The organism is Alistipes sp. Marseille-P2263, assembly GCF_018101075.1.
Taxonomy (GTDB): Bacteria; Bacteroidota; Bacteroidia; order Bacteroidales; family Rikenellaceae; genus Alistipes; species Alistipes dispar.
The window spans coordinates 1-57671 of record NZ_JAGQEJ010000007.1; the positions used below are offsets into that span (position 1 = coordinate 1).

Below are 57671 nucleotides of genomic sequence, written 5' to 3' on the forward strand. Positions count from 1 at the left end.
CACGGTCCGTGATGTCGAGCCGCAGGGTATCGTCGCCCGCGACGTCCGTGAAGAAGTAGCGGTCCGCCGAGGCGGCCGAAGCACGCCGGAGGGCATGTCCCAACTGCCCTCCGGAGCCCGTGACAAGGATGTTCATGACTTGTAAAGGTTTTCGTTATACTCGAACGGCGATACGAAATCCCGCAGAAGCGGATGCCGTGTATCTTTCTCGCTCAGGATGATCTTCTCCTCCGGTCCGCTACCTCGACGCCACGAGCGACGAGGGGGTGACGCCCATCGAGTCGCGGGCCCAGTCGCCGCGGGCGCGGAGCACCTGCTCCACGATGTCGCGCACGGCGCCTTCGCCGCCCCGGAACTCCGAGACGTAGCGCGAGGCTTCGATCACCTCGGCCGCGGCGTCGGCCGGGCAGACCGGAATGCCCACTTCGCGCATGCACTCCAGGTCGGGAATGTCGTCGCCCATGTAGATTGCGTTGGCCGGGTCGATGCCCTCCTCGGCGAAGTATTCGCGCATGGCCCGTATTTTGTCCATGCAGTCGGTGTAGAAGCGTTCGATGCCGAGCATCCGGAGCCGGTGTTCGAGCGTGCGGCCGCGGCCGCCGGTGATGATGCAGACCTTGTAGCCGTGCTTGACGGCGTAGGCCAGCGCGTAGCCGTCCTTGGCGTTGTAGCGGCGGATGAAGTCGCCGTCCGCGGTGGGGATGATGCCCCCGTCGGTCATCACGCCGTCCACGTCGAAGACGAAGGCTTCGCAGCGGGCTATGTCCTCTTTGAAGTTTCCCATATGTTCTGACTGATTTTCGAATAGAGTTCCTGCATTTCGGGGTCGTCGGCCAGCAGCGCGAGGTGGCGCTCCAGCGTCGCCGCGTCGTGCCGTGCGGCGGGGCCCGTCTGCACGTCGAGCGGCGAGCGGGCGTCGCGGGCTTTCGCGGCGGTCTCTGTGACGAGCGGTTTGAGCACCCCGAAGTCCAGCCCGGCGTCGCGCGCGATCCGTTCGCCGAGAGCGTACATGCGGTTGGCGAAGTTGCAGGCGAAGACCGCCGCGAGGTGCACTTTCGCCCGCTGCGCGGAGTCGCTGCGGATCACCGTGCGGGAGAGGCGGCGGGCGAACGCCTCCAGCTCGTCGCACAATGCCGGCGAGGAGGCTTCGATGAATACCGGGATCTCGCCGAAATCGACCTCCCGGCCCCGCGTGAAGGTCTGCATCGGGTAGAAGACCCCCCGGCGGGCGAACCGTTCGGGCAGGGCCGCGAGGGGTACGCTGCCCGCCGTGTGGGCCACCGCGGCTCCGTCGGGTATGGGCAGCCGTGCGGCGACCTCCCCCACGGCGCGGTCGCTGACGGCGATGAGGTACAGGTCGGCCCGGGCGAGCCGCCGCGGGTCGTCCGTCCACTCCGTGCGGGCGAGTGCGGCCACCTCGCCGCCCCGTGCGGCGTTGCGCGCGAAGAGCTGCACGAGGCGCAGCCCGTCGGCCGCCGCCACGGCCCGGGCGAGGGCTTCCGCCAGGTTTCCGCTTCCGATGATTGCGATCTGTTTCATGGCTGTTTCGTGTCGGCGTCCTTCATCAGGTCGGTGAGCGTTACGTTGTCCTCGGCGTTGCGGGCCGCCTCCTTGAGTCCGTCCAGCTCGCGGTCGATATGCGCCAGTTCGGGCGTCGCCGCCAGGTCGAAGGAGGTCTGTCCGCTCCGTTCCACCGCCTCCAGGATGCTGTAAATCGTCATCGAGGCGATGTCGTATGCCGGCGTGTAGCCCACTTCGCGCTCCCCGTCGCCGCTGCGCACGGCGATCAGTTGCCCGGCCTGCACGAGCTGGAACAGCACGTCGTTCACGATGCGCGTGGGGAGGTTCAGCCGCCGCCGGATCCGCTCTGCGGGCATCGCCCCGCCGTGGTCGCGGAAGTGCCGCACGACGATCAGCATGGCCGCGAGCAGGATTTTGCGCCGCTGGTCGTAGCTCACGAGCAGCGACTCGCGCTCCTCGTCGAACCGTTCGACGTTCTGGTAGGCGAACGACAGTTCGCCGCCGAAGAGGAGGATCTCCCACGAGGTCTGCAACCAGATGAGGAAGAGCGGCAGCGCGGCGAAGCTGCCGTAGATGGCGTTGTAGGAGGTCATCCACCGCTGGAGGTAAACGTAGCCCCACTGGAACAGGAGGAAGATCGTGCCCGCGACGATTCCGGCCATCAGGGCGCTGCCGACGCGGACCTTCGCGTTGGGGATCACCAGATAGAGCAGCGTGAACATGCCCCAGATGACCACCATCGACGCCAGATGCGACAGCAGGCCGAAGTACCAGCTGTCGTCGAATCCCAGCAGCCGTTCGGCGTAGTTGGTCATGGCGTTGGCCACGATCCAGAGCACCGGGACGATCATCACCACGGCGATGTAGTCGGTCCATTGGCGCGTGATGCCGCGCTCGACCTTCACTTCCCAGATGTTGTTGAAGGCGCTCTCGATCGACCCGAAGACGCGGATCACGGCCCAGAAGAGCATCACGAGGGCCACGGCGGCCACCACGCCGCCCTGCGTGCGGCCGAGGGCGTTCTCGGCGAAATCGACGATGTAGCGCACGATCTCGGGGTTCTGCGGGAAGAGCGCGTAGAGGTTCTCCACCAGTCCGTCCGCCAGGCCGAAGCCCTTGACCACGGCGAACACCACGGCGGCGATCGGCACGAGCGACATGAGCGTATAGAAGGTCAGCGCTGCGCTGCGCACGAGCGTCCCGTGCTCCTGCAACCCCCTCGCCGTGTAGAAGAGCAGCTTGTACTGCTGCACGAGCCACCGCACGACGGGGTTGCGCCATTCGCTGGCGTCGCGCCGGAAGATCGTGTCGGTGAAGTATGTCGGAATGTCGCTGATTTTCATGGGAACGGCGTCGTGACGGTCGAACAAAGATAGCTATTTTAGGCGGATCGCCCAAAAATCGTTCCCCGTTTTCGTGAAGGCCAGCCGCACCTCTCCGCCCGGATGCAGCCCCAGCCGGCGGTACAGTTCCTCGGGCCGGAGCGGGAAGTCGCGCTTGAGAATCTCCGCGCCGCGTCCCTTCAGCTCGCGCTTCAGCCGTGCGGGGTCGTACGGCTCGATGCGGTCGATTTCGAGGATGCGGCCCAGCACGCCCTCGGGGCGTTCGGCGGCGAATCCGTAGCCGTTCTCGCTCCAGCAGTCGGCGCGGCCCGCGAGGTGCAGCCGTACGAGGCGGGTCTTCTGCAAGGCCACGTCGGGAATAACGAGCCAGCGGTAGCGCGCCGCGCCGAACGTCGCGGGCGGCTCTCCGGCACGCTCGCCGGGCCGGGCCGAGAACTCGCCCAGCCCGATGGCCGAGGCGGTGAGCAGCGGTCCCGCGCCGTCGGCGTAGATCACCACCTCCTTGCACTCGCCGCCGACCGAGACGGCCTCCACGCGGCTGCGGGGAAAGAGCCGCAGCGCCTCGTCCGTGTCGAAGAGTGGGGAGTTCTTCACGCACAGCCGCTCCGACGCCCGGCCGATGAGCGGTCCGAGCGCGAGGATGTCGGGCGAGCACGCCTCCAGCCGCACCTGCCTGCGGCCTTCCGCCGAACGGCGGTCGGGGTCGGCGTAGATCCAGTCGAAGCGCAGCCCCTCCTGCGCGAGGTACTCCTCGGCCGAAGAGCAGACGACCTCGATGTTTCCGGCGCCGAGCCGTGCGAAGTTCTCCGCGGCGATGCGGGCGAGCGTGGCGTCGCGCTCGAGCGTCACCACGCGGCGGAAGCGGCGGCTCAGGAAGAGCGCGTCCGCGCCCAGTCCGCAGGTGAGGTCCAGCACGCTGTCGCCCGCGATGCGTTTGTGCGCCGCGCACGCCTCGCTCGACGCCTGCTCGAAGGCCCGCGGCGGCAGGATGCACTGCGCCGCGGCGTACGAGGGGAGTTTCCGTTCGGCCCGCGCGAGGTATTTGACCTGCGTGGCGACCAGACGGGCGTGGGGCACGCGGCGGTCCGTCGCCACCTCCAGCGGGTCGCGTCCGCGGGCCCGGGCGATCGCTTCGCGCACCTCGTCGGTGCGGAGCAGGGCGTATTCTTCGGGGGTTATCATGTCGGCAAATGTACGCTTTTTTTCGGTTCCGCGCTCCATGCCGCGAGGGTGGCGAGCGCGAAGAGGAGGTAGAGGATCGCGGTCTGCGTCCCTCCGAGCGCATATTCGGCCGCGCCTCCCGGCAGCGAGGCCGTGAGGCGGGCCAGCGCGTTGATCCCTTCGGCCGCCGTACCCGTCACCAGGGCGAAGGCCGGGGCGAGCGGTCCGGCGGGCAGGAGCATCCACAGCGCCCCGCCGAAGACTACGGCCGTCGCCAGTGCGATGGCCGCGGGATTGACGAGCAGTCCGGCCAGCGGAACCGTTCCGAAGGTGTGCGAGACGAGGGGCGTCGTGGCGACGGCGGCCGCGAGGCCGATCAAGTAGGCGTCGATCGCGGCGTTCGCCGCCCGGCAGCGCGTCCGGCAGCGGCGGCAGAGCGGCACGCCCCAGGCGAGTATGCCCGCCACGGCGAGGAACGAGAGCCGGAAGCTGATGTCCCCCAGCCAGGCCGGCTGCCAGAGCAGCATCCCGAAAGCCGCCGCGGCGAGCGCATTGAGTGCGACGTATTCCGATGCCGACGCCAGGGCGGTCTGCAGGACCGTGCACATGACGGCGGCCCGCACGGCGCTCGGCGGGGCTCCCGCCGCCGCGACGAACAGCCATACGGCCCCCGCCGCCAGCACGTTGCGCACGAGGTGTCCCCGTCTGAGGAGCGGCAGCCACCACAGCGCGAGATTGACGAGCGCGAAGACGATGCCCGTGTGGAGTCCCGATACGGCCAGCAGGTGCGACAGCCCGCTGCGCGAGTAGGCCGTGCGCAGCTCCGGCGTGATGCCGCTCCGGTCTCCCGCCGCCATGGCCCGCACCACGGCTCCCGCATCCCCTCCGAGCGGAAGCCGGGCCAGCCGCTCTGCCGCGCGGTGGTGGAGCCTTCCGGTGTGTCCGGGCAGCCGTTCGAGCAGCGTGCGTCCGGAGACGGAGAGCGTTCCGGCGAATCCCCGCCGCCGCATCAGGCGGCGGTAGCTCTCCGCCCCGCCCCGGAAGGGCCGCACCTCACCGCGGCACACGAACCGCTCTCCGGCCGTCAGCGGAGTGAGCGAATCGGCGTAGAGCATCACCCGGTCGCCCGACGGATGCCAGCGCCCCGTCGCGGGGTCCCGCCAGAGCGCGACGACCGCTTCGGCCGCGACGTAGCGGCCCCGGTCGGCGGGGATTCCCTCCACCGCGACCTCGAAGGCGGTGCGTACGCCCCGCGGCACGGCCGGTTCGGCCGCCCGGAGCTGCGCCGCGGCGAATCCCGCCGTGAGGAGCATCCCCGCCAGCGCCGCGGAGGAGCGCAGCAGCAGGGCCGTGAGCCCCGTCAGCACGAAAGCCCCTGCGGCGAACCACAGGGGCAGTGTGAAACGGTCGGCCAGCGCGATGCCCGCCGCGAAGGGGACGAGGATTTTCAGCATCGGCATCCGGTCGAGCCGTGCGAGTAGCTGCCGGATCGACATGTGCGGATAATCTGTTCGGATGCAAATATAGCAAATTCGGATGCAAATCCCCCGCCCGGTCCGGGTTTTCCGGCTGCGGAAGCGTTCGTTCCGGTCTTTTCCGCCCGTCGGCTCCGACGGCGGCGCTCCGTCCGTTCCGGCGGCCTCTGTCCGGCTGTTTTCCCCTCTTTCCGGGCGCCGTGTCCGTCGGCCCGTCTTTCGGCTGCCGGGGTTCGCCGCCGGACCTGTTTGCCGGTTCCGCTCCCTTCGGGCGGAGGTCACTCCGCGAACAGCTCCCAGCCGCGTTCGACCTGGCGGCGGTCGGCCGCGATGCCGTTCTCCACGCGCGAGATGGATGCCGCGACCGGAACCATCGTCTTCCGGTCGCGCGTGTCGATCGGTTCGTCGGGGTCGATCCCCGTGTCGTCCGCCACGGCGCGGATATAGGCTTCGGTGCGGTTCTCCGACGGCGGAGCCCAGCGCGAAATCATCTCCCGGAGACTCCGCAGCCCGTGCCGCCGGCGGTAGGTGTCGAGCAGTACGAAAATGGCCCGGTAGCCCCATGCCGGCGATTCGAACTGCTTGAACTCCGGGTCGCGCGAAGGGCGCACCTCGCCTTTGTAGCGCACGCGCGACTGCCGGATGTTGCCCGGGTTGCGGTTTTCCAGCCCCCGGCTCATCGTCCGGCCTCCTTTCCGATGCGGCGGCGGGCGTAGCGGCGCAGCCGGCGAAACAGCGGGGCGTCGGAGAGCTGCGCGGCGTTTTCGAGGAACGACCACATCTCCACGCCGCAGATGAAGCCGGCGAAGAGCCGTGCCGTGTCGAGCTGCGTGAAGCCGAGCACGCAGCGGTCGATGAGCCATGCCATGGCGATCGCCGTCAGCGCCAGCGCGAGTTTGAGCACCGTGCGCCACGCCTCGCGGCTCTCGAAATACCAGGTGCGCCCTTCGCGGCGGGCCGCCGCACGGTCGGCCGCCACGCCCGTCAGGAAGTCGATGCCGATGAAGGCCGCCGTCGTGGCCGCCATCGGACCGATCGGGGCGAAGAGGGCGGCGGCTCCGGCCGCGAGGCCGCTAACGCATCTGTACAAAGCCTCCATCGGTCGAGCAGCGTTTGAGTATGTTCTCCGTCGGGTCGTATTCCGGAAATTCGGTGCGGTGCGCGTCGAGGTGCTCCGCCGCGCGGCGCAGCAGCGTCCGGGCCTCGGTGCGCAGCGCCCGCTGCCGCCGGCGCAGGGCGTCGTCGCCGGCGGGCTGGGTCCACGACGATTTCGGAGCCGTCGTGCCGCATTGTCCGGTGCGTATGTCCAGCCGGGGCTGGAGCTGGAGACGGGTGAAAAGGGCCGTCGGTGCGGCCAGATAGTCGGTGCGGAACGTTTCGTAGGCGCCTTCGAGCAGCCGTGCGTGGAGCGCGCGGCCGATGACCGGGACGATATACCGCCGTTCCGCGGCGGCTATGTCCGCTTCGGCGACGGTTCCGGGCGGCAGCGCTTCGCCTTCCGGAAAGGCGAGCCGGAGCGCCTGAAGGGGTGTGACGAGTGTCTTCATGGAATCGTGTTTTTTGGTGTGCGTACCGTTCCGGAGGCTTCGCGTGCGCTCCGGAACGGCTTCGGGAGATGTCGGAGACCTTCTTCCCGGATGCCTCCTGCCGACCCCGGCCGGGCGGATCGGCCCTCATGGCGTTGCGGGCGATGGGGCCCGGCCGCGGCGGACGCATCCGGTCAGTCGATGCTCCGGATGTTGTACTTCGTGATTTCGGAGAGGAACGCCTGCTGCTTCGGGTCGTCCGGATCGTAGTCCAGACCGTCGGCCTTGCGGGCTTCCCAGACCTTCATGTAGATGGGTTTCGACCGGGTCGGCGGCCGGTTTACGATCTCGAGCGAGGAGACGTCGGCCCCGAGCGTTTCCGCGGCGAGCGCGCGGATCGGTTCGGTCAGTTCGGCCTGTTCGGCGAGGATCACGGTGTTCAGCGCCACCTCGTATTCGTGGAGGATGCGTTCGGCGCTGAATCCCGAGCTGTAATCCAGTCCGCTCAGCGTCCGGAACCACGAGTGCGCCACGACGATGTCCGCCGTCGCCTGCTCGTGGAGGGCCTGCCAGTCGCCTTCGTTCTGCGAGGCGATCGGGATGAAGCGCGAGTTGTCCTCCTCGCCGCCTTCGCGGATGACGAACATCACCTGCCCCGGGTTCCCGGCGAACCGTCTCTCGGCCAGCCGCACGATGCGCTCGGCGTCGGCCTCGCTCGCGGCCGACGAGTCGAGCAGCATGACGCCCGAGAGCTGGAACGAGTTGTCGAGCCGCGAGATGTTCCAGCGGTCGGTCTTGTAGGCGATCGCCGAGACGTTCAGCCCGGCGATATAGGGCGGAACGCCGTAGTGCTCGAACGCCGGTTCGTAGTCCTTGTAGTGGACCATCGTGCGCAGCGTGCCGTCCGGCTGCTCCTCGAAGAGCGGGTAGAGCGGCAGCCGCCGCGCCTCGGATGTGCGGAAAGCGCTCCAGTCGTGGTGCAGCAGAACGTGCCGCGAGTCGCGGGCCACGCGGCAGCGCGTGGCGTCCTGGTGGTAGAGCGAGAGGAACGAGTGCCCGGCGTCCGTCACCGCTTCGAGGAAGGCGTTGCCGAACAGCGCCTTGTCGAACGCCAGCTTGTTGAGCACCTGCCGCAGGCTCTCCCCGTCGCCGTTCGCGTGCCGGACGAAGGCCGCCAGTTGCGGCTGGGCCGCCTCGTCGCAGACGAATCCCTTGCCCGAGATGTAGTCGGCCTTGTCATTGACGATACGGCGGTGGGTCGTCGAGCGGCGGGCCATCGTCGCCAGCGCCGCCGGAAAGAGGTTGTCGTCGCCCCAGCGCCAGAACTCGTCGCTTTCGACGCGCGCCGCGGCAGGCGGCATGCAGGGGTCCGTGCGGTCGATCACGCCGACGGCCGGTCTGATTTTTTTCGCTTTGCTCATGTGTCGTGTCTTCGGTTCGGGCCGCCCGCCCGCGGACGATCGCCGCAGGCGGTCCGGCCGGGGGAATTACTGTTTGTGGAGGTACGTGACGAGGCTCTCGTCGAGGATCGCGCAGCCGGCCATGAAGACGGCGCGCTGGCGGTTCTCCATCTCGTCGGGGTTGTACCACATGCGGACCTCGTTGCCGGGCATGTCGGCCGTATTGACCGCCAGCACGAGGTTGCGGCGGTCGGTGAGCATGCAGAACGACTTGTCGAACGACGTCGGGGCGAGGTAGCCGCCCAGCCGGACGTCGATGACCGGGATGCCGTGGTAGGAGAGCGTCGGACGGCCGTTCACCGCATCGGCGTAGGCGGCGTCCGCACCCTTCGCGTCGAGGTACTTCTCGTAGAGGTGGCAGAGGTCCGAGGTGAGGAAGTAGGCCAGCTGTCCGTCGGCCTTGAGGTCCTGCGTGCGCGTGTCGGCGTTGGTCCACAGCTCGTCGAAGAACTCGACGATCTTCTCCGCCGACGCGAGGTCCGCGTCCTGATAGGTGTTGTGATAGACGCTCTCCTCCGCGACCAGTTCCCCGATGAGCTTCAGGAATCCGTCGAAGGTGTTGTAGCCCGTCTCGGCCGAGGTGTCGCCGACCCACATCGTCGCGCGGAGGTTCTCGGCGAGCGCCTGCCGGAAGAGCGCCGTTTCGGCCTTCTCGAGCTCGGTTCCCGTGAGGTCCTCCAGGTGGACGTTCGTGACGGAGGCGATCTTCTCGCAGACCATCGAGAAGTAGTCGGCCGCCGAGAAGCTCATCTCGGCCTTCACGCGCCGCAGGTCGATCGTCTTCTCGAACTTGGCGGCCGCCGCGCCGCCCGACCAGCCGGCCGCGGTGTATTTTTGCAGGATGTTGCGCTGTCCGTCCCAAAGCTGTACGTGCGTGGGCGTGGGCATGTTGTAGAGGACGCGCACGCCCAGTTCCCGGGCCGATTCGCCGGTCAGCATCGGGCGGAAGAATACGGTTTCGAGCTCCGAACCGGTGTACTGTTTCGCATTTTCGAGGTAAGTCATGTCTTTCGTGTTTTTGAGGGTTTGTGGAATAGTCTGTGGAATAAGGGGTGTCCGTTCGTTTTCCGGAGCCGGGCCGCGGCTCCGGTTCCGGATCTCCGCGGCCGGATCAGCCGCGGAAGCATTTCGCGTCTTCGGCGTAGGCGCGGGCGTTGGCCGACTGTACGGCGTCGCCGTAGGAGGGGTCCTCGCACGGAAGCGTCTCCGTGGCGCGGAACCGCCGCCGCATCGCTTCGGCTGCGGCCCGGCGGCGCGGGCCGTCGTCCGGGACGGCATGCAGCACGTTGCGGTCTGCGGGTAGCGCGTTCCGTCCCGCGGCCGTCGCTTCGCCCGGGCGCAGTCCCAGTCCGGCGAGCAGCCGTTCCCATCCCCGCGAGAGGTTCTGCGCCAGCGTCGGCGCGGCGTGCGGGGCGGCGTCGGTCACGCGGTCGGCCAGTCCCGCCTCCACCGCCTCCGCGGGCGAGAGCCAGCGGCCGCTGCCGTTGTTCTCGGCCATCAGCGCCTCGAATTCCGCCGCCGGACGCCCCGAACGGGCGGCATAGACCGCGGCGATGCGGGCGTCGGTCTGGCGGAGCAGGGCGATCTTCCCCTCCAGCTCCGAGGCGTTGCCCTCCGCGGCGCATACCGAGTCGTGGATCAGGTAGAGGGCGTTCGCCGAGATTTCGCGGCGCCCTTCCGACGCCGCCTGCGCGATGATCGTGGCCGCCGAGGCGGTGTAGCCGTAGCAGCGGGTCGTGATGCGCGCCCCGAGCGATCGCAGCGCGTCGTGGATCAGCAGCGCGTCGTTCACGTCGCCGCCCGTCGAGCGGATTTCGACCACCACCTCCGGCGCTTCGATCTCCGCGATGCGCCGCACCGCGTCGCGGAACCGCTCGTAGGTCGCCACCCGGTCCGCCGGGTCGTCGAACTGCCACTCCTCGGGAACGCCGATCGTCCCTTCGATTTCGATGCGGCAGCTTCCGGCCTTGTCGTTGATTTGGATTTCCGATTTCATGTTTCAGTCTTTGAATGTGTTGTAAAATGCGTTCCGGGCCTTTTCGTACGAGCAGCAGAACACCCCGGCCGCGACGTGCAGCGCCTCGCAGCGTCCCATGCCCCGCTTTTCGAGCCGCGCCACCTCTTCGCGGATGGCCAGCCTTTCGCAACCCCGGCGGCTGACCGCGCCCAGTTCGAACAGCCGCTTTACGGCCTCCTCCTCCGACAGCCCCGCGATCGCACGTCGCAGGATTCCGGCCAGCCGTTCCTCGTGCCGTGTCATAGGGCGTCCTCCGTGAGCCGCGTGAAGGTGCAGCGGACCGATGCCGCCTCCGGGTCGTACTCCTCCACGGTGTCGAGCAGGGCGCGCACCACCCCCGTTCCCGTGTCGATGCGGAACACCGACCGGATGTCGGGAGCGCCCGTTCCGGGGGCCAGGAGCGCCGCGAATTCGTCGGGGGCCAGCCGCAGCGAGAGGGCGATGCGTTCGCGCCTCGCCTCGCGCGTCGTCTGCCGGTCGTAGAAGCGGTGCAGCCCCCGCACGCCGTCGCGGTCCTCGAAGCAGAGCGTGAACCCCGCCGCCGCGGCGTCTCCCGCGAAGTGGAAGGCCGCGAGCGGGTAGGCCGCCTCGCCGGACGGGTATCCCCACCGTTCACCCTCCGGCAGGGGGTGCATCCCGGCGTAGCGGACGATGCGGGGCGTGAAATTCGTGCCGTCGTCTTCCGTGTCGTCGCGGTCGCCGACCTGCAGGAGCCGGGCCGAGGGGGCGTTCGGGTAGTGCCCCGCGGCGTTGAGCGACGGGCAGAACAGCGGGTTGCGGAGCACCTTCTCGCCCGTGAGGGCGGCCTGCGACGGACACCGGACGCTCCACGCCCCCAGCGGCTCTTCGGCTCCGGCGTCGAAGCGGCTCACCGCGCCGTCCCCTTCGCGGTAGCGCCAGCACCTCGTCTCGTGCACCTCCTGCGCCGCATCCCGCCGCTCCACCGGCTGCGAGAAGTCGGTCCGGCCGCTCCAGTCCGTCTCGGGACCTGCGCCGAGAAAGTCGTCGGCCGGTTCGATCCAGACCCTTTTCGTCGCCTCCTCGGTGTAGAACCGCAGGTTGAACAGGTGTGCGAGGGCCCCGAGCAGCTCCGCCTGCCGGATGCGGTGCTGCGCCACGTCGGCGAAGCGGACCGCCGAGCCGAATCCCGGTCCGGAGCGGAAGCGGGGCCGCAGGGCGCACTCCTCGTGCAGCGTGAGCGTCATGCCCTCCTCGGCCCCCGCGAAGTAGATCTGGTCGAACCGCTTGGGCTTCGATGGGCCGAGCTCCTCGGAGGCCGTCCGCAGCCGCAGCTCCACGGTCGTCTCCCCCGTCTCCCCGACATATCCGGCATAGAGAGCCCAGTCCCCTTCGAAGGGCTCCCATCCGAGGCTGTTGCGCACCTCCAGCACCGGATCGGCGAAGCGTCCCGACGCCGGGGTCGTGACCTGCGCCGAGCGGGCCGCGAATTCGGTCCATACGACCCCTTCCACCCCGTCGCGGGTGTACCGGAGCCGGTATCGCGCCCCTTCGCGGTGGTCGAAGACGAGGGCCCGGTAGGTGCGGTTCGCCTCCGGCGCGGCGCGGTGGTCCTCGTAGCGGTTCGCCAGCGTGAAGGCCATCTCCGACCCCGGCCCGAGGTAAACGGTGTCGAACCCCCGGAGCCGCGTGCGCGAGAGGATGCGGTGCGAGGTGGTGTAGCGGAGGCGGTATTCGAACCCCGCGGTCGTCTCCGCGAGGGGCGTGAACAGGATGCGGCCTCCGTCCGTCGAGAAGCATCCCCCGTGATTGTACAGTCCGTCGATGGGGTTTCCGTCGGCGTCGATGCTCTGCGGCGTGGCCGTCTCGACGATGTTGCCCACCGAGTTGAGCGCGGTCGCGGGGTCGGCGACGACCTTCCCCGCCTCGTTGGCCTTCGCCGTGACGGGGGCGGTCCGGCGGGCCGAGAAGCCCATGCGGGCTTCCGCCGCGGCGGTGTCGTGCGAGGGGTAGGCTCCGCTCATGTAGAGCGAGCGGAAGAACTCCGAGGCGAAGAAGCGGCTCTCGACGCGGTAGCCGGCCTCCGCGAAGATGCGTTCGGCGAGCGTGGCCACGTGCAGGAAGGGGTGGTAGTCGTCCGGCGAGAGCACCCGTTCGGCGGGCAGCAGGTCGGACGGGCCGTTCCGTGCGGGGTACTCGTCGCGGAGCACGGGGAAGAACTTCACGGGCCGGCCGTCGGTCCATCCGGCGCGGATGTCGGTCGGCGTGAGCTCTCCGTCGTATTCGACCCCCAGCGTGTTGAACATGCGCCGCGCGGCGTTCTCGGCCCATCCCGCGCCGCCGCTGCGGATTTCGAGCGTGTATTCCGCGTCCGTCGCGGCGAGCAGCCGTACCGGTCCGCGCAGCAGCTCGGCCCCTCCGGCCGTCAGCACGGCTTCGTGGCGCGTGTCGTTGAACTTCCCGGCGGTGTGGGGCTCGCAGGGGTGTCCCGCCGCCGCGGCGTTGCGGGGTGTCGCGGGGAGTGCGATCCGGAGCGTGCGGCCTTCGCGGCAGCTCTCCGGGGTTGTCGTCTTCCGGGCGTCGTAGCCCGGTACGGCGATCCGTTCCGGCCCCAGGTCGCAGGGGCGTCCGTCGATCGTCAGTTCCATCGTGCGGGAGCGGTTCGTTTGTCTCGGATTTCGATCTCCAGGCAGCTCATCGTGCCGCGGCGGAGCACCGTCGCCTCGTCGGTCAGGACGTCTGCGGGCGTGTAGATCTCCTCCCCGGCGATCCAGACTTCGGGCGTCTCCGTCAGTTCGGCGAGCGCCTCCAGCATTTCGGGCGTCTCGTAGGCCGAGGCCAGTACGGTGCGCCTTTCGCTCCGCTGCGGCACGACGACGTGCCCCTCGGGGCCGCAGGCCCGCCGTTTTTGGATGCTTTGCGTCACCTCCCGCACGACCGGGAAGCTGTAATGTTCGACCGACCCCGCGCTGCTGCGCCACGCCAGCCGCACGGCCTCCCGCACGGCGGGTACGACGGTGTATTCCACCGTCCCGATCTCTCCGAAGTCGATCGAGAGCGTCTCCGCCCCCGGGAAGTCGCGCGTGTCGATGCGGAACAGCAGCGGTCCCGACGTCCGGACGGAGTAGCTCTCCGCCGTCAGCGAATCGGCCGTCCGGGCCGTCACCACCGCTTCGGCGTCGCCGGCGGTCAGCAGGGTCAGCTCTTCGCAGGCTCCTTCCGGGATGATCCGGCGGCGGGGCAGGGTCGTCAGCAGCGCCGGGGCTTCCGCGGCTTCCCGTCCCGGCAGGAAGGTCCTCGCCGGAGCCGTCGCCTCCGTGCCTTCCGGAAGCGTTCCGGCGGCTCCGGCCGTGACCGCGGCCTTTACGACGCGTCCCGTGGCGGCGTAGAATCCCGTGTTGCCGACGAGGGGGATGAAGCGGAGCGCCCGGCGCAGGGCGGGGGCGGCGTCGAAGCGGGCCGTGGCCGCCGCGGCGAAACGCAGGGCTCCGAGCGTAGCCCCTCTTTCGTCCGCGATGCGGATGTCGAGGTCTCCGCCCGCGGGATTCTCCACGGCGTAAATCGCCTCCGCGCCGAGCGGAGCGTACTGTTGCGGAATTTGGGTGAATGTCATGGTGCAGGGATTTTGGATTGAATGATGATGCGTTTCGCTGTCCGGCCGGAAAGCCTCCTTCCAGGAAGATGCGGGACCGGACGCCGCGGAGGGCCGGAACGAACCGGTGCGGGCTGGAGAGGAGCGGGGATACGGATGTCTCCGGGACCTCCGGGCGTGTGGATAAGTTGTGGATAATTTGTCGATTGTTGTCGGGAACTATTCGCATCCGGTTGGAACAGAGCGGTTCTCCGATGTCGATAACCGGCCTTGTCTTTGCGGCCGGGTGTGGATTACGGGGCAAATATACGGCGGCCGATACCCCCTTGTCAAGAGTTTTGCGCAGTTTTTCCAAAAAAAATGGAAACCCGCTCCCGAATGCCGGGAAAATCGGTTATCTTTGTCTTCCCGAACCGGCGGCCCTTCCGGGGCTTCGGACAGGGCCTTCCGGGCATCGGTCCGGCGGCCCGGACCGATTCGGCGAACCCGGACAAACCTCAAACGAATCGCTGATATGAAACGTCTTTTACTCTTTTGCGCCGCGCTCTGCTGCGCGGCGACCTCTTCGGCCCAGAAGTGGGAGGGCCTGGCCGACACGCCGCCGATGGGCTGGAGCACGTGGAACAAGTTCGGCTGCAACGTCGATGAGCGGATGGTCCGCGAAATGGCCGACGCGCTGGTCGAGTCGGGGCTGGCCGAGGCCGGATACGTTTACCTCAATATCGACGACTGCTGGCACGCCTCCGAACGCGACGCCGACGGTTTTCCGCAGTGCGATCCCGAACGGTTCCCGAGCGGTATGAAGGCGCTGGCCGATTACGTGCATTCGAAGGGGCTGAAGCTGGGTATCTACTCCGATGCCGGGCGGCGGACCTGCGCCGGACGTTTCGGCAGCTTCGGCCACGAATACCAGGATGCGCTGCAATACGCCCGCTGGGGCATCGACTACCTGAAATACGACTGGTGCAACACCGAGAATATCAATCCCGTGGGAGCCTATACGCTCATGCGCGACGCCCTGCGCGCCGCCGGGCGCCCGATCCTTTTCTCCATGTGCGAGTGGGGTAACAGCAAGCCGTGGACCTGGGCGCGGGAGGTCGGCCACATGTGGCGTACGACAGGCGACATCGGCCTTTCGTTCTCCGACCCCGCGGTCTTCACGGGCGACTGGAAACCCCGCACCGTGATGCAGAATTTCGACGACAACGCCGGACTGCGCCGCTATGCTGGTCCGGGTCACTGGAACGACCCCGACATGCTCGAGGTGGGCAACGGCATGTCGGTCAATCAGGACCGTGCGCACTTCACGATGTGGTGCATGATGGCTGCGCCGCTGATCCTTGGCAACGACATACGCGCCATGTCGGACGAGACGGCGGCCATCGTGACCGACCGCGACGTCATCGCCATCGACCAGGACCCGCTGGGCGTGCAGGGGTTGCGCTACGCCACCGACAACGGACTGGAAATCTGGTTCAAGCCGCTCGCCGGCGGCGAATGGGCCTTCTGCCTCTTCAACCGCACGCACGAGGCGCGTCCCTATACGATCGACTGGCAGCTGTTCAGCTTCACCGATACGGAGGTGTCGCAGTGCTCCACGGCTTTCGACCGGATCGTTTACGAGGGCCGCGACCTCTGGAACGGCGGCCGTAGCTTCCGCACGGACCGCAAGCGCGAGGTGGTCGTTCCGGCCGAGGACGTCGTGCTCTACCGCCTCCGACCCGTCGTGAAGCGGTGACGCGGCAGGTCCGGAAAAGACTGCGCCCCGGGAGTTTCCGTCTCCCGGGGCGTTTTTTCTTCCGTCCGGTCCGTCCGGATTTTCGCGCCGCCCTCCCTCCCGTTTCGCCCCGGAAAAGAAATCTGCGGGTTTTGTGCCCTTTTTCGGGAATAAAGTGTATCTTTGTGCCGTCGAACCAACCGTTTCGTACCTTATGGATGATGGTCACAGTTCCACGTATAGCCGCCGTGTCGTGCTTCAGCGCGACGCCATTCATCTATGGTATCCGGCACGAAGGTAACCTTCGCGCCGAGTTGCTGCTGTCCGATCCCGACACCGTCATCCAGCATTTCATCGAGCGGAAAGCCGACATCGCGCTGCTTCCCTTTACGGCCGTTCCGCTGCTCTCCGATGCGCACATCGTCACCCGATACTGCATCGGCGGCGTTCCGTCCGCCCGCGAGGCGCTGCTCGGCGGCGACGACCCGCTGCTCGCGGCATGGAAGGAGTGCGGCGAGCTGCCCTTCGCCTTCGCCGTGTGGGCGGCGCACGGGGATACGGATCCCGATACGGTCGAAGCCTTGCAGCATGCGCTGACCTACGGCCTCGAACGGAGTTACGAGGCGGTGCTTTCGTCGCCGTTCGCCTCCGATCCGCAGCGGGGCTACGACACGCTGTCGCATTTCGACTACATCTTCGACAACCAGAAGAATCAGGCGCTCCGAAAGTTCTGGGACTCGGGCGTAAAGGTCGCTCCGAGAGCCAATCCCGGCTGAAGAGGTTAGCGGGCCGCGCCCGCCTCTCTACAGCTTACGGATTCGAGAACTTTACAGAGAGCGATTTATGATTACGATTTACCTCAAGCAGTACAACAAGATCATCCGGAATGCCGACACCAAGCTTTTCGACGAGCTGGGCTACGACGACATCCTGTGGATCGACATGCTGCTGCCCACGATCAAGGAGCAGAAGGCCGTCGAGAACTTCATGGAGATCAGCCTCCAGACCAAACAGCAGGTCGAGGAGATCGAATCGACCTCGAAGTACTCCGAGGACGAGAACGCCATCATTTCCAACTCGAATTTTTTCGTTCCCACGGGCGATTCGTTCATCGTCGAACCCGTGTCGTTCATCATTTCGAACGAGGGTGTGCTCGTCTCGGTGCGCAGCGCCGAGTTCCGCACCTTCCGCGAGACGGAGAAGCGCCTGCAGATGAACTACCGCAGCTATTCGACGGGCTACCACCTCTTCATTTCGCTGCTGGAGGTGCGCATCGACTTCGACGCCGACCTCGTGGAGCTGATCGCCAAGCAGGTCGCGGCCCTCTCGAAGGACGTCAATTCGGAGGATTCGATCGACAAGGAGGTGCTGCACCGCATCAGCGCGTTGCAGGAGAGCACCATGTCGCTGCGCGAGAACATCTTCGACCGCCAGCGCGTCCTGTCGGGCATCCTGCGTTCGGAGCGCTTTCCGAACGACATCTACCCGCGGCTGCAACTGATGATCAAGGACGTCAATTCGCTGATAAACCACGCCGACTTCAGTTTCCAGCGTCTGGACTATATCCAGGACGCCGCGCTGGGTCTGATCAACATCGAGCAGAACGGCATCGTCAAGATCTTCTCCGTGGCGGCCGTGATCTTCATGCCCGCGACGCTCATCGCCTCGATCTACGGCATGAACTTCAAGGCCATGCCCGAACTGGAGTGGACCCTCACGCTCTCCAACGGCTGGGTCGTTCCGCTGGGCTACCTGTTCGCCATCGGGCTGATGATCGTCTGTTCGATCCTCACGATCTGGTTTTTCCGCTATAAGAAGTGGCTCTGACGCCGCTCCCTCGACGCCTTCCGTGCCGCGGGAGGAACACCTCGCGGGCCCGGACGGGGCGCTTCTGTCTCCGGACGCTTCCCGGAATCGCCTTTCCGGCGTTCCGCGGCAGCGTCCGGTCTTTTTGTGCCGTTCCGCCCTCCGGCTTTCGCGGCACACCCGCTGCCGCCGGCCGCGCCTTTCGTTCCGTCGCTTCCTTTCTGCCGATCCGGTTCCGTCCGCTCCCCGCCGGTTCGGGTTGCCCTGCCCGGGAATCCCCGGGCTTTTCTCTTCTTTCTTCGAAAGAAGGAGAAACGGCGGCTTTTTCCGCCGAAATTTGTATCTTTGCTGCCTATTAAGCACTCTTTATGCTCGAAAAGCTGGCCAGACAGACCGCCATTTACGGCATCAGCACGATCGCGGTGCGTTTCCTGAGCTATCTGCTCACGCCTTACTATACCCGTGAATTCGGGCAGGAGGCCTACGGAATCGTCACCGACGTCTATGCCCTGATTCCGCTGGCGCTCACGCTCCTGACGATGGGCATGGAGTCGAGCTATTTCCGCTTTTCGGCCCGGGCCGAGGCGGCGGGCGGCGACGTGCGGGGGGCCAAACGGCGGCTCTTCGCCACGACCTGGGGCGCCACGTCGCTCGCGGCGCTGCTTTTCGTCGCGGCGATGATCCTTTTCCGCGGCGACGTCGCCCGCCTGATGGGCGAAGCCTATGTCGCGCACCCCGAATACGTCGTCTGGGTCGGCCTCATCATCCTGTTCGACGTCTGGGCCTGCATTCCCTTTTCGCGGCTTCGCGAGCAGGGGCGCGCGCTCACCTTCGTCGGAATCAAGGCGCTGAGCGCGGTGCTCAACGTCGCGCTGGCCGTCGCCTTCGGCGTCGCGGGACTCTTCTCCACCGACTTCGGCGTGGGGTGGGTCTTCGTCGCCAACTTCGTCGCCAGCGCGGTGACGTGGCTGGTGATACTCGCCACCGCCGACCGCACGCTGCCTGCGATCGACCGGAAGCTGTTGACGGCCGTTTTCGCCTATTCGCTGCCGCTGCTGGTGGGCGGCCTGACCGGTACGGCCAACGAGTTCATCGACCGCCAGCTCATCAAGTTCCTGCTGCCCGAGGGGGTGGCCATGGCGCAGCTGGGCGTCTATGGCGCCGTCACGAAGATCGCCGTGGTGATGATGCTCTTCTACCAGATCTACCGGCTGGCCGCCGAGCCCTTCTTCCTTTCGAATTTCAAAAAGTCGGACTTCGTGGCGATGAATGCCGCGGCGCTGAAATACTACGTCATGGCCTCGATGGTGATTTTCCTCTGCATCGCCCTTTTCCGCGACGCCTTCGCGCTGATCGTGGGACGGGAGTTCCGCGAGGGTATCTTCATCCTGCCGGTGGTGCTCGGGGCCAACGTCCTCACGGGCGTATGGCTCAACCTCTCGTTTTGGTACAAGCGCGAGGAGCGGACGTCGCTGGCGATCGTCGTCACCGGCACGGGGCTTGCGGCCATCCTCCTTTTCGGGTGCTGGCTCGTGCCCTTGTGCGGTTACTTCGGGGCGGCCTGGGCGCGGCTGGCGAGCGAGGTGGCGATGGTCGCCGTGAGCTGGTGGCTCAACCGCCGCTTCTTCCCCACGCCCTACGACTGGCGGCGCATCGGCGAGTATGTCGCCGTCGCGCTGGCGGGGTTCGCCGCGGCCGAGGCCGTCGGGGGCGCCGCGGGCAATATGTTCGTGGGCTATGCGTTTAATATGTTGCTTCTTGCGTCCTATGTCGCCTACCTCGTCCGCCGGGAGCGGATCGACCTCGGGGCGATGGCGCGTGCGGTGCTGAAGCGGTCTTAACGGATTTTGAGGAGAAGGATATGCGGTTTGCGGACATTACGGGACAGGAGGATCTGAAGCGGCATCTGGCGCGGTCGGTCGATGCGGGGCGCGTGAGCCATGCGCAGCTCTTTTCGGGTGCGGCGGGCTACGGGACGCTCGCGCTGGCCGTGGCCTATGTGCAGTATCTCTGCTGCCGCCACCGGCGGGACGGCGATTCGTGCGGCGAATGTCCCGACTGCCGGCAGATCGCCGCTCTCGCGCATCCCGACCTGCATCTGGTCTTTCCGGTGAACAAACAGGGCAAGAAGTCGGGCGAGGCGGTCCGCAGCGACGAGTTCCTGCCGCAGTTCCGCGCGCTTTTCGCCGAGCGGGGCGGCTGTTTCTCGCCGCAGGAGTGGTACGACCGGCTCGATCTGGGCAAGACGCTCAAGGGCATGATCGCGGCCCGCGAGGCCGACGAGATCATCCGCAAGCTCTCCTTCAAGAGCTTCGAGGCCGACTACAAGACGATGCTCGTCTGGCTTCCGGAGACGATGAACGAGGAGGCCGCGAACAAGATTCTCAAGATTCTCGAGGAGCCGTGGGAGCGGACGCTCTTCATCCTGGTCTCCGAGCACCCCGACCGCCTGCTGCCGACGATCCTTTCGCGCACGCAGGAGGTGGCCGTCCCCCGCATCGCGCCCGAGGTGCTGGAGCGTGCGGCCCGCGAACGCGGCGTGACGGATCCGTTGCAGGCGCGCAACATGGCGCGTCTTGCGGGCGGCGACCTGCTGGAACTGGGACATCTGGCGGCGGGCGAGAACGACGCCGCGCGGCGGGAGAACTTCGGGCTTTTCTGCTCACTGATGCGCCTGAGCTACAACGACCGGCATCTGGAGCTGATCGGCTGGGCCGAGGAGGCCGCCCAGCTCTCGCGCGAGCAGCAGCGCTCCTTCCTGCGCGATGCGGCGCGGCTTTTGCGCGAAAGCTACATGCTCCACGCCGGTCTGAGCGAGGTCTGCTACCTGTGGGGCGAGGAACTGGCCTTCTGCTCGAAATTCGCCCCCTTCGTCGGCTCGCGGAACATCGAGCCGCTGATCGCCGAGATCGAGAGTGCCGCGGCGCAGATCGCGCAGAACGGCAATCCGACGATCGTATTCACCCATTTTGCGCTCTCGGTGAGCAAAATGATAAAACATCTGTGACGATGGCACGAGTGACACTTCTTCTGGGGGGCAACGAAGGCGACGTGAAGCGCACGCTGCAAGCGGCGCAGCAGCTCGTCAATGCCCGCGTGGGCGCAGTCCTGCGCTGTTCGCACCGCTACGAGAGCGAGCCGTGGGGCTTCGCTTCGGCGGCGCGCTTCTCGAATCAGGCCCTGGAGATCACCACGGACCTTTCGCCGCTCGAGGTGCTCGACGCCGTGCAGCGCATCGAGTGCGACCTGGGGCGCAACCGTGCTGCCGAGGCCGTGGAGAAGGCCTCCACGGGAGCCGCATACACCTCGCGCCCCATCGACATCGACATCATTTTCTACGACGACGAGGTGATCCGCGAAGAGCGGCTCACCGTTCCGCATCCCCGACTCGCCGAACGGGAGTTCGCCCTCGTGCCGTTGTGTGAAATCATGCGCCTGCGCCGCCATCCCGTGACGGGGGAGACCGTCGGCGGGATGCTCGAGGCGCTGCGAAAAAAGAGAGAACGATGAATCCGACCCGAATCCTCGCGCCGCTGGCTGCCGCCGCGCTCCTCGCGGGGTGTCTCAAGGACACCTCGAGCGACAGGACCGAATACGTGCTCAAGCCGCTCGCGCAGACCCTTTCGACCGATCCCTACGAACCGCTCGATGGGGTGGTGGCCTACGCCTTCGATGCCGATACGGCCCGTTACACCGTCGCCTCCTACGAGGATGCGCTCAACGGCATCGCCTCGCTGAAGGACGACCCTTCGGCGCAATTGCAGGCCGTCGCCTCCTCGGAGCCTTACGCGCAGGAGGGCACGACGGGCTGGGTCCGCATGTCGCTGCCGATGGCCGAGCGGCGGATGATCCTGGCCGTCGATACCGAACACCGGCTCTACGCCTACACGGAGCAGGAGCTCGTCGAGACGCTGCCGTCGCTCTACGTGACGCTGATCTTCAAGACGTGGAAGGAGGGCACTTCCTACAAGGACGGCAACTGGTGCTTCTTCAACGAGTTCTATACGCCTCCGCAGCGGCTCGACACCTACGTGCGCCCGTTGTTGCAGAGCGCCGAGGACGCCGCCGCCGCGCCGTTCGAGGATCCCGGCAACCTCAAGGTCTATGCCTATGCCGTCGATACGACCGCCTGGCGCATCGCCTCCTACGACGACGCCTATGCGGGCCGCATCACCTCGAAGCGCGACGAGAACGACACGCGCACCACGCCCTCGTTCCAGGCCTATGCCGACGAGGAGACGGGTCTCTTCTCGATGCAGGTCAGCGTGGAGTCGCTGATGGTGGTGGTCGTGGACCGTGTCAATCGCCTTTACGCCTATTCGCAGCAGAGCGTGGACCTCGACGGCGCAAGTCCGACGTTCGAGGTGCTCTTCCGGCCGTGGCGGGGCGTTTGGATCGACGTGCTTGACGGCTGGCGCATCGTGAACGAGGCGCTCGATCCCGATCGGGAGGAGCAGGAGACGCAAAATACCGCCCGGCGATGAATACCCGCAGACGACATACCCTGAACCTGCTGCGCGGCGTCGTCGCGCTGCTCTTCGCGTCGGCCTTTCTGAGCCGCTGCGCGAGCATGATGACCCCCACGGGCGGTCCGATCGACTCGCTGCCTCCCGTGATCGTGAACATGGTCCCGGACAACTTCTCCACGAACCGGCCTACGGTGAACCACGGAAAGATCTACATCGAGTTCGACGAGTTCATCCAGATCAAGGACCAGCAGAAGGAGTTCTTCACCTCGCCGCAGATGAAGAAGAAGCCGACGATCACCCAGCGCGGGCGCGGCATCGTCATCCAACTGCGCGACACGCTGCTGCCCAATACGACCTATTCGCTCAACTTCGGCAGCGCCATCCGTGACAACAACGAGGGCAACCCGCTCTATTCGATGCGCTACGTCTTCTCGACGGGCCCCGAGATCGACTCGATGGTCTTTTCGGGCTATACGGCCGACAGCTACAAGGCCGATTCCGTGTCGAAGAGCTTCATCTGGTTCTTCCCGGCCGACTCGGTGGAGAACGTCCCGGAATACGACTCCACGATTTTCAAGTACAAACCCGCCGTCATCGCCCGCGCCGAGACGAACGGCATCTTCATCGCGCAGAACCTCAAGCCGATTCCCTACCGCATCTATGCCGTCGAGGACAAGAACGACAACCAGATGTACGAACCGGGTTCGGACCAGGTGGGCTTCCTCGACGGGACCTACAACCCGGCCGAGATGCCCGATTTCGCCATCTGGTACGACTCGCTGCGCCAGTATGTGACCGCCGAGCCGCAGCTCTATTTCCGCATGTTCACCGACAAGGCGTTCCGCCGCCAGCTCCTCTCCGAGAGCGAGCGGCCCCTGCAGCACAAGGCGATGCTCTATTTCGGCGCGGCGAATCCCCGCATCACCTCACTGCGTTTCGACAGCATTCCCGAGGACCGGGTGATCGTGGACCCGCAGACCGAGGGGCGCGATACGATCGCACTGTGGTTCAACGTCCCTTCGGCGTCGCTTCCCGACACGATCAAGGGCACGATCACCTACTTCAAGCACGACACGGTCAATCGCCTGCAGGAGGTCACCGAGGATTTGAAACTCCCGTGGCGGCTGATCGAGACCAAGGAGCAGGAGCGCGAGCGCGAGCGCCTCGAACGCGAACGCCGCAAGGCCGAGGCGGCGGGCGAGGAGTGGACCGAACCCGAGAAGGAGAATCCCTTCGCCTTCAAACTCCCGCTTTCGGGCGAGATCAACCCCGAGGAGCACCTGACCGTCGATTTCGACTATCCTCTCGCACGGCTCGATTCGGCGGCGCTGCTGCTGACCTTCACGGCCGGGGACCAGTCGATCGAGGACGTTCCCGTGCACATGCGCCCCGACACGGCGCAGTTGCTCCGCTGGCACATTTCCGCCCCCTGGAAACTCGGGGGCGAATATACGCTGACCATTCCCGCCGGGGCCATCACCGACGTCGCGGGTTTCTCGAACGATTCGATCATCGGCAAGTACACGGTCTTCGATCCCGAGAAGTTCGCCACGGTGAAGATTCATGTCGTGGGGCGCGACGACGGCACGAAGTACATCGTACAACTGCTCGACGGCAACAACTCCCTCAAGCAGGAGAAGCGCAACGTCGGGACGGGCGACATCCGGTTCAACTACGTCCCGGCCGGCGACATCAAGTTCCGCATCATCGAGGACCGCAACGGCAACGGCAAATGGGACTCGGGCAATCTGGTGGAGCGCCGCCAGCCCGAGCGGGCCGAATTCTTCGTCAATGCGGAGGGCGAGGACACCTTCGCCACGAAAACCAACTGGGAGATCGAGTTCACGATGGACATGAACCGGATCTTCGCCCCCGTCACGATGCAGTCGCTTTCGCGCCTGCTGGACGAGCGCGAGGCGCAGCGGCAGCGGCGCGAGGCGGAGAAGCGCGCCAAGGAGGGCCCGAAGCGCGACGACAGAAACCGTCAGCAGAACAATTCGAACGCGAACTTCAACTCCGCGGGCAGCATGTTCAACACGTTCAGATAGGATGACACTGAGACGATATATTCTTGCGGCGGCGTCGGTGCTGCCGGCGCTTCTGGCCTGGAACGGCGCTTCGGCGCAGCATACGCTGGGCTTCATCGCGGGCTACGGCATGGCCAACGGCCGTTTCCAGCCCCAGCAGGAGATGCGCGCCCTGTGGGGCATGTACAGCGGCGGCCTCACGTGGCGCTACTACGGCCGCCAGCGTTTCGTGGGGGGCTTCGGCGTGGACCTCGAATTTCAGCAGTCGGGATTCTCCTTCGCGACCAACTCCTCGCAGGTCGAGGAGAAGAAGGACTACCTCTACTACACGCGCCATGTCAATACGCTCGTGATGCCGGTCGTCTGGCAGCCGCATTTCTACATGATCCGCAACCATGTGCGAGTCTATTTCGAGGCCGCGGCCACCTTCTCCTACAACCTTTCCTCCACCTACGAGAACGAGCAGGCGAAGCGGCGGGGCGAAGCGGACTGGCGGGGCGACTACCGCTTCAAGACGCCGCGCGACAGCCGGTGGGGCTACGGATTGGCCGGCGGCGGCGGCATCGCCTTCCTGATCCGCCGCTACGAACTGAACTTCCGCGTGCGCTACTACTTCGGCTATTCGGACATCGTGCGCAACCGCAACCGCTATGCCGACGGCGGCATCGACGGTCCGGAGAATCCCTTCCCGGCGACGCCGATGCGGTCGCCGCTCGACAACCTGACGATCTCCGTGGGGCTCAACTACCGCTTCAACAAGGAGGGCTTCGAGACCTGGAAACCGCGGCCCAAACGGTCGAAGAACCGCGAAGTGTTCAAATACGAATTGTAAATCGAGACAGCTATGGAAACCACCCGTCAGCAGAAAATCGCCAAACAGATTCAGAAGGACGTGGCCGAAATCTTCCAGAAGGAGGGTGCGGCCGTCGTCCGCGGGTCGCTCGTCACGGTTACGGCCGTGCGCGTGTCGCCCGACTTCGGATACGCCAAAATCTATGTCAGCGTCTTCCCCTTCGAGCGCAGCGCCGGGATGATGAAGACCCTCGAACAGCAGAACTGGTTCATCCGCCGGGCTTTGGGCCAGCGCATCCGCAACCAGTTGAAGAACGTCCCCGAAATCCAGTTTTTCCTCGACGATTCGCTCGAATACATCGAGCATATCGAACAGGCGTTGAAATAGGATGCCTGCCGTCCGCCGCAACCCGTTCCGCCGCTTCCGGCCGTAACCGCTCCAGCCCATGCTCGCACGCCTCTTCGCTCGCCGCTATCTCTTTTCGCCTCACTCCCGGTCGGTGGTCAATCTGATTTCGGGACTGAGCGTCGCGGCCGTTGCGATGCCTGTCGCTGCGATGATCGTCCTGCTGTCGGTCTTCAACGGTTTCGAGTCGCTCGTACGCTCCATGTATTCGGCCTTCGATCCCGACCTGAGCATCACCCCGCGGCAGGGCCGGACCTTCCCCGCCGGGGCGGTCGATACGGCCGCGCTGGCCCGCATCCCGGGTGTCGGGGCCGTCTCCTTCCTGCTGGAGCAGAGTGCGCTGCTCGAGCGCGGCGGACGACAGGCCACCGCCGTCGTGCGGGGTGTGGACGACGCCTACGGGGCGGTCTTCCCGCTCTCCGACGCCGTCGTGACGGGCGCGTGGCGGGTCCGCGAGGGCGACCGGAATTACCTCGTGGTCGGGCAGGCGATGGCCTGGACGCTGGGCGTCCGGTCGCTCGCCGATGCCGACGTGGCGCTCTACGCCGTCCGTCGGGGATCGTTCTCCTCGCTGCTGCCGATCGAGAACTACACGCGCCGCACGGTCCCGGTGGGCGGGATCTTCTCCCTCGACCTGGAGACCGAGCAGAGCTATGTCCTCACCTCGCTGGAGCTGGCGCAGCGCCTTTTCAACTACCCGGACCGCGTTTCCTCGCTGGTCGTCCGGCTCGCTCCCGGGGCGGATGCGGAGCGGGTCCGCCGGGCCGTGGCGGAGGAGGCGGGCGACGGATTCCGCGTCCGCACGCGCGATGAGCTGCGCGCCTCGTTCTACCGCATCATGACCTACGAGAAGTGGGGCATCTTCTTCATCGCCCTGCTGGTGCTCGTCGTGGCCTCCTTCTCGGTGGTGGGGGCGCTGGCCATGCTGATCGTCGAGAAGCGGGACGACATCGCCACGCTCCGCGCCCTGGGGGCCGATCTGGGGCTGGTGCGGTCCGTGTTCCGCGCCGAAGGGCTGCTGATCTGCGCCCTGGGGGCCGCCGCCGGTGTCGTGCTCGGCGTGGGCGCGAGCCTCGTGCAGCAGCATTTCGGTCTGATCGAGATTCCCGCCGAAACCTTTCTTACGAAGAGTTACCCCGTGGAGTTCCGCCCTGCGGACCTCGCGGCCGTGCTGGCGGCCTTCGCCGCCGTCGCGCTGCTGCTGACCGGCATCACGGTGCGGGGCATGATAAAAAACGGAAAACGATGATGAAACGACCTCTCCGCACGGCGCTTCTGGCGCTTCTGGGGCTGCTCGCCGCGGCCTGCGCCCGCCATACGATCATTCCCGACGAGACGCTGGCGATGATCTTCCGCGACGCATTCCTCTCCAACGCCTATATTTCCGAGGAGCGCATCCCGACCGACTCGCTGCGTATCTACGAGCCGATCTTCGCCCGTTACGGCTATACGACCGACGACGTGCACTATACGATCGGCAACTTCTCGAAGCGCAAGAGCGCCCGCCTGAGCGACGTCGTCGAGCGGGCCATCGACCTGCTCGAAGCCGAAGGGAAGGTCTATAACCGCCGGGTGGCCATCCTCGATACGATCGACAACGTGGCCTGCCGGACCTTCACGCGCACCGTGTTCGCCGATTCGCTGCTTCGCGTCGGCTCGCTGCGCGACACGGCGCGGCTGACCTTCTCGATCGACGTCGAGCCGGGCGAGTACCGCATCACGGCGCATTACCTGATCGACTCGCTCGACCGCAACCGGCGGGGCGTGAAGGCGACGGTGTGGCTGGAGAAGGAGGACGGTTCGCGGGCGGGCGTCTATACGACGAGTCTCCGCCGCAACCGCGAGGAGACCTTCACGCGCACGCTGACCGCCGATACCGTCCACCGCCGCCTGCACGTCGATCTGCTGGGGTTCTACGGCCGTCCCGAGCGGCCTTCCATGACAGTCAGCCGGATCCGCATCGACCATACGCCGCCCGCCGCCGAAGCGGTGGAGCGGCTCTACGACAGCCAGTTGAATGTCCGTATCTTCGCCGATGAATTCTTCCGCGCAGCCATGCCGGCGGATAGCCTCTAACCGGCTCTGGACGCCCCGGGGCATCGTCCGCGATCCGCTCGTGGAGGTCGCGGAGGGGGGCCGCATCCTTTCGGTCCGCAGTTGCGGCGAACCCGACCGGCTCCCCGCCACGGAGTTCTACGCCGGACTGCTCGTCCCCGGCTTCCCGTCCGACTGCCGCGCCGTTTTCGAACGCCTCCGCGCCGCCTCCGCCTCCCTTTCCGAACAGTTGCCCGGTCTCGTGCGTTCGGACGGCGTGCTGGTCGTGATTTCGGGTCTCGACTACGATACGCTGCGGCTCACGGCGCAGTCGCGGATCCGGCGGTTGTAGCGTTCCGTCCGCCCGTTTCTCCTCCCGGGCCGTTTCCGTGCCGCCCCTCTCCGTTTGGTCTGTCCGCTCGGCTCCGTCTCTCCGGTCTCTTTCCGGCTCCGTCCTGTGCCGGACGCTTTCCGGATCGCCCGTTCCGTCCGGTTTCCTTTTGCCGTTCCGGCGGTCCGTCGGCCTCCCTCCGGCTCCGCTTTTTCCGGCTTTTCTCATCCGGCCGTTCGTCGCCTCTCTTTTTCAGATTTTTCCGTCCGCGTCCCGCCGTCTTCTCTTTTTCCGTCCTTCTTTTGCCCTTTTCCCCTGCGGTCAGATCGGAAGGTGTTCCTCCACCGTCTGCCGCAGGCGGCTGTTGTCGAGGTGCGTGTAGATTTCGGTCGTCAGGATGCTTTCGTGCCCCAGCATCTCCTGCACCTGCCGGATGCTGGCGCCCCCTTCGAGCAGGTGCGTGGCGAACGAGTGGCGGAACGTGTGGGGCGAGATCCGCTTGTCGATTCCCGCCCGCCGGGCAGCCTCCTTCAGGATCGTGAAGATCATCACCCGCGTCAGCCGCCCGCCGCGGTTGTTCAGGAAGAGCGTCTCCTCGCCGGTCCGCGCGGCGCGGCGCTTTTCGAGGTAGAGCTGGATGCGGTCCCGCGCCGCGGCGCTGATCGGCACGAGCCGCTGTTTGTCGCCCTTGCCGGTCACGCGGATATATCCCTCGCCGAAGAAGAGGTCCTGCATCCGCAGCGACGTGAGCTCCGAGACGCGCAGTCCGCACGAATAGAGGGTCTCCAGCATGGCGCTGTCGCGCAGTCCCTTGGTCGTCGGGGCGTCCGCCGCGGCGACGATGCGGTCGATTTCGTCGGTCGTGAGCACGTCGGGAAGCTGCCGTCCGAACTTGGGCGCGGGGACGAACTCCGCCGGCGACGACTCGATCCGGTCGTTCAGCATGAGGAAGTTGAAGAAGCTCCTTACGCCGCTCAGCGCCCGTGCCTGCGAGGTCTTTTCGCGCCCCCGGTCGTAGAGCCAGGCCATGTAGCGCCGGATCATCGGCTCCTCGACCTTGGCCGGCGCGACGTCGTACATGCGCAGGATGAAGTGCTCGAACTGTCTCAGGTCGCGCATGTACGACTCCACGGTGTTCGCCGACAACCGTTTTTCCAGTTTTATGTAGGTGCGGTAACGCCGTCCGGTCTCTTCCCACTTTTTCGTATTTTCTGCCATTTCGCCCGGTCCGATTCGGAGAATATCGTTAACTTTGTCCGTGCGAAGGTACGAAAATTTTACATAATCATAATTTTTATGGATTACACCGTGCTCAACGTCCCCTGTGCGGACGACGGACAGGCCGAGATTCTGACGGCCGAACTGGCCGACTTTCCGTTCGAGAGTTTCGAGACGGAGGGCGGCGTGCTGAAGGCTTACATCCGGCGGGAAGCGCTGGCCGACTGCAAGGACGGGGTGGATGCCCTGCTGGCGCGCTACGGGACTCCGGGGCGCTATGTCGTCATCGAGACGCAGAACTGGAATGCCTTGTGGGAGAGTAATTTCCCTCCGGTGGACGTCGAGGGGCGCCTGCGCATCCGGGCGCCTTTCCACGAACCGGCCCCGGCCGGGGAGACGGAGGTGGTCCTCATGCCCAAAATGTCTTTCGGCACGGGCCATCACGCGACCACGTGGCTCATGGCCCGCGCCGTGCTGGACCTCGGGGTGGCGGGCCGCACGGGGCTCGACATGGGCAGCGGTACGGGCGTGCTGGCGATCGTCGCCGCGAAGTGCGGCGCCGCGCACGTGGATGCCGTGGACATCGACGACTGGGCCGATGCGAACTGCCGCGAGAATGTCGCCGCCAACGGCGTCGCGGACCGTGTCTCTCCGATGCTGGGCGACGTGCGGCGCATCGCCGGACGGCGTTACGACTTCATTCTGGCGAACATCAACCGCAACATCCTCGCGGCCGACATGCCGGCCTATGCCGCGGCGCTCGCCGCCGGAGGCGATCTGGTGATGAGCGGTTTTCTCGAGGCCGATCTTCCGGCGATCGCCGGCGCTGCCGCGCGCGAGGGGCTGACGCTCGCCGGGAGCGCCTCCCGCGACGGGTGGATGCTGGCGCACGTCCGGCGGCCGTAACCGATTCCGCTTTTCCGATCGTGAAGACCTACAAGGGGCGCGGCATCGTGCTGCATACGCTCAAATACGGCGACTCGTCGATGGTCGTCTATCTGCTCACCGACGTCGGGGGACGGCGCAGCTACATGGTCCAGGGGGTCCGCAGCCGCAGCGGCCGGGGTTCGAAGCTGGCGCTGTTCCAGCCCGTCTTTCCCGTCGAGTTCGAGGGGTTGGAGTCCCCGCGGCAGGAGATGCACCGCTTCCGCGAGGTCCGTGCGGGCTTCGCGCTGCAAAGTCTGCCGTTCGACGTCCGCAAATCGACCATGGCGCTCTTCATGGCCGAGGTGCTGTACCGCCTGGTCCGGGAGTGCGAGCCGAACGAGCCGCTCTTCACCTTCGTCTGGAACTCGGTCGGGGCGCTCGACGCGATGCGGGAGGGGGTGGCGAACTTCCACCTCTGGTTTCTGGCCAACCTGAGCCGTCTGCTGGGCTACCGTCCGGGCAACGACTACACGCCCGGCGCCTGGTTCGACATCCGCGAGGGCGAGTACGCGTCCGTGCGCCCGTCGCATCCAGGGGTCATGTCGCAGGAGTGCGCCCGCCTGCTCGACGAGCTGCTGCACTGCGACGTGCGCCGTCTGGGGACGATTCCGCTCAACCGTGCGCAGCGTTCGGACTTTCTGAACGCCATGCTCGTCTATTTCGGCTACCACCTCGACGCCATCAGCGCCGTGCAGTCGGTCCGCATACTAAAAGAGGTATTCTGACGTTTGAAATAAAAAGGCAAAGGAGGCGATTATGAGAAAGATGTTGCTTGCGGTCCTTGCGCTCGCCGCAGCGCTGACCGCTCCGGCCCAGCAGCCGCCCGAGTTGCGGCGCGAACGTCCCGATTCGACCCGGCTCCGGGAATTGGAATACCCCGATTCGATGACGCACATGCGCTACTGGCGTCCCGACTACGAGACGATGGAGCCGCTCGAAATCCAGCCCGCCGTCTCCATGACCTCGCTCGTGCTCGTTCCGATGAACAACCTTCCTTCGAAGGTGCGGGTCACCGAGAACAATTCGTTGCGGCTGATTCCGCACATCACGCTCTCGAACGGCCAGGCGTGGAACTGGGGCGCGTTCCCCGACTCCTACCTCGATGCGCGGACGCTGTCGTTTCCGATGCCGCGCTGAGGCTATCCGATCCGCAGCGTGAAGGTCACCCGGCTGTCGGTGTTGGCCGTCAGGCGCAGCGAGCCTCCGTGCAGTTGCATGATGCGGCGCGAGACGCTCAGTCCGATGCCCGAGCCGTCGGTCTTGGTCGAAAAGAAGGGCGTGAAGATATTTTCGGTCACTTCGGCGGGGATCGCCCCGCCGTTGTTGCTTATTTCGATCACGACGTGTTCGGCGGCGTCTATGCGCGCCCTGATTTCGATGCGTCCTCCGGGCCTGCCGCCCACCGCCTCGCGGGCGTTCTTGAGCAGATTGACCGCCACCTGTCCCATCAGTGCCTTGTCGGCGTAGATGAGTGTCTCCTGCGGTTCGATGTCCGTCGCGATCTCGATTCCTCCGCCCTCGGCCGCGGTCAGCGCCACCGCCTGCCGCACCAGCTCCCGCACCTCGAACGGCTCCTTCTGCGGTTCGGGGATCCGCGTGAAGCGGCGGAAGCTCTCGACGAAGGCCATGAGTCGCCGGCTCGTCGCCGAGATCGTATCGAGCCCCTGCTCCACGTCCCGGTCGAGCGGCCTCCCGAGGTGGAGCAGCGTGTCGCTGAGCGAGGTGACCGGCGCGAGCGAGTTCATGATTTCGTGTGTCAGAATCCGCGTCAGTTTGCTCCACGACTCGATCTGCATTTCGTTCAGTTCGCTGTTGATGTCGCCCACGGTGACCACCCGCAGCCGCTGTTTCTCGAGCACGATTTCCGAGCAGCCGAGCGTCAGCGCCATCTCTCCGCTCTCCGTGACGCACGTCACGCGGAGCTTCTCCCCGGGGCGGATCGCCGCGAGTGCCCGGCAGGCCTCCGGAGCGGAGGTCTCCAGTTGCCGGATATGGGTCATGCGCTGCATGCCGAAGATGCGCAGCGCCTCGCCGTTGGCCTGATAGACGCTTCCCGTGTCGTTGATCGTGATGAGCCCCGTCTGCGCGCACTCCATGATGAGCTGGTAGTAGCGTTCGCGCTCCTCGGCCCGCATCTTCGCGCGGAGGAGAATCTCCTTGATGCGGTTGAGCGCCGCGTTGAGCATCGCGCTGTCCACCTTCGAGGGATCGTCGTTGAAGCGGAAGGTCAGGTCGTCGTTGTCCACGGCATTGAACATGAACGTCACGCGGCGGATCGAACTGCCGTAGAGGCGCAGCAGGCGGTAGAGCGCCAGCAGCAGGAGCGGCACGAAGAGAATCGCCAGCGGATACCACGGGCTGGTCACCGCCCAGCCCAGCGCCGCGGCCGATCCGGAGAGCAGGGCGGCGTACCCCGCCACGGGTCCGTACGCGATGCCTTCGTGCCGTTTCATAGTCCGTAGCGTTTGATCTTGTTGTAGAGCGTCTGGCGCGTGATGCCCAACTGGCGCGCCACCTCCGTGAGGTTGCCGCCGCAGCGGGCCACGGCCTCGGCGATCATCGCCCGCTCCATCTCTTCGAGTGTCGAGAATCCCGTTTTCGGCGATGTCTCCGCAGGGGCCGGGCGCAGCAGCAGCGTGGCGGGGGCGATCGTGCGTCCGTCGCAGAGGATGACCGCCTTCTCCACGGTGTGCTGCAACTCGCGGATGTTCCCCGCCCACGGGTAGTCGTGCATCTCGCGCACGGCGGCTTCGTCGAACCCCTCGATCGGCTTGTTGTACTTCGCGGCGTAGCGTCCGAGGAACTTTTCGGCCAGCGGCAGGATGTCCTCGCGCCGCTGGCGGAGCGGCGGCAGGTCGATGTGGATGGTGTTGATGCGGTAGAGGAGGTCTTCGCGGAACTCTCCGTCGGCCACCATGCCGAACAGGTCGCGGTTCGTGGCCGATATGAGGCGGATGTCCACCTTCACGGGCGTGTTGCTGCCCAGGCGGACGATCCGTCCGCTCTGGATCGCCGTCAGGAGTTTCGATTGCAGGCGGGGCGGCAGGTTGCCGATCTCGTCGAGGAAGAGCGTGCCGCGGTCGGCCACCTCGAATTTGCCCGCGCGGTCCGTCCGGGCGTCGGTGAAGGCTCCCTTCACGTGGCCGAACAGCTCGCTTTCGAACAGCGTTTCGGGCACGGCGCCCATGTCCACCGGAACCATCAGTTCCCGCCGGCGCGCCGAGCGGTTGTGTATCTCGCGCGCGAGCATCTCCTTGCCCGTGCCGTTCTCGCCCGTGATGAGGATGTTGGCGTCCGTCGCCGCGACCTTCTCCACGATCTCGCGGATGCGCGCCATCGCCGGGCTGCCGCCCCAGAACATGGGCTCCTCCTGTTTCAGCTCGCGTTTGATCTCCTTGAGCTGCTTCACTTCGCGCTGCGAGCGGGCGAGGTTGTAGGCGTTGCGCAGCGCCGCCACGAGGCGTTCGTTGTCCCACGGCTTGACCACGAAATCCACCGCCCCGTCGCGCATGGCCCGCACCGCCAGGTCGATGTCGGCGTAGGCCGTGAAGAGCACCACCTTGACGTCGGGCCGCGTGCGGTGAATTTCCCGCAGCCAGTAGATGCCCTCGTTGCCGGTGTTGATTCCCGCCGTGAAGTTCATGTCGAGCAGCACGACGTCTATCGGCTCCTCGCGCAGCAGCGTCGCCAGCCGGTTGGGCGTCGGCAGCGTCAGCACGCGTGCGAAGTAGTTCCCCATCAGCAACTGTAGTGCCGCGAGGATGCTGCGGTTGTCGTCCACGACGAGCAGTGTTCCCTCTTTTGCCATGTTTTTCGGTCGTTTGGTGTCGTCTCCGCCGTGTCCGGCGATGCTTCCGTATGCGGAAAAATCCCTTTGTACGCCTCTTTTCGAGGATAAAATTAGTTATTTCAGCCGGAAAACGCACCTCCGGTGTCCAGATTTTTTACGCAAGTGTAAAAATATTTTACATTCCGGACAGCGGGCGTGAAATGCAACCGCCTGTCGTTCATCCGTCTATCCGGTTTGGCATCGGGTTGGCAAGTGTTGCGGGCAAAGAGAGAACAGTTGAAAATCCGCATGAAACGAACGGTTTTGATCGCCCTGGCGTCTATTTTATGGACACCCGCTTTACGGACATCCGCCGCCTTCGCGGCCGGACCGTCCGCCGGTATCTCCGCCGGAGTCGTAGCCTCTCCGCTTCCCGCTCTTTCCGGGGCGGCGGGGAACGCGCGCTCCTTTCCGTCCGTCACGGATACGGTGTCCGTGTCCGCCCCCGGTTCTGATTCCGTCGCCGCACCCGCCGCCGCGCCGGTCCCCGACACCGTGTCCGCCCCGGAATCTTCCGCCCCGATGACGCTCGACGCCTGCATGCGCTATGCCGTCGAACACAGTCCCGCCGTCCGCCGGCAGGATTACGCCAACCGCAACTACCGGCAGGATTACATCGCCTCCGTCGCCGCGCTGGTCCCCTCGGTGAACGGTGCGGTCAGCGCCTCCACGAGTTTCGGCCGTTCGGTCGATCCCGAGACCAACACCTACACCGACGTCTCGAATTTCGACAACTCCTATTCCGCTTCGGGACAGATGCCCCTCTTTGCGGGCCTCACGGGGATCAACACCGTCCGCGCCGCGAAGGTGATGCGTCTGCAAGGCGTCGAGGAGCTGCAACTGGCCCGCGACGAAGTCGCGCTCCGGACCATGGAGGCCTATTTCGACGTGGTCTATTATACGGGGAGCGTGCGGCTGGCCCGCGAGCAGCTCGAGACCAGCGCCGCCGAGCTGGCCAAGAGCCGCAAGCTGCTCGAACTGGGGCTTAAAAGCGCCGCCGACGTCGCCGAGGTCGAGTCGCAGTGCGCTTCGGACGACTACCTGGTGACCCAGCAGGAGAACAACCTCGCGCTCGCGGAGATCGCCCTTTCGGAGGCGATGAACTATCCGGCGGACCGTCCGCTGGTCATCGACACCGATATCGCCGTCGGGACTCCCGCCGGCGCGGTTCCCTTCGACGACGTGTTGGCCTACGCCCTCGACAACCATCCCAAGGCGCTGGCCGCCGGTTACGACGTCCGCCATTCGCGTCTGCAATTCTCCGTGGCCAAAGGCAACCTCTATCCCTCGATCTCCGTGGGCGGCGGCTATTCGACCAATTTCTTCATGAACCTCGACGACCGCACGCAGTACGCCGCCTTTCCGGCGCAGTTCCGCGACAACCGCGGCTACTACTTCTCCGCGCAGCTCAGCATCCCGATCTTCGGCGGGCTGTCGCGCCGCACGAGCCTGAACCGCGCCCGCAACAACTGGCGCATCGCCGAGCTGCGCCGCGTCGAGACGCTCCGCGCCCTGCAGAGCGAGATCGCGCAGGCCTACCAGCAGATGCTCGGCTACGGCAAGGAGTTCGTGCAGGCGTCGAAGAAGTCCGACGCCGCGCAGTTGGCCTACGACGCCGTCGCCGGCAAGTACGAACGGGGCATGGTCTCGGCCCTCGACCTCCAGACGGCGGCCGACAAGCTGCTTCAGGCCCGTTCCGAACGGCTCCGCGCCCGCCTCCAGTACATCGTCCGGGTCCGCCTGGTGGAGTACTACAACGGCGAGCCCCTCATCCGCTGAATCCGCTGACGAAAAAACAACCGACATATCATGGACATCCGTATCGAAAAGAAGAAGGGCATCCGCGCCCTGTTCACCAGGCGGGGCCTTCCCTATCTGGCCGGGGCCCTGCTCCTGTTCTTCGTGGTGTGGCTGCTGCTGCGCGACGACTCCTCGACGCTGCGCATCGACGCCCGCACGATTTCCGTGGGCGAAGTCGTGCGCGGCGAGTTCAACGACTACATCCGCGTCACGGGGCAGGTGCAGCCCATCACCACCGTGCAGCTCAGCCCGCTCGAAGCGGGCGTCGTCGAACGGCTCGTGGTCGAGGAGGGCACGACGGTCCGCAAGGGCGACGTGCTCGTGGTGCTGAGCAACACGTCGCTCACGCTCGAGATACTGAACAGCGAGGCCGAACTGGCCGAGAAGCAGAACATCCTGCGCAACACGCTGATTTCGATGGAGCAGGAAAAGCTCGACCTGCGGCTGGACAAGGTGCAGTTGGACCTCGACGTGGAGCGCAAGCGGCGCACGTGGCGCCAGAACGAGGAGCTGTACCGCAACGACCTGATCGCCCGCGAGGAGTGGTTGCAGTCGAAGGAGGACTACGAGCTGGCGGCCAAGAAACGCGAGCTGAACGTCGAGCGTCAGATTCAGGATTCGCTCTACCGCTCCGTGCAGATCGAGCAGATGGAGGAGAACCTCGACAACATGAAACGCAACATGCAGCTCATCCGCGAGCGCATCGGCAACCTGAACGTCAAGTCGCCCATCGACGGCGAGGTGGGGCTGCTGGACGTCGTGCTCGGACAGTCCGTCACTTCGGGGCAGAAGATCGGACAGGTGAACGACCTGTCGGACTACAAGGTCGAGGCGCAGATCGACGAGAGCTACATCGACCGCGTGCGTGCGGGTCTCGACGCCTCGTTCGAACGGCAGGACACGAACTTCACGATGCGCCTCAGGAAGGTCTATCCCGAGGTGCGCGACGGCCGTTTCCGCGCCGACTTCGCCTTCCGGGGACCCCATCCGGACAACATCCGCAGCGGCCAGACCTACTACCTGCACCTCGAGCTGGGGCAGCCCTCCGAAGCGGTCATCATTCCCCGCGGGTCGTTCTACCAGACCACGGGCGGCGCGTGGGTTTACGTCCTTTCGCCCGAAGGCGACCGTGCCTTCAAGCGTCCGGTCCGCATCGGCCGCCAGAATCCGCAGTACTACGAGGTGCTCGACGGCCTGGAGCCGGGCGAGCGGGTGATCGTTTCGGGCTATGAAAACTACGGTGCGAACGACGTGCTGATTCTCAACCGCTGACTCCTTATCCGTCCGCCATGCGTGTCATTCTGAAAAACCTCTTCACGGCGTTGCGCCGCTATCCTGCGGCCGTCGCGCTCAACGTCGCGGGTCTGGCCGTGGCCTTCGCCGCCTTTCTCGTCATCCTGATCGAGGTGCGTTTCGAATACGGGTTCGATACGTGTCACCCCGGCTCCGAACGGATCTTCCGGGTCGAGATGCGCTCTCCGGAGCTGGCCGACTCCTGGTTCACGATGCTGAACTATCCGCTGATTTCCGACCTGGCAGGCTCCTCGGCCCATATCGAGGCGGCTTCGGCGCTGGAGATGCTGGGCCCCGGGCTGGAGCTGGAGGTCCCCGAGCCGAACGGCGAGCGCAGGCTCTTCCGCGAGACGGTGAAGCGGTGCAATTCCTCCTTCGTGCGTGTTCTGGGGCTGCGTCTCACCGAAGGCGACGCCGCCGGACTGAACACCTCCGCGGGGCTGCTGCTGCCCCGGTCGCTGGCGCGGCGCATGTTCGGCGACGAACCGGCCGTGGGGCGGATCGTCCGGATCGGCGGGGAGACCTGCACGGTCTGCGGCGTATATGCGGACCTGCCTGCCAATTCGGTCTTCCCGAACTGGATCTGCCGGGGCGGCTCCGATTCCGATTTCGAGCCCTTCCGGTCGTCCCACAACTACATGTGTTTCATCCGCCTCGATTCGCCGGCCTCGCATGACGAGGTCGCCGCGGAGATGAACCGCCGCATCCGTGCCTTTTACGGCTCGGAGGAGGTCGGCGTGCGGCTGACCTGCGTCCGCGACATCTACTTCGCCCGCGACATCCTCTACGACTTCCCGACCAAGGGCAACCGCCGGATGACCGACATCCTGCTGGCCGTCGCCGTGCTGGTCATCGTCATCGCCTCGATCAACTTCGTCAATTTCGCCTCGGCGCTGGCCCCCGTGCGGATGAAACTCATCAATTTGCAGAAGATTCTGGGCGCCGGCGTCCCGTCGCTGCGCCTCTCGCTGCTGGCCGAGTCCGTCGCCGTCGCGTTTGCCGCCTACCTCGCGGCGCTCTGCCTCGTCGGCTGTCTGGCCGGCACGCCCTTCGCCGGGTATGTCGATGCCGACATGTCCTTCGCGGCGAACCGGCCGCTCGTGGGGTGGTGCGCGCTGGTCGCGCTGGGCGTGGGGCTCGTCGCCGGGCTGTATCCCGCCTTCTACATGACCTCCTTCCGTCCCGTGCTGGCCGTCCGGGGGACGTTCTCTCACTCCGCGGCGGGCCGCCGTTACCGCATGGCGCTCGTCGGCGTGCAGTACGTCATTTCGATCGGGCTGATCGTCGCCGCGCTTTTCGTCGGCCTTCAGAACCGCTACCTGCGCCGCTACCCCACGGGGTACGACCGGAACCGCGTCGTCGTGGTCAGTCTGACGTCCGGGGCGCTCGAGCGGCGCGACGCGCTGGTCGGAGCGCTGAAGTCCCGCGCCGAGATCGAGGAGGTGGCCTTCGCCTTCCAGCGGTTCGGCGCCGAGGAGAACTTCTCCGGCTGGGCGCGCCCCTACCGGGACCTGGGCGACATCTCTTTCCGGGTGCTCGTCGTGACACCCGAATTCCTGCGCGTACTGGGCGTCCGGCCCTCCGAGGGAAGGGACTTCTCCGACGCCGATCCGCTGCGCGAGCAGGGAACCTATATTTTCAACCAGACGGCCCGCCGCAGGTGGGACATGCGCCCCGGCGACTGCATTTCGGAGACACGCCATGTTTCGGGCTGGGGCGAGATCGCGGGGTTCCTGCCCGACGGCTTCCGCGCCTACTCCCGCCACCGGGCCGAGGATCCCTTCGCGCTCTTCGTCCCGGGGACCGTGGGGTGGACGCTTCCGCTCTCCTATTGCTATATCCGCATCGCTCCCGGAGCGGACCTCTCCGCGGCTGTAGAGCACATCCGCAGGTCGCTGCACTCCGTCACGCCGCTCGAACCCGACATCGAGTTCCTCGATACGGCGGTCGATACCCTCTACCGCAAGGATTTCCGCGCCGGCGTGCTCGTCTCGGCGTTCTCCGCGCTGGCGATCTTCGTCTCGCTGATGGGCGTCTTCGGGCTGGTGTTGTTCGAGACCCAGCACCGCCGCAAGGAGATCGGCATTCGCAAGGTCTGCGGCGCTACGTCGGCTTCGGTTCTCCGCATGTTCAACCTGCGTTTCGTGCGGATCGTCCTCGCGAGTTTCCTCGTCGCCGCGCCGCTGGCCCGGTACGGCGTCTCGGTCTGGCTCCGCGGCTTCGTCGATGCCGTGCCGCTGAGTGCGTGGGTCTTCTTCGCGGCCCTTGCGATCGTGCTCGCGATTACCGTCCTCACCGTCACCGTCCGCTCCTGGCGCACGGCCGGCGAAAATCCCGTCGATTCCGTCAAAACCGAATAACCCATGAAAATCGCTTTCAGAAACTTTCTGACGATGCTGCGCCGTTACAAGGCCTCGTCGCTGCTGAATATCGTCGGCCTGACGCTGGCCTTCACGGCTTTCTACATCATTCTGGTCCAGGTGCGCTGGGAGCTGACCTACAACCGGTCGATTCCCGATGCCGACCGCATCTACCTCGTCGAGTTGCAGAGTTGGTACGAACCCGGCTCGTGGCAGTCGTGGATCAACCGGCCCGTTTCCGAACGGGTCATCGCCTCGGCTTCCGGCGTCGAGGCGGGAGGCTGCTCGTGGGGCGGCTTCGGTTCCGGTCTGGTTTGGCGGCAGAACGCCTCGCGGATGGGCTACGACAAGTTCGCGGTCTCCGCGGGCGCGATCTCCGTGCCGCTGCTCGACGTCTTCTCGTTCCGCTCCGTCGAGGGCGACGTGTACGACATGGCCCGTTCCGGCAGCGTCATCGTCTCCCGCCGGACGGCCGAACGGCTGGACGTCGGCGTGGGCGACATGCTTTGGGTAGATACCGAGAATCCTTCGCCGGAGAACGCCCGGGAGATCGTGGCCGTCTTCGAGGATTTTCCCGACAATTCGCTGCTCGCGGAGTGCGAGGTCGCCTACGATCTGGGCGACAGGTGTCTCGACGATCCGTCGGAGTGGAGTTTCAACTATTTCGTCAAGCTGCGCCCCGGGACCGATCCCGGGCAGTTCGTCGCCTTCTGGGACGGGGTGCGCCGCGAAATGAACGCCGAAGCGGCCGCGGACGGCGGATATACCTCGGACGAGCTGCCCGTCCGGCTTTCGTCCCTTCCGCAGCTCTACTTCGAGACCGATGCCCGCGTGCCGTGCGCCCAGGGGTCCGAGGCGACGACCTGGACGCTGCTGGGCATCGCCCTGCTGGTGATCGTGCTCGCCTTCATCAACTTCGTGAACTTCTTCTTCGCGCTGGTTCCCGTCCGCATCCGCACGGTCAATACCTTCAAGGTCTTCGGCGCGTCCGCCTCCTCGCTGCGTTTCGGTTTCGTCTTCGAGGCTGTCGGGCTGGTGGTCGTTTCGCTTTTCGCGGCATGGTATCTGGCCTTCTTCGTCAAGGGTACGGAGTTCGCCAGCTACATCTCCGCGTCGCTCGCTCTTTCGGAGAACCTGCCGGTCGTGGCCGCCGTCGTCGCCGTGGCGCTGGTCATGGCGTTGTCCGCGAGCCTCTATCCGGCGTGGTACATCACCTCGTTCGCTCCGGCGCTGGTCGTCAAGGGCTCCTTCTCGGGGACCGCGGGCGGGCGTTTGCTGCGCACGGTGCTGCTGGGGGTCCAGTTCACGATCGCCGTCGGGCTGATCGTCGCCACGGGCTTCATCCGTCTGCAACACGATTACATGATGAATCACGACATGGGATTCGACAAGCGCGACCTCGTGGCCGTCCGGTTGTCCAATACCGCCGCCAGGAGTTACGACGTCCTGCGCGACAGGCTTCTCTCCGATCCCCGCATCCTCGACGTCACGGGGGCCGAGGGACGGCTGGTCAATGTGAGCCGCATGGGCTGGAGCCGGGAGTTCAAGGGCAGGCAGGTCAGCTTCCAGGCCTATATCGTGAAGTGGAACTTCCTCCGCATGATGGGCATTCCCGTCACCGACGGCCGCGACTTCCTCGATTCCGACGACCGCAAGCCGGTCGGCTCGCTGATCTGCAACGAGGCGGCACGCCGCGAGTTCGACCTGCATCTGGGCGATCCGATCGGCGGCTTCTGCGACGACGACCCCATCGTGGGTTTCTGCGCCGACTTCAATTTCAAGCCTTTGCAGTATGGTGTCGCGCCCTTCGTCTTCTACGTCCTGCCCGAGGAGATGTCGCAGCTCTCGGGCGGCCGTTCGGCACGGGTGCTCTACGTCCGCCATGCGCCGGATGCCGACATCGCTTCGGTGACCGAGTGGATTCGCCGCTGCATCGTCGAGACGGACCCGCGCCTGACGCCGGGCGAGTTGCAGGTCCGCACCTTCGGGGAGGAGCTGGGGGCCGAGTACGGCAAGGAGCGTCGTCTCTCGACCGTGGTCGGGCTGTTCACGCTGCTGTCCGTGGTCATCGCGCTGATGGGCGTCTTCGGGATCGTGCTCTTCGAGACGCAGCGCCGGCGGCGGGAGATCGCCATCCGGAAGGTGATGGGCGCCACGACGGGCGAGGTGCTCCGCATGTTCAACCGGCGTTACGCCGCGATGGTGCTCGTCTGCTTCGCCGTGGCGGCTCCGCTGAGCGCGTGGGCCGTCTCGCGGTGGCTCTCGACGTTCGCCTACCGTGTGCCGATGCACTGGTGGGTCTTCGCTGCGGCGTTGCTGGCCGTGCTGGCCGTGACGGTGCTGACGGTCACCGTCCGTTCGTGGCGCGCCGCCTCGGAGAATCCCGCCGATTCGGTCAAGTCCGAATGATACCGAAACCGACAACGATTCATTAATCTTAAAAAACATTTAGTCATGTCAATGCTGAAAGTCGAGAACCTCCGCAAGGTCTTCCGGACCGAGGAGATCGAAACCATCGCCCTGAACGGCGTGTCGTTCGACGTGGACGAGGGCGAGTTCGTCGCCGTCATGGGGCCTTCGGGATGCGGCAAGTCCACGCTGCTCAATATTCTGGGCCTGCTGGACAATCCCACTTCCGGGAGCTACTCCCTGCTGGGGCAGGAGGTCGCCGCCTTCCGGGAGAGGGACCGCACGAAGTTCCGCAAGGGCAATATCGGCTTCGTCTTCCAGTCGTTCAACCTGATCGACGAGCTGAACGTCTTCGAGAACGTCGAGCTGCCGCTGATCTACATGCGCGTGAAGGCCGCCGAGCGCAAGCGCCGCGTGAACGAGATCCTGGGCCGCATGAACATTTCGCACCGTGCCGAGCACTTTCCGCAGCAGCTTTCGGGCGGTCAGCAGCAGCGCGTGGCCATCGCCCGCGCCGTGGTGTCGAATCCCAAGCTGATCCTGGCCGACGAGCCTACGGGCAACCTCGATTCGAAGAACGGCCGCGAGGTGATGGAACTGCTCTCGGAGCTCAACCGCGAGGGCACGACGGTTATCATGGTGACCCACTCGCAGTACGATTCGACCTTCGCGCACCGCGTGCTGCACCTGTTCGACGGCGAACTGGTCAAGGACCTCGCGAACCGCATGTGACCGGCGTTCCCGCCGCCGTCTGCCGATGCCGTACGGAAGTCCCCGGGCGGGAAGGGCAAGCGAAACCCGGCGGACCTTTGCGGTCCGCCGGGTTCGTCGTATCGGGTCGCACCCCGCGCTATCGCACGATGCGCAGCACGTCCTCCGCGATCTGCTCTCCGGTCAGCCGGTTCGCGCGCAGCAGCTCTCCGAGGTCGTAGCGGTCGGCGAACTCCTTGCGGAGTCCGTAGTTCAGCACCCGCATCGGCGTGGGGCCGTACCGCCGGGCGATCTTCTCGCCGAAACCTCCGTCCAGCGAGCCGTCCTCCAGCGTGACGACCGCCCGGTGATCGCGCAGCAGCTCCTCCAGCAGCTCCTCGTCGAGGCCCGTGATGTAGCGCGGATTCACCAGCGTTGCGTCGATTCCCGCCTCGGTTTTCAGCCGGTCGGCCGTCTCCTCGCCCAGCGCATGGAACGACCCGAGCGCCAGGATGGCCACCTCCCTGCCCCTGCGCTCCACGCGGTAGCGGTTCAGTTCGCCGTATTCCGTGTCGAACGGCCCAGGACGGTGCACTACGGCGGCTCCCGGCACACGCACGGCCACGGGGTGTTCCCGCTGGCGGATCGCCCAGTCGAGCATGGCGAAGTACTCCTCCGCGCAGGTCGGCGCCAGATAGACCAGATTCGGGATGTTCGCCAGCAGCGGGATGTCGAAGAACCCGAGGTGCGTCGCGTCGTTCATGCCCGCCGCGGTCCCCATGAATACGGCGATCACCGCCGGATTCCCGTTGATGCAGAGGTCCTGCGAGAGCTGGTCGTAGCAACGTTGGATGAAGGTGCTGTACACGCCGTACACGGGGCGGCCTCCGGCCTTTGCGATGCCTGAAGCCAGCGCCACGGCGTGCTCTTCGGCGATACCCACGTCCACGAGCTGCCGTCCGGCTTCGCGGCGGCGTTCGGGCGTGAATCCCATGACGGCCGGGGTTCCCGACGTGATGGCCACCAGCTCGGGCTGCGTGCGCATCCGTTCCAGCAGGAAGCGGCCCGTCAGGTCGCAGTAGTCCTCTCCGCCGCCTGCGGCTTTCGGTTCGCCCGTCGCCAGGTCGAACGGCATTCCCCAGTGGAACCGCTCCTTCTGCCGCTCGGCCGGGGCGTATCCCTTGCCCTTGAGCGTGCGGATATGCACGACGACCGGTCGCGGCGTGTCCTTCACCTGCCGGAAGGCGGCGGTGAGCGCCTCGATGTCGTTGCCCTCCTTCACGTAGAGGTAGTCCAGCCCCAGCGCGCGGAAGAAGTTGCACGGGGCCTTGCCGTCGCTTTCGCGCAGTTCGCGCAGGTTGGCGTAGAGGCCGCCGTGGTTCTCGGCGATCGACATTTCGTTGTCGTTCACCACGACGATGAGGTTCGTGCCCGCCTCTCCGGCATTGCTCAGTCCTTCGTAGGCTTCGCCGCCGCTCAGCGAGCCGTCGCCGATCACGGCGATCACGTTCTCGCTGCCGCCCCGCAGGTCGCGGGCCTTGGCCAATCCGCAGGCCAGGCTCACCGAGGTCGAGGTGTGGCCGATCGTGAAGTGGTCGTGCTCGCTCTCCTGCGGATTGGTGTAACCCGACACCTCGTCGTAGTCCGCCGGATCGAGGAACGCCTCGCGGCGGCCCGTCAGCATCTTGTGGACATAGCTCTGGTGCGAGACGTCGTAGATGATCTTGTCCTTCGGCGAGTCGAATACGCGGTGCAGGGCGATCGTGGCCTCCACCATGCCCAGGTTCGGTCCGATATGTCCGCCGTGGGCGCTCAGTTTCCGCAGCAGCGCCTCGCGGATCTCGTCCGCCAGCGCATGCAGTTGCTCCGTCGTGAGACCCCGGAGGTCCTGCGGAGCGTCGATTTTTTCAAGATACATGCTGTGTTCGTTTTTGTGTTTGTCCTGTCCGGTATCTGTCTGTGTCGGCCGTCGCGTTCACAGTCTTTCCTGCCCGGTGCGGCCGGAATGCCTTTCCGGAGACCGCCGTGCGGCCGATGGAAGGGAGGGGTCCGGTCAGATGCCTTTCCCCGCTTCGTAGGCTTCGCGCAGGGCGGGATGTCCCGCGATTTCGCCCGCGTGCCACACGCCCGTGCCGAATACGGTCGCACGGAGGTGCGGCTCCTCCAGGCAGTCGAAGAACCCCTGGAAGGTGTCTGCCGTGCGGAGCATCTTCTCCCGCTCCTCCTCGGCGGCCGTGAGCAGGAGGTAAAACTCCTTGCCGCTGATCTCCGTGTAACGTGCGCAGCAGCGGTCGATCAGGGTTTTCATCTGGGCCGCCATCGTGTAGAAATAGACCGGCGTGGCCATCGCGATCACGTCGGCCCGCACCATCTTGTCGATGATCTCCGCCGCGTCGTCCCGCTGCGGGCAGGGTTTGCCGTCGCGGCTGCATGCGCCGCATCCCGTGCAGTAGCCGATGGTCCGGTCGCGCAGGAAAATCTTCTCCGCGTCGTGGCCCGCCTCGGCGGCTCCGCGCAGGAACTCGTCGCAGAGCCGGTCGGAGTTGCCGCCCCGGCGCGGGCTGGATGAAAGAATCAGTACTCGTTTCGCCATTGTCGTTCGTGTTTTTCTGCGGTGCAAAAATAGCGGGAAAAAACGACTTCCGCCTAATCCCGATTACGGATAATATTACCCGGATTCCGGTTTCGCCCCGCCGCCGGGTTTTTAGGTATTTTCGCGTATTGCCTCATCCCGCGGGAATAACGACCTTTGCACCGTGAACGAAAAACCCGTGCGTATGAAACCGATCGCCCTCTCGTTGCTGCTCGTACTGCTGCCTTTCGGCCTGCGGGCGGAGCATGCCGCCGGATACTCCGCGCTCCCGGCCGCGGACAGCGTCGCCGCGGTATCCGCCGCCGATGCGGCCCGCCTTCCGGCCGAAGCCGATGCCCTGCGGGAGAAGACCTCCTCGTGGGAACGGATTCTGGAGCGCCTCCCGGCGATTTCGGGCTATGTGCAGTTGGGCTACGAGGCCGCGGAGCGCTCCTCGACCTTCTTCATCAAGCGCGTGCGGCTGAATCTCGCGGGGAATCTCGCCCCGAAGCTGGGCTACCGCGTGCAGATCGAGTTCGCCTCGCCCAAGGTCGTCGATGCCTACTTGGAATGGAAGCCGCTGCGCCAGCTCAACGTCAAGCTGGGCGAGTACAAGGTTCCCTTCTCGATCGAGAACACGGACTACGTGCCCCTGAAGTTCGAGCTGATCGAATACCCGCTCGGACTGCGCCGGCTGATGGGCTTCGAGGATGTCTGCGGCCTCTCGGCCACGGGGCGCGACATGGGCGCCACGCTCTACGGCGGATTCTTCCGGCGCGACGGGTACGACGTGCTCAGCTACGACCTGGGCGTGTTCAACGGCGAGGGCATCAATACGAAGGACAGGAATACCTCGAAGGACCTCTCCGCGCGGTTGGGCGTCCGGCCCTTCCCGGGGCTGCTCCTTTCGGCCTCCTACTACCGGGGCGAATACGGCGCCTCCTACCTGCGGCGCGTCCGCTACGGAGCGGGCGCCTGCTACGACCGCGGTCCGGTCGTCCTGCGCGGCGAGTGGATCGGCGGCGAGACGGGACTTCCGGCCGGGGACGAACGCCCGGCGGGCGGCCTCCTGGAGAGCAGCGGCTGGTATGTGCTGGGCGGCTGGCGCGTCACGCGGACGCTGATGCCCGTCGTGCGCTACGACACTTTCCTCGAGAATGCCTCCGCGCCGTCCTCCCGCCAGACCAACTACACGGCCGGCATCCTCTGGCAGCCGGTGAAGTACCTGCGCTGCCAGCTCGACTACACCTATGAGGACTACGCTTCGCACGGTGTCTCGAACCGCAACGTCGTCGCGGTCATGTTTTCCGGAATCTTTTAAAGTTCTTGCGATATGATGAAAAACCTGCTCGAAAAACTCCGTGTCGAAGACTGGGTGGCGGTCTGGGTCTCCGTTCCGCTGCTGCTGCTCTCGGCGCTCGTCCCCCGCAGTCTGCCTGCCGTTCCCGCGACGCTCGTGGGCAGCGTGGCGTGGTATAACATCGCCCTGCTGTTTCTGATCGTGCTCGTCGTGCTCTACGTCGGGAGTCTCCTGCTGCGCCGTCCGGTCCGGGGGCTGCTGCCGTCGCTGGTCGTGGTCTTCGCCGTCTCGCTCGTGGCGCAGGTCGTGGCCAAGATTCCCGTCGTGGCGAAATACGGCTTCGAATCGGTCTTTTTCTCGGTGCTCTTCGGGCTGCTGATCCGCAATCTCTGGCGCCTTCCCGATTGGATGAAACCGGCCGTTCAGGGCGAATTCTTCATCAAGATCGGCGTCGTCTGTCTCGGAGCGACGATCCTTATCGGCGACGTGATGAAGTCGGGCGTCTTCGGCCTCGTGCAGGCCTGCCTGGTCGTGGCGCTCGTCTGGTTCTTCGCCTTCCGGTTCTCGCGCCGCCGGGGCGTGGACGAACGTTCGGCGATGATTCTGTCGAGCGGCGTCTCGATCTGCGGCGTCTCGGCCTGCATCACCGCGGCGCGCGTGGCGGGCGGCGACGACAGGAAACTCTCGTATATCGTCTCGCTGGTGCTCATCGTCGTCGTGCCGATGATCTACCTCATGCCGTGGCTGGCCGGACTGATCCTGCCGCATCTGTTCGAACCCTCCGTGGCGCAGGAGGTCGCCGGAGCGTGGATCGGCGGCACGATCGACACCACGTCGGGCGTCGTGGCTTCGAGCGAGATGATCGGCGACGCGGCCAACCGGCAGGCCGTCATCATCAAGGCGGCGCAGAACGTGCTGATCGGCGTGGTGGCCTTCTTCATCGCGCTCTACCTCTCGACCCGCGGGGAGCGGGGCCGCGAGGCCCCCTCGTTGGGCATCGTCTGGGAGAAGTTCCCCAAGTTCATCCTCGGATTCGTCGCCGCCTCGCTCGTCTTCAGCCTGATGCAGTCGGGCGGGTTCTTCGTCCCGGGCGACGGCGGCAAACTCGCCGAAACGGGTGTCGCCAAGACCTTCTCCACGGTCTTCTTTTCGCTGGCCTTCGTCTGCATCGGCCTCGACACGCGTCTGAAGGAGATCGTATCGAAGGAGAACCGCAACCTGCTCCGTTCGTTCCTCGCGGCGCAGGGTTTCAACATCGTCGTCACCTTCGTGATCGCCTGCTTGTTGTTCGGCGTGCTGAAGCCCATGTGGACGGCATAGGTGCGCCCCTTCTGCGCGAAATGAAAGCTGAATCCGCCGGTGACGGAGCCTTTCGGACTGACCGTAGGAACGTTGGGGCTGTGGCGGAACATTCTTGGAACGCTCGGACTTGCCGGACGTATTGTCGATGACGGTCGGATACTGGAATGCAGACGTGCCGTCGCAACATGATAATCGCCGTTTCCGGGAGAATTGTGTGTAAGGGGCCCGGAACGATCGTTTCGGCGGTTGTCGGTCCGTATCGCGATCGGTTTCCGGTCTGCGCTGAAAGTCCGGTTCTCAGCCGTCTCCCAAAACAGCGGATCGGAGCGGAACGTCTCTGTCCTGAAGCAGCCGGACGGAATTGCGGACGATGATATTCGGAGGCAGCAGTATCTGGGTATGGCTCGGTTCATTGTTCTTCAGGGCCTGCAGCAGGATCTTTACGGCCAGAATGCCCATCTCTTCGATCGGCTGATTGACCCGTGTAATGGCCGGGGACAGAAAATCCAGGTAGGTGTAATTGTCGAACGAAATGACCGACAGGTCGTCCGGAACATTCAGTCCGGCCTCTTCGACCGCTTTGAGCGTACCGAGCAGGATTGTGTTGCTCAGGGCGAAGATAGCCGTCGGGGGTTCCGGCCCTGCAAGCGCCAGTTTGGTTTCGACATACCCGTTCTGGATTGAGAAATCGGTGCCCGAGACCATTCCGCCGTCTTTTATCCCGTAGGATTGCAGGGCTTCGCTGTAACCGCGTACCCGCTCTATCGTCGTGATGGATGAAGGAGGTCCCTGGATGCAGCGGATCTTCCGGTGTCCGCTCTCCAGCAGCATCCGTGTTGCATTGTAGCTGCCCAAGTAATTGTCTGTCGAAACGTAGGGCAGGGTCGTTTCGGGGAAATAACGGTCGATCAGGACAATCGGTGTCCTGGTTGCCGCCTCCTCCAGCGAGTGGGCGTCGCGTCCGCAGGGTACGATGATAATACCGTCGATATTCCGGCTCATCAATGAGTCTATTCCCTCCCGTTCGTCCTTCTCGTTTTCCATCGAGTCGATCAGGATCACGGTATATTTATACAGGCGGGCCTCGTGGATGATCACGTTAGCGATGTTGGCGAAGAAAGGATTGTCGATGCTCGGCACCATCAGTCCGATCGTGTTCGTGCGCTTCGTCCGAAGACTTTGCGCCGTCAGATTGGGCTGGTAGTTGCATTTCCGGGCCTCTTCCGTGATCGTTTTTACCGTCTGGTCGGCAATTCGGTATTTTTGCGCTTTGCCGTTTAGTACCCGGGATACCGTAGATATTGAAAATCCCGTCCGCTCTGCTATTGTAATCAAGGTTTCTTTTTGCATTGTTATGTATAATTGGATAGCCAAAGATACTTTTTTTTCAAAAAAGATCAAAGAAAATTTGGTTGTTTGAGATTTTTTTATTTATATTGCACAAACGATTGCGCAAAATACGATCCCAACCTGTCGAAAGCAATGCGCAAACCATGCTGCAGAAACCTAAAACACTTCGAAATGAACCTTAAAAAAATTGTTGTCATCGGTAGCAGCAACACGGACATGGTCATCAAGTCCGAGAAACTGCCTGCCCCCGGAGAAACTGTGCTGGGTGGCACTTTCCTGATGAATCCGGGAGGGAAGGGGGCCAATCAGGCCGTTGCTGCGGCCCGTCTTGGCGGCCGTGTCACTTTCATCTGCAAAACCGGAGACGATCTGTTCGCCCGGCGGGCCGAAGAGGGATACAGGCAGGAGGGTATCGACACGGCCTTCATGCTCTGCAATGCCGAAGTTCCTTCGGGTGTGGCCCTGATTACCGTCGATGCCAAAGGCGAAAACTGTATCGCCGTCGCTCCGGGGGCCAACAACACCCTTCTGCCTGCCGACATCGAACAGGCCCGTTCCGAGATTGAGTCGGCCGATCTCGTCATCATGCAGCTCGAAATTCCTCTCGAAACCGTCATCTGCGCGGCCCGTATCGCTCACGAATCCGGAGTGAAGGTACTTTTGAATCCTGCACCCGCATCGGCTCTTCCGGAAGAGCTGCTCCGAATGGTGGACGTCCTGATTCCCAATCGCGGAGAGGCCAGCGCCCTGACGAACATCGAAGTGACGGACTGGGAAACCGCCGAACGGGCCGCTCGGGTTCTCCATGGATACGGTGTCGGCAGCGTGCTCATCACGCTCGGGGCGTACGGAGCTCTCTGCTTCGACGGCTCCGAATGTACGCACATCGCTCCGTTCAAGGTGAAAACCGTAGACACTACGGCTGCCGGCGATACCTTTTGCGGAGCTCTCTGTGTTGCGCTGGCCGAAGAACGCGATCTCGTGCAGGCTGCCCGTTTCGCCTCGCTCGTCGCCTCGATCTCAGTAACTCGGCTCGGCGCGCAAAATTCCGTTCCTTATCGCCGGGAAATCGACGATATTCGGGTCGCACAGCTCTGACCAATCCAAAATCAGATACACGAACCTAAAAACCCAAACATCCATGAGAAAATTGAACTTTATGCTTCTTTTCTCGTTTTTCGCACTCGCAACCGCGGGATGCGACGATGAGAACGAACAGAAAGCGGAGCCCGTGGCCCCGATTCTGAAAGATGTGGTCATGCCGGCGGAGAGCAGTACGATTCCCGGCACGACGGTAACGATCTCCGGCAAGGGTTTCGACACAGGGGACAAACTTTATTGTACGTCGCTTTCGCAGGAAAAGGACTTTGAACCCCAGGTAATCGAGGTGACCGATTACGGCATTTCGATCGTTATCCCGTCCGATGCCGCCGGCACATACGAGGTGGACGTAGAGCGTGCGGGTCTTGTCAGTACGCTGCCGGACTACTTGAAAGTGGCTTACGTGATCGCTATCGACGATCTGGTGATGCCGACGGACCATGCGGCCCGGGGTACGAAAATCCGGATCGGAGGCAAGGGCTTCGAGGCGGGCGACAAGGCCGTCTTTACTTCCGACGCCTATCCGTCCGGCGTATCCCATACGGCGGACGTCGCACTGACCGGCGAGGGAGTCGAGATCGTTGTTCCCGAGGAATGCTATGGAGTGAATACGCTGACGCTGACCCGGGGAAACCGGCAGGGACGTCTGGGAGAGGTCAGTGTGGCCGTCGCCGTGGGAGACGAGATAGGCGGAGGTATCGTCTACTATGTTTCCGACGGAGGCATTCACGGACTGATCGCCAAGCGCAGCAATACCGGTTCGGCGACCGAACAATGGGGACCGACCTCCAGACACGGCGAAACCAGAAAGGATATATACGCCGGCAAGGAGAACACGCGTATTTGCGTGGAGGCCATGAAAAATTTCCACCAGCAGTTCGAGACATGGCCGTCGAGCAAGAAGTCGGCTGCCGAACAGTGCGATGCGGAGACCGAGACCGTGGACGGCATCGTGTACGACGATTGGTTTCTCCCTTCGCAGCAGGAACTCGTACAACTGTTCTACCAGAAAAACATGCTTGCCGAAAAGGGTGCCGGACTTGCGGCCAACAACTATTGGTCGTCGTCTGAAGGTGATGCCGACGACAGCGCGCCGATATGGAGCGCCTACTACGTGAACTTCTATGAAGCGGAGAATCTCGTGACGGCGGCTTCGGACAAGGAGGGATGGGCCATCGGAATCCGCGCGATCCGTCAATTTTAGCGTCTAACTACTAACCGAGAACAACAATGAAAAAGATATTGTTTTTACTGGCAGCACTGCTGCTGGCAGCGGCCGGTTTTGCCCAAAACAAGGTCGAAGGCATGGTGATGAATGAAAATTCCGAACCGCTCGCAGGTGTTGCCGTTGTCGTAAAAAATACGCAGAAGGGTGTATCGACCGATGCTATGGGATGTTTTTCGATCGATGCAAAAAAAGGTGAGACCCTGGTTTTCTCTTTCATAGGCATGATCGATCAGTCCGTTCCCGTGGGGAAGGATACACGAATGGAAATCCGCATGGTCCCCGATAATTACAACATGGACGATGTGGTGGTCATCGGTTACGGGTCGGCCAAAAAGAGCGATCTGACGGGCTCGGTGGCCTCCATCAAGTCCGATGTGCTCAAAAACAGCAAGATCGGAATGGTTTCGGCCGCTCTGCAGGGTGCGGCGGCTGGCGTACAGGTCACGCAGGGCAATATGAAACCCGGAGCCGATGCCAGCATTCTGATCCGTGGCGCCGGCTCGATCAACGCTGGGACGGAACCTCTTTACATTGTGGACGGTGTGCCTGTGGAGGGTGGTCTGCAGGATCTTTCGGCCGGCGATATCCAGTCCATCGAGGTGCTGAAGGACGCTTCCTCGGCCTCGATTTACGGATCGCGCGGCTCGAACGGCGTCGTACTCGTCACCACCAAAAGAGGTACGGCAGGAAAGACCCGCGTATCGTTCAACGTCACGGGCGGCGTACAAAAGCTCATGAACAAGCAGGACATGATGACCGCTCAGCAGTATTACGACCTGATCGAATCCACCGGGCAGACCTATACCTGGACTTCGGCGGAATTGCGCCAGCTCAGCCGCGGCGAATCGACCGACTGGCAGGATGCCGTGACGCAGAACGGCAGTTTCCAGAACTATAATTTTTCGATTTCGGGCGGCGGCAAGACAACCACCCACTACCTCGGTCTCGACTATTACGACCAGCAGGGAACCGTCAAGCGCTCCTCGTTCAACAAATTTACCGCTCGTTACAATATGGACGCTACGCTGAACAAATGGCTGCGTTCGGGTGTGAGGATGAATGTCATCGAATCTAAACTGATGAATATCAACGAGGAGTCCGACTCGGGTTACGGTACGATGCACAGCGCCATCACTGCACAGCCCACCGCTCCGATCTATAATGCCGACGGCAGTTATTTCGACGGTTTCCTCAATACGAAGGCCAATCCCGTAGCCATCGTCGATTTGCTGGACAAACCCACCAAGAAGACCCGTGTCGTGGGATCGTTCTATCTGGAGCTGGAGCCTGTCAAGAACCTGCGCATCCGTTCGGACAACGGCGGGGAGCTGGTATTTTTCAAGGTCAATGAATACGAAGACGGACGCATGGGTCAGCACTATGCCGCTGACGGACATGCCCGTATCATGACCAACAAGAAACGGTACTGGCAAACCGAGAACACCGTCACCTACGACTTTATGCGCAACCGGCACAAATTGACGGTCATGGGCGGATTCTCCGCTTCGCGGACCGACTACGAAGAGGTCACGGCCGATTCGAAGGGACTCAATGCGACGACTAAATACAACAACCTGGGCGGTGCGACCACCCACGGTCCCAACGGATCCTATGCTTCGGCTTCGACGCTCGTGTCGTTTTACGGACGTGCGACCTATAATTTCGACGAGCGTTACCTCGTAACGCTGACCATGCGCGGCGACGGTTCCTCGCGTTTCGCTCCGGGACACCGGTGGGGCTACTTCCCCTCGCTGGCTGCCGCATGGCGTATCTCCGAAGAGCGGTTCATGCAGAAAGCCAGATGGGTGGATAACCTCAAACTGCGTGTCAGCGCCGGTATGCTCGGCAATCAGAATATCGGCGATTACTCCTATGCCGCGCAGATCAGCCAGGGCGGTTCGGGTCTCGACTACGTTTTCGGCAACAGCCTCGTATCGGGAGCCGTCTACAGCAGTATCAGCAATCCCGATCTCACCTGGGAGAAGGCCAAACAGTTGGATATCGGTCTGGACTTCGGCCTGTTCGGCAACCGTATCGCCGGTACCATCGAGGGTTACTACAAACGCACGAACGATCTGCTCTGGACCGTGCCGCTGCCCAAGGAGTCGGGTTACACGAGCTCGATGACCAACGTGGGCGTACTCGACAACAAGGGCATTGAGTTCACGCTGAACACGGTCAATCTGAATCTGCGTAATTTTCAGTGGACCTCTTCGTTCAACATCTCCTATAACCGCAACGAGATTATCGAGCTTTACGACGGCAAGCAGGATGTCGATAAATCGCTTTTCGTGGGGCACTCGCTCGGGGAATTTTACCTGCTCCACTCGCAGGGCATATGGCAGCTCGATGAAGCCGACAAGGCCGCTGTCTACGGCGCCTATCCGGGCGATCGCAAGATCCTCGACAGAGAGCCCGACAACGTCATCAACGGCGATGACCGTATGTTTGCCGGTCAGAGCACTCCGACCTGGTACGGAGGTTTCTCCAACACGTTCCGCTTCTATGGTTTCGATGTCACGCTGTTCATGAACTTCGCCGGCGGCCACAAGATCAACAACACGCTGCTGCGTTCGCAGAGTTCCTACAACGTATGGGGCAATATGAGCCGGGATTACTACTTCGGTTATTGGCGCATCGACCGCCCGAGCAACGTCTACCCGGCTCCGCGCGTAGGCAGCGCTTATGCCAACGGAGATGGCACCGATGCCAATCTGCAGGATGGCAAATACCTGCGCATCAAGAATCTGGAGATCGGCTACACGCTGCCTAAGCGTTGGACCGATGCCATTCGCGCCAACAGCATCCGCGTATTCTTCTCGGTGCAGAACCTCGCGACCTTCACCGCCTACACGGGCTACGACGTAGAGGCGTGGGACAATACGAACCCTTATCCCGGTTCGCGCAGTTTCATCGGCGGAGTTTCCGTCAATTTCTAAAACACGCAACCTAAAAAAACGAACCATGAAAAAGATGATATGTGCCGCGGGATTCCTGCTGATGCTGGGTGCGGTCACTTCCTGCGAAAGTTTTCTCGATGAAACCCCCAAAAGCAAGTTGACTCCCGAAAACTCGTTCAAGACCGAGGACGATTGGGACAACACCCTGACGGCCGCTTACGGGGCGTTGCAGAACATCACCGCCGGATTCGAGGCGAAATATGCCATTACGCTGGGTGAATTCGGCACCGACGAGGTGCTGCCGTTCGATCTCGGATGGGCAGCCTATGCCGAGTTGCATTATTACACTTTTTCGGCCTCGCATTCTTTTTTCGATAATCACTATACCCTCTGTTACGATGGTATAAAGCGTTGCAATATCGTCATCGACATGCCTTCCGAGGCTCCTGTGAGCGGACAGGCGCGCAGTCTGATGATCGCCCAGGCCAAATTCGTGCGTGCGCTGCTCTATTTCGATCTGGTGCGCATGTACGGCGGCGTGCCGCTCTGGACCTCGGCGTCGGTCGATAAGAACCAGATCATGAAACCGCGTTCGACGGCCGATGACGTTTACGGAGTCATCGTACAGGACCTGCGCGATGCCGCGGGCGTACTTCCTCCGTCGTGGGAGTCCGGATCGGACAAGGGCCGCGCCACCAGCTATGCGGCCTATGCCCTGCTGGGCCGTGTCCTGTTGCAGTGGGGGCGTCCCGGCGAGGCGCTGACCGCTCTCGATCAGGTTTACGGCAAGTTCCATCTCTACGACGACTATGCCGACATTTTCTCGCCTGACCATAAGAACGAAGAGTATGAAAACATCTTCGAGGTGCAGTTCAAGCACTCGGGCAAATGGGGCGAGGAGGGTTCGCTTCAGCACAGCTATTGGGGACCGCGCAACATTCCGGGCAGCACGACGGCTTTCGGAGGCTGGGGTGGATTCGGCCCTTCGCAGTATCTTTATGACAGTTACGACGCCGAGGACAAGCGCAAGACGGCTTTCTTCTGGACCGAGTTTGCCGGTATTCCGCAGACTCCGCCGGCGATCAAGAAGTTCTGGGATCCGAAATACGGCAATGAGATCGAGAACGACGATCTGAACTTCATCTACATCCGTTATGCCGACGTGCTGCTGATGCGGGCCGAAGCGCTCAACGCCATCGACGACAAGACCGATGCCAAGTACGATTGCCTCAACGAGGTGCGCAGACGCGCCGGACTGGGCGAGATCACCGCGGCGGACAACCTTACGAAGCAGCAGTTCGCCGATGTCCTTCTCGAAGAGCGCCTGCACGAGCTGTGCTGCGAACACGTGCGTCGTTTCGACCTGATCCGTTTCGGCAAGTTGGCCGAACAGGTGAAGGCTGCCTACGATATCACGATCCGCGACTTCCATGTGCTTTATCCGATTCCGCAGAGCGCCATGGATGCGAACGATGCCATTACGGAAAACAATCCGGGTTATTGATACGGTTCTGACGGGGAGGCGTTCCGTCGCCTCCCCGTTCCGAAAACTCACGATATTCAATCTGTTTATGAAGACAATCTTTCGGTTGGGATTCTGCCTGCTGTTCGCCGCCGGGGCAGGATGCGAAAAAGATAGCGGCGAACACTTCCCGCAGGGTGGGGACACGGGAAGCACGACCGTAGAGAACGGTGTCGTGAAGGTCGTTCCCTACGAATATTACCAGGCATTCCGCAATCCGATGAAGGGATTCCGCGAGTTCTTCGGTCCCGGCATCGACAAAAAGAGGGCGGAATATCCCTATCCCTACGGTTCGCTCATCAAAGAGTACATGCAGTGGAACATGATGGAGAACGTCGAATCGGACGGCGTGGACAAAGTGATCGCTTACAGCAACCACCGTTGGGAAGGCGTCGAGGAGATGAACGTCAAGGTCGTGCCGCGCCCCTTTATCGTATGGATAGAGCCTTACGAGGGCGGCGTGGAGAAGAATACCTACACGGATCATCCCGATGACCTGAACGGCTGGCACTGGCCTTCGGACATTCCGCGCGAGGTGCGTTCGGACGACGACAACACTCCTTCTACGGGCGGATATTTCGACCCGACGTTCCAGGAGCGTGTCAAGAAGTTCGTCGCCAAACTGGGCGAGGCGTGGGATAACGATCCGCGTGTGGCCTATGTCGAAATGGGCATTGTCGGCGAATGGGGCGAACACCACGACCCCAACATCACGACCTATTGGAAACCTCATTCGCAGCCGGAGCATGTCGCCAACCGGACCTGGATTCCCGGCATTGAAAAGACGTTGGGCGACGCATTCAAGGCCGCTTTCAAGAACAAGAAGGTCATGATCCGCTATGCATACGAGTTCGAGGACTACGATTTCGGCGTCTATTGGGACTCGTGGGCCATCTCCGAGGAAGAGGGGCGCGGTTACAACGCCATGATGCGCCGGGGCGACTATTGGCGCACGCAGCCTGTCGGCGGCGAGATAACCTGGAACTGGGGCGATCTTTACGACAAGGGCTACCGCAGCCTCGAAGACTGTCTGGCCAATGCGGAGACCCGCGCGAAGGTCATCGAACAGATTCGCTCGCTTCACTGCAACCATCTGGGCGGCGTGACATGGGCCGATTTCAACGATCCCGTGTTCCAGGTCAATGCATCCACGGTACAGAAAGCGCTGGGATACCGCTTCGTCATCAAGGAGTTCTGCTATCCCGCGCGCATCGAGCAGGGTAAGCCGTTCGAGGTGAAGCTCAAGGTGGTCAATACGGGTTCGTCGCCTTTCTATTACGACTGGCCTGTCGAGGTGGCGCTGCTCAACGTATCGACGCACCGCAAAGTGTGGTCCGCCACGCTCGCCGATGCGCACATTTCTCAGTGGATGCCCGGGGAGAACTGGGATCCTGCGAGCGGCAGTTACGGTACGCCGGCTCCCGAGAACGAGGTGACTGCCGCCTTGACGCTCGACGAGGAACTGCGGCCGGGCAAATACATCGTGTCGCTCGCCGTCCTCGATCCTGCCGGTATGCTGCCTTCGCTGCGCTTCGCCGCCATGAACTACTTTACCGGAGGCCGCCATCCGATGGGATACGTCGGAGTGGGGGCCGACAGCGACGAATATGAGCTCAAAAATGCCGAATTCGACGACATCCAGAGCGACAAGACCTTGAGATATATCGTAGACTGACGATGCCCATGACACGTTTTCCGACGATCGCCCTGTTCTGTGCCTTCGTTTGCGCAGGTTGTGGCACCCCGCATTCCGCGGCGCATTATACGGCCATTTCCGACGGAGAGACCGTACGCGTCACGATGGCCGAATACGACTCCGCTTTCCGCAATCCGCTGAAAGGATTCCGGGAGTACTTCATGGTCGGGACCGACGCTCGTCGGCCCGAATACCCTTATCCCTATGGTTCGCTCATCAAGGAATACATGCAGTGGAACCTGCTCGAGCGCAATGCGGCGGACAGCGTAGCGACCGTCATCGCTTACAGCGACCACCGCTGGCAGGGCGTTGAGGAGCAGAATGTCAAGGTGATTCCGCGCGTGTTGCTCGTGTGGGTTGAGCCGTGGCACGGCGGATGGGCCAAGGACCCGGCCAACCGCGACGACCTGAACGGCTGGCACTGGCCCGAGGACCTTCCCGGAGAGACGGGGCCTTACAAACAGATTCCCGGTTCGGTGGGCGCCTATGTGGAGCCGCAGGACTCGCTGACGCCCATTTCGGGCGGTTATTTCGATCCG

49 protein-coding genes and 2 pseudogenes (1 of these 51 running past the window's edge) are annotated in these 57671 nt (G+C 64.2%); 29 read left to right on the top strand and 22 right to left on the bottom strand.

Translation table 11 applies throughout. From position 1 onward, the window contains the following. The 16 genes and pseudogenes from KB554_RS13275 to KB554_RS09345 all read right to left on the bottom strand — a co-directional run. A pseudogene (locus KB554_RS13275) lies at positions 1 to 136 on the bottom strand (NAD(P)-dependent oxidoreductase); the annotation flags it as partial. Beyond that, a pseudogene (locus KB554_RS13280) lies at positions 133 to 234 on the bottom strand (dTDP-4-dehydrorhamnose 3,5-epimerase); the annotation flags it as partial. The pseudogenes KB554_RS13275 and KB554_RS13280, both read right to left, overlap by 4 nt. A gap of 4 nt (positions 235 to 238) precedes the next feature. Continuing rightward, positions 239 to 784 carry an HAD hydrolase family protein gene (locus KB554_RS09280; protein ID WP_141428300.1) on the bottom strand — a complete coding sequence of 182 codons (546 nt, stop codon included), beginning with the start codon at positions 782 to 784 and terminating at the stop codon, positions 239 to 241. Continuing rightward, complete coding sequence (locus KB554_RS09285; RefSeq protein WP_141428299.1) at positions 760 to 1539, bottom strand: DUF2520 domain-containing protein; 780 nt, start codon at positions 1537 to 1539, stop codon at positions 760 to 762. The genes KB554_RS09280 and KB554_RS09285 overlap by 25 nt, the downstream gene beginning before the upstream one ends. Next, positions 1536 to 2864 carry a YhjD/YihY/BrkB family envelope integrity protein gene (locus tag KB554_RS09290; RefSeq protein WP_141429962.1) on the bottom strand — a complete coding sequence of 443 codons (1329 nt, stop codon included), beginning with the start codon at positions 2862 to 2864 and terminating at the stop codon, positions 1536 to 1538. Before KB554_RS09290 ends, KB554_RS09285 begins: the two co-directional genes overlap by 4 nt. Positions 2865 to 2897: 33 nt before the next feature. Next, entirely contained in the window at positions 2898 to 4046 is a 1149-nt protein-coding gene (locus tag KB554_RS09295) for a methyltransferase domain-containing protein (protein WP_211035743.1), read from the bottom strand. Beyond that, positions 4043 to 5521, bottom strand: a complete 1479-nt coding sequence (locus KB554_RS09300) for a ComEC/Rec2 family competence protein (protein WP_211035745.1) — start codon at positions 5519 to 5521, stop codon at positions 4043 to 4045. Before KB554_RS09300 ends, KB554_RS09295 begins: the two co-directional genes overlap by 4 nt. 257 nt (positions 5522 to 5778) lie before the next feature. Then, positions 5779 to 6180 carry a structural protein P5 gene (locus KB554_RS09305; protein WP_211035747.1) on the bottom strand — a complete coding sequence of 134 codons (402 nt, stop codon included), beginning with the start codon at positions 6178 to 6180 and terminating at the stop codon, positions 5779 to 5781. Next, a complete protein-coding gene (locus KB554_RS09310) occupies positions 6177 to 6599 on the bottom strand; it encodes a phage holin family protein (RefSeq protein ID WP_211035748.1) in 423 nt (140 codons plus the stop codon). The genes KB554_RS09305 and KB554_RS09310 overlap by 4 nt, the downstream gene beginning before the upstream one ends. Further along, complete coding sequence (locus KB554_RS09315; protein ID WP_211035751.1) at positions 6574 to 7047, bottom strand: hypothetical protein; 474 nt, start codon at positions 7045 to 7047, stop codon at positions 6574 to 6576. Before KB554_RS09315 ends, KB554_RS09310 begins: the two co-directional genes overlap by 26 nt. A gap of 173 nt (positions 7048 to 7220) precedes the next feature. Next, on the bottom strand, positions 7221 to 8447 hold the full coding sequence (locus KB554_RS09320; RefSeq protein ID WP_141428293.1) for a phage portal protein: 1227 nt from the start codon (positions 8445 to 8447) through the stop codon (positions 7221 to 7223). A gap of 66 nt (positions 8448 to 8513) precedes the next feature. After that, complete coding sequence (locus tag KB554_RS09325; RefSeq protein ID WP_211035752.1) at positions 8514 to 9491, bottom strand: hypothetical protein; 978 nt, start codon at positions 9489 to 9491, stop codon at positions 8514 to 8516. A gap of 106 nt (positions 9492 to 9597) precedes the next feature. Continuing rightward, the gene (locus tag KB554_RS09330) at positions 9598 to 10482 is read right to left on the bottom strand and encodes a Clp protease ClpP (RefSeq protein WP_141428291.1); all 885 of its coding nucleotides are present in this window, start codon (positions 10480 to 10482) and stop codon (positions 9598 to 9600) included. 3 nt (positions 10483 to 10485) lie between these two features. After that, on the bottom strand, positions 10486 to 10746 hold the full coding sequence (locus tag KB554_RS09335) for a hypothetical protein (RefSeq protein WP_211035754.1): 261 nt from the start codon (positions 10744 to 10746) through the stop codon (positions 10486 to 10488). Further along, positions 10743 to 13109: a hypothetical protein gene (locus tag KB554_RS09340; RefSeq protein ID WP_211035756.1), complete on the bottom strand. Its 2367-nt coding sequence runs from the start codon at positions 13107 to 13109 to the stop codon at positions 10743 to 10745. Before KB554_RS09340 ends, KB554_RS09335 begins: the two co-directional genes overlap by 4 nt. Then, complete coding sequence (locus tag KB554_RS09345) at positions 13100 to 14074, bottom strand: hypothetical protein (RefSeq protein WP_211035758.1); 975 nt, start codon at positions 14072 to 14074, stop codon at positions 13100 to 13102. The genes KB554_RS09340 and KB554_RS09345 overlap by 10 nt, the downstream gene beginning before the upstream one ends. A gap of 493 nt (positions 14075 to 14567) precedes the next feature. Here KB554_RS09345 and KB554_RS09350 point away from each other — a divergent pair, with 493 nt between their 5' ends. The 13 genes from KB554_RS09350 (at position 14568) to KB554_RS09410 (ending at position 27656) form a co-directional block, all read left to right on the top strand. After that, positions 14568 to 15791: a glycoside hydrolase family 27 protein gene (locus KB554_RS09350; protein ID WP_141428287.1), complete on the top strand. Its 1224-nt coding sequence runs from the start codon at positions 14568 to 14570 to the stop codon at positions 15789 to 15791. 197 nt (positions 15792 to 15988) lie between these two features. Continuing rightward, positions 15989 to 16546: an ABC transporter substrate-binding protein gene (locus tag KB554_RS09355; RefSeq protein ID WP_162852159.1), complete on the top strand. Its 558-nt coding sequence runs from the start codon at positions 15989 to 15991 to the stop codon at positions 16544 to 16546. 67 nt (positions 16547 to 16613) lie between these two features. Further along, on the top strand, positions 16614 to 17597 hold the full coding sequence (locus KB554_RS09360; RefSeq protein ID WP_141428286.1) for a CorA family divalent cation transporter: 984 nt from the start codon (positions 16614 to 16616) through the stop codon (positions 17595 to 17597). A 347-nt stretch (positions 17598 to 17944) separates the two neighbouring features. Beyond that, a complete protein-coding gene (locus tag KB554_RS09365; RefSeq protein WP_211035760.1) occupies positions 17945 to 19417 on the top strand; it encodes an oligosaccharide flippase family protein in 1473 nt (490 codons plus the stop codon). 20 nt (positions 19418 to 19437) lie between these two features. After that, a complete protein-coding gene (locus tag KB554_RS09370; protein WP_211035762.1) occupies positions 19438 to 20583 on the top strand; it encodes a DNA polymerase III subunit delta in 1146 nt (381 codons plus the stop codon). Between the two features lie 2 nt (positions 20584 to 20585). Beyond that, positions 20586 to 21086 carry a 2-amino-4-hydroxy-6-hydroxymethyldihydropteridine diphosphokinase gene (gene folK / locus KB554_RS09375; RefSeq protein WP_141428283.1) on the top strand — a complete coding sequence of 167 codons (501 nt, stop codon included), beginning with the start codon at positions 20586 to 20588 and terminating at the stop codon, positions 21084 to 21086. Beyond that, the gene (locus KB554_RS09380; RefSeq protein ID WP_141428282.1) at positions 21083 to 22060 is read left to right on the top strand and encodes a hypothetical protein; all 978 of its coding nucleotides are present in this window, start codon (positions 21083 to 21085) and stop codon (positions 22058 to 22060) included. Before folK ends, KB554_RS09380 begins: the two co-directional genes overlap by 4 nt. Further along, positions 22057 to 24093 carry an Ig-like domain-containing protein gene (locus tag KB554_RS09385; protein ID WP_141428281.1) on the top strand — a complete coding sequence of 679 codons (2037 nt, stop codon included), beginning with the start codon at positions 22057 to 22059 and terminating at the stop codon, positions 24091 to 24093. Before KB554_RS09380 ends, KB554_RS09385 begins: the two co-directional genes overlap by 4 nt. 1 nt (position 24094) lies before the next feature. Further along, on the top strand, positions 24095 to 24904 hold the full coding sequence (locus tag KB554_RS09390) for an outer membrane beta-barrel protein (RefSeq protein WP_141428280.1): 810 nt from the start codon (positions 24095 to 24097) through the stop codon (positions 24902 to 24904). Positions 24905 to 24916: 12 nt separating this feature from the next. Next, a complete protein-coding gene (rbfA, locus tag KB554_RS09395) occupies positions 24917 to 25252 on the top strand; it encodes a 30S ribosome-binding factor RbfA (RefSeq protein WP_141428279.1) in 336 nt (111 codons plus the stop codon). A gap of 58 nt (positions 25253 to 25310) precedes the next feature. Continuing rightward, positions 25311 to 26519 carry an ABC transporter permease gene (locus KB554_RS09400; protein WP_211035763.1) on the top strand — a complete coding sequence of 403 codons (1209 nt, stop codon included), beginning with the start codon at positions 25311 to 25313 and terminating at the stop codon, positions 26517 to 26519. Next, complete coding sequence (locus tag KB554_RS09405; RefSeq protein ID WP_348771869.1) at positions 26516 to 27346, top strand: DUF4296 domain-containing protein; 831 nt, start codon at positions 26516 to 26518, stop codon at positions 27344 to 27346. The genes KB554_RS09400 and KB554_RS09405 overlap by 4 nt, the downstream gene beginning before the upstream one ends. Next, complete coding sequence (locus tag KB554_RS09410; RefSeq protein ID WP_141428276.1) at positions 27306 to 27656, top strand: cytosine deaminase; 351 nt, start codon at positions 27306 to 27308, stop codon at positions 27654 to 27656. The genes KB554_RS09405 and KB554_RS09410 overlap by 41 nt, the downstream gene beginning before the upstream one ends. Before the next feature lie 300 nt (positions 27657 to 27956). Here KB554_RS09410 and xerD read toward each other — a convergent pair whose 3' ends face one another. Then, entirely contained in the window at positions 27957 to 28853 is an 897-nt protein-coding gene (gene xerD / locus KB554_RS09415) for a site-specific tyrosine recombinase XerD (protein ID WP_211035764.1), read from the bottom strand. Positions 28854 to 28931: 78 nt separating this feature from the next. On the opposite strand from xerD, the gene prmA reads away from it, so the two are divergent. The 3 genes from prmA to KB554_RS09430 are packed head-to-tail and all read left to right on the top strand — an operon-like array spanning position 28932 to position 30917. Continuing rightward, positions 28932 to 29759, top strand: coding sequence for a 50S ribosomal protein L11 methyltransferase (gene prmA, locus KB554_RS09420; RefSeq protein ID WP_141428274.1), 828 nt, complete (start codon positions 28932 to 28934; stop codon positions 29757 to 29759). A gap of 20 nt (positions 29760 to 29779) precedes the next feature. Then, the gene (locus tag KB554_RS09425; RefSeq protein ID WP_141428273.1) at positions 29780 to 30505 is read left to right on the top strand and encodes a DNA repair protein RecO; all 726 of its coding nucleotides are present in this window, start codon (positions 29780 to 29782) and stop codon (positions 30503 to 30505) included. A gap of 31 nt (positions 30506 to 30536) precedes the next feature. Then, entirely contained in the window at positions 30537 to 30917 is a 381-nt protein-coding gene (locus tag KB554_RS09430; RefSeq protein WP_232522945.1) for a hypothetical protein, read from the top strand. 2 nt (positions 30918 to 30919) lie between these two features. Here KB554_RS09430 and KB554_RS09435 read toward each other — a convergent pair whose 3' ends face one another. Both KB554_RS09435 and KB554_RS09440 read right to left on the bottom strand, forming a co-directional pair. Continuing rightward, complete coding sequence (locus tag KB554_RS09435; RefSeq protein WP_211035765.1) at positions 30920 to 32233, bottom strand: ATP-binding protein; 1314 nt, start codon at positions 32231 to 32233, stop codon at positions 30920 to 30922. Continuing rightward, a complete protein-coding gene (locus KB554_RS09440; protein WP_211035766.1) occupies positions 32230 to 33588 on the bottom strand; it encodes a sigma-54 dependent transcriptional regulator in 1359 nt (452 codons plus the stop codon). The genes KB554_RS09435 and KB554_RS09440 overlap by 4 nt, the downstream gene beginning before the upstream one ends. 543 nt (positions 33589 to 34131) lie before the next feature. Here KB554_RS09440 and KB554_RS09445 point away from each other — a divergent pair. Genes KB554_RS09445 through KB554_RS09465 form a run of 5 tightly spaced genes read left to right on the top strand, consistent with a single transcriptional unit; the run spans position 34132 to position 42203 of the window. Next, positions 34132 to 35388, top strand: a complete 1257-nt coding sequence (locus tag KB554_RS09445; RefSeq protein ID WP_242116268.1) for a TolC family protein — start codon at positions 34132 to 34134, stop codon at positions 35386 to 35388. 30 nt (positions 35389 to 35418) lie between these two features. Beyond that, a complete protein-coding gene (locus tag KB554_RS09450; protein ID WP_211035768.1) occupies positions 35419 to 36681 on the top strand; it encodes an efflux RND transporter periplasmic adaptor subunit in 1263 nt (420 codons plus the stop codon). Positions 36682 to 36698: 17 nt separating this feature from the next. After that, a complete protein-coding gene (locus KB554_RS09455) occupies positions 36699 to 39062 on the top strand; it encodes an ABC transporter permease (RefSeq protein ID WP_211035769.1) in 2364 nt (787 codons plus the stop codon). A gap of 3 nt (positions 39063 to 39065) precedes the next feature. After that, positions 39066 to 41471, top strand: coding sequence for an FtsX-like permease family protein (locus tag KB554_RS09460; protein WP_211035770.1), 2406 nt, complete (start codon positions 39066 to 39068; stop codon positions 41469 to 41471). Positions 41472 to 41522: 51 nt separating this feature from the next. Beyond that, a complete protein-coding gene (locus tag KB554_RS09465; protein ID WP_141429959.1) occupies positions 41523 to 42203 on the top strand; it encodes an ABC transporter ATP-binding protein in 681 nt (226 codons plus the stop codon). A 118-nt stretch (positions 42204 to 42321) separates the two neighbouring features. On the opposite strand, the gene KB554_RS09470 is transcribed toward KB554_RS09465, so the two are convergent. Continuing rightward, positions 42322 to 44079 carry a 1-deoxy-D-xylulose-5-phosphate synthase gene (locus KB554_RS09470; RefSeq protein WP_211035772.1) on the bottom strand — a complete coding sequence of 586 codons (1758 nt, stop codon included), beginning with the start codon at positions 44077 to 44079 and terminating at the stop codon, positions 42322 to 42324. A 135-nt stretch (positions 44080 to 44214) separates the two neighbouring features. Continuing rightward, entirely contained in the window at positions 44215 to 44754 is a 540-nt protein-coding gene (locus KB554_RS09475) for a flavodoxin family protein (RefSeq protein WP_141428265.1), read from the bottom strand. 184 nt (positions 44755 to 44938) lie between these two features. Between KB554_RS09475 and KB554_RS09480 the strand changes: the two genes are divergently transcribed. Both KB554_RS09480 and KB554_RS09485 read left to right on the top strand, forming a co-directional pair. Next, on the top strand, positions 44939 to 46054 hold the full coding sequence (locus KB554_RS09480; RefSeq protein ID WP_211035774.1) for a porin: 1116 nt from the start codon (positions 44939 to 44941) through the stop codon (positions 46052 to 46054). A 15-nt stretch (positions 46055 to 46069) separates the two neighbouring features. Then, complete coding sequence (locus KB554_RS09485; RefSeq protein WP_141429958.1) at positions 46070 to 47353, top strand: putative sulfate exporter family transporter; 1284 nt, start codon at positions 46070 to 46072, stop codon at positions 47351 to 47353. A 279-nt stretch (positions 47354 to 47632) separates the two neighbouring features. Here KB554_RS09485 and KB554_RS09490 read toward each other — a convergent pair whose 3' ends face one another. Continuing rightward, complete coding sequence (locus KB554_RS09490) at positions 47633 to 48685, bottom strand: LacI family DNA-binding transcriptional regulator (RefSeq protein WP_141429957.1); 1053 nt, start codon at positions 48683 to 48685, stop codon at positions 47633 to 47635. Between the two features lie 171 nt (positions 48686 to 48856). Here KB554_RS09490 and rbsK point away from each other — a divergent pair, with 171 nt between their 5' ends. The 6 genes from rbsK to KB554_RS09520 form a co-directional block, all read left to right on the top strand. Next, positions 48857 to 49783 (top strand): ribokinase, encoded by a 927-nt coding sequence (gene rbsK / locus KB554_RS09495; protein WP_141428263.1) that lies wholly within the window; start codon positions 48857 to 48859, stop codon positions 49781 to 49783. A 43-nt stretch (positions 49784 to 49826) separates the two neighbouring features. After that, positions 49827 to 50990 (top strand): IPT/TIG domain-containing protein, encoded by a 1164-nt coding sequence (locus tag KB554_RS09500; RefSeq protein ID WP_211035776.1) that lies wholly within the window; start codon positions 49827 to 49829, stop codon positions 50988 to 50990. A gap of 26 nt (positions 50991 to 51016) precedes the next feature. Then, entirely contained in the window at positions 51017 to 53953 is a 2937-nt protein-coding gene (locus tag KB554_RS09505) for a TonB-dependent receptor (RefSeq protein ID WP_211035777.1), read from the top strand. Positions 53954 to 53978: 25 nt separating this feature from the next. Next, positions 53979 to 55418 carry a RagB/SusD family nutrient uptake outer membrane protein gene (locus KB554_RS09510; RefSeq protein ID WP_232522943.1) on the top strand — a complete coding sequence of 480 codons (1440 nt, stop codon included), beginning with the start codon at positions 53979 to 53981 and terminating at the stop codon, positions 55416 to 55418. A gap of 67 nt (positions 55419 to 55485) precedes the next feature. Then, on the top strand, positions 55486 to 57111 hold the full coding sequence (locus tag KB554_RS09515; protein WP_211035779.1) for a DUF4832 domain-containing protein: 1626 nt from the start codon (positions 55486 to 55488) through the stop codon (positions 57109 to 57111). Between the two features lie 8 nt (positions 57112 to 57119). After that, positions 57120 to 57671, top strand: partial view of a DUF4832 domain-containing protein gene (locus tag KB554_RS09520; protein ID WP_242116269.1) — the 5' end (the start) only. Its footprint extends 1092 nt past the window's final position; only the first 552 of its 1644 coding nucleotides appear in the window; its start codon is at positions 57120 to 57122; its stop codon lies off the right edge, out of view.

Coding starts and splice junctions, on each gene's coding strand:
- KB554_RS09435 (WP_211035765.1), bottom strand. CDS start 32,233: ATGAAACGGCACGAAGGCATCGCGTACGGACCCGTGGCGGGGTACGCC.
- rbfA (WP_141428279.1), top strand. CDS start 24,917: ATGGAAACCACCCGTCAGCAGAAAATCGCCAAACAGATTCAGAAGGAC.
- KB554_RS09350 (WP_141428287.1), top strand. CDS start 14,568: ATGAAACGTCTTTTACTCTTTTGCGCCGCGCTCTGCTGCGCGGCGACC.
- KB554_RS09515 (WP_211035779.1), top strand. CDS start 55,486: ATGAAGACAATCTTTCGGTTGGGATTCTGCCTGCTGTTCGCCGCCGGG.
- KB554_RS09315 (WP_211035751.1), bottom strand. CDS start 7,047: ATGAAGACACTCGTCACACCCCTTCAGGCGCTCCGGCTCGCCTTTCCG.
- KB554_RS09380 (WP_141428282.1), top strand. CDS start 21,083: ATGAATCCGACCCGAATCCTCGCGCCGCTGGCTGCCGCCGCGCTCCTC.
- KB554_RS09450 (WP_211035768.1), top strand. CDS start 35,419: ATGGACATCCGTATCGAAAAGAAGAAGGGCATCCGCGCCCTGTTCACC.
- KB554_RS09390 (WP_141428280.1), top strand. CDS start 24,095: ATGACACTGAGACGATATATTCTTGCGGCGGCGTCGGTGCTGCCGGCG.
- KB554_RS09505 (WP_211035777.1), top strand. CDS start 51,017: ATGAAAAAGATATTGTTTTTACTGGCAGCACTGCTGCTGGCAGCGGCC.
- KB554_RS09365 (WP_211035760.1), top strand. CDS start 17,945: ATGCTCGAAAAGCTGGCCAGACAGACCGCCATTTACGGCATCAGCACG.
- KB554_RS09500 (WP_211035776.1), top strand. CDS start 49,827: ATGAGAAAATTGAACTTTATGCTTCTTTTCTCGTTTTTCGCACTCGCA.
- KB554_RS09405 (WP_348771869.1), top strand. CDS start 26,516: ATGATGAAACGACCTCTCCGCACGGCGCTTCTGGCGCTTCTGGGGCTG.
- KB554_RS09360 (WP_141428286.1), top strand. CDS start 16,614: ATGATTACGATTTACCTCAAGCAGTACAACAAGATCATCCGGAATGCC.
- KB554_RS09290 (WP_141429962.1), bottom strand. CDS start 2,864: ATGAAAATCAGCGACATTCCGACATACTTCACCGACACGATCTTCCGG.
- KB554_RS09455 (WP_211035769.1), top strand. CDS start 36,699: ATGCGTGTCATTCTGAAAAACCTCTTCACGGCGTTGCGCCGCTATCCT.
- rbsK (WP_141428263.1), top strand. CDS start 48,857: ATGAACCTTAAAAAAATTGTTGTCATCGGTAGCAGCAACACGGACATG.
- KB554_RS09490 (WP_141429957.1), bottom strand. CDS start 48,685: ATGCAAAAAGAAACCTTGATTACAATAGCAGAGCGGACGGGATTTTCA.
- KB554_RS09335 (WP_211035754.1), bottom strand. CDS start 10,746: ATGACACGGCACGAGGAACGGCTGGCCGGAATCCTGCGACGTGCGATC.
- KB554_RS09400 (WP_211035763.1), top strand. CDS start 25,311: ATGCTCGCACGCCTCTTCGCTCGCCGCTATCTCTTTTCGCCTCACTCC.
- KB554_RS09475 (WP_141428265.1), bottom strand. CDS start 44,754: ATGGCGAAACGAGTACTGATTCTTTCATCCAGCCCGCGCCGGGGCGGC.
- KB554_RS09285 (WP_141428299.1), bottom strand. CDS start 1,539: ATGAAACAGATCGCAATCATCGGAAGCGGAAACCTGGCGGAAGCCCTC.
- KB554_RS09445 (WP_242116268.1), top strand. CDS start 34,132: ATGACGCTCGACGCCTGCATGCGCTATGCCGTCGAACACAGTCCCGCC.
- KB554_RS09340 (WP_211035756.1), bottom strand. CDS start 13,109: ATGGAACTGACGATCGACGGACGCCCCTGCGACCTGGGGCCGGAACGG.
- KB554_RS09440 (WP_211035766.1), bottom strand. CDS start 33,588: ATGGCAAAAGAGGGAACACTGCTCGTCGTGGACGACAACCGCAGCATC.
- KB554_RS09510 (WP_232522943.1), top strand. CDS start 53,979: ATGAAAAAGATGATATGTGCCGCGGGATTCCTGCTGATGCTGGGTGCG.
- KB554_RS09330 (WP_141428291.1), bottom strand. CDS start 10,482: ATGAAATCGGAAATCCAAATCAACGACAAGGCCGGAAGCTGCCGCATC.
- KB554_RS09370 (WP_211035762.1), top strand. CDS start 19,438: ATGCGGTTTGCGGACATTACGGGACAGGAGGATCTGAAGCGGCATCTG.
- KB554_RS09465 (WP_141429959.1), top strand. CDS start 41,523: ATGCTGAAAGTCGAGAACCTCCGCAAGGTCTTCCGGACCGAGGAGATC.
- KB554_RS09320 (WP_141428293.1), bottom strand. CDS start 8,447: ATGAGCAAAGCGAAAAAAATCAGACCGGCCGTCGGCGTGATCGACCGC.
- KB554_RS09305 (WP_211035747.1), bottom strand. CDS start 6,180: ATGAGCCGGGGGCTGGAAAACCGCAACCCGGGCAACATCCGGCAGTCG.
- KB554_RS09470 (WP_211035772.1), bottom strand. CDS start 44,079: ATGTATCTTGAAAAAATCGACGCTCCGCAGGACCTCCGGGGTCTCACG.
- KB554_RS09345 (WP_211035758.1), bottom strand. CDS start 14,074: ATGACATTCACCCAAATTCCGCAACAGTACGCTCCGCTCGGCGCGGAG.
- KB554_RS09430 (WP_232522945.1), top strand. CDS start 30,537: ATGAGAAAGATGTTGCTTGCGGTCCTTGCGCTCGCCGCAGCGCTGACC.
- xerD (WP_211035764.1), bottom strand. CDS start 28,853: ATGGCAGAAAATACGAAAAAGTGGGAAGAGACCGGACGGCGTTACCGC.
- KB554_RS09485 (WP_141429958.1), top strand. CDS start 46,070: ATGAAAAACCTGCTCGAAAAACTCCGTGTCGAAGACTGGGTGGCGGTC.
- KB554_RS09410 (WP_141428276.1), top strand. CDS start 27,306: ATGAATTCTTCCGCGCAGCCATGCCGGCGGATAGCCTCTAACCGGCTC.
- KB554_RS09295 (WP_211035743.1), bottom strand. CDS start 4,046: ATGATAACCCCCGAAGAATACGCCCTGCTCCGCACCGACGAGGTGCGC.
- prmA (WP_141428274.1), top strand. CDS start 28,932: ATGGATTACACCGTGCTCAACGTCCCCTGTGCGGACGACGGACAGGCC.
- KB554_RS09300 (WP_211035745.1), bottom strand. CDS start 5,521: ATGTCGATCCGGCAGCTACTCGCACGGCTCGACCGGATGCCGATGCTG.
- folK (WP_141428283.1), top strand. CDS start 20,586: ATGGCACGAGTGACACTTCTTCTGGGGGGCAACGAAGGCGACGTGAAG.
- KB554_RS09325 (WP_211035752.1), bottom strand. CDS start 9,491: ATGACTTACCTCGAAAATGCGAAACAGTACACCGGTTCGGAGCTCGAA.
- KB554_RS09480 (WP_211035774.1), top strand. CDS start 44,939: ATGAAACCGATCGCCCTCTCGTTGCTGCTCGTACTGCTGCCTTTCGGC.
- KB554_RS09355 (WP_162852159.1), top strand. CDS start 15,989: ATGATGGTCACAGTTCCACGTATAGCCGCCGTGTCGTGCTTCAGCGCG.
- KB554_RS09460 (WP_211035770.1), top strand. CDS start 39,066: ATGAAAATCGCTTTCAGAAACTTTCTGACGATGCTGCGCCGTTACAAG.
- KB554_RS09310 (WP_211035748.1), bottom strand. CDS start 6,599: ATGGAGGCTTTGTACAGATGCGTTAGCGGCCTCGCGGCCGGAGCCGCC.
- KB554_RS09280 (WP_141428300.1), bottom strand. CDS start 784: ATGGGAAACTTCAAAGAGGACATAGCCCGCTGCGAAGCCTTCGTCTTC.
- KB554_RS09385 (WP_141428281.1), top strand. CDS start 22,057: ATGAATACCCGCAGACGACATACCCTGAACCTGCTGCGCGGCGTCGTC.